The following is a 57,671-nucleotide window of genomic DNA, read 5'->3' as shown; positions in this document are numbered from 1 at the left end:
CGGACCGGCTCGCGGGGGACGGGCTGGCCTATCTCCGGAGCATCCTCGGCTGAGCTGCACCGCCCTACGCCCGGTCCACGGGGTGATCTCAGTCGATCCTTGCGCAGACATCATTCGTATGATGAACTGCCGTCCACATACCACCCACCACACCGCACCACCCGTCCAGGTAAGGAGACCCCCGTGTCCGTACCTCCACCCCCCGGCACACCCCGACGGGTGCTGGCCGCGGCCGCGACGGTGGCGCTGACCGCCGCGGCCACCGTGGCCGGCGTGACCACGTTCGCAGCCCCCGCGCTCGCCGCGACCACCACCCTCTACGCGTCCCCCTCCGGTGGCGGCAGCAGTTGCACCGCCGCGCAGCCGTGTTCGATGGCCGGTGCGCAGACCGCCGTCCGCTCGATGAACAGCTCAATGTCGGGCGACATCGTCGTGCAACTGGCTGACGGCGTCTATCGGCTCTCCGCACCGCTGCGGTTCACCGCCGCCGACTCCGGCACCAACGGCTACCGGGTGATCTGGCAGGCGGCACCGTCGGCCCGTCCCGTGATCAGCGGCGCGCGGGCGGTCACCGGCTGGACGCAGGTGGACGCCGGCCGCAACATCTGGCGGGCCAACGTCGGCGCCGGCACCGACACCCGCCAGCTGTACGTAAACGGTGCGCTCGCCACCCGGGCCCGTACCCAGGTCAACCGGGCGGACTTCACCGCGGACAGCACCGGCATGCGGTTCACCAGCGGCGCCCTGAGCTACCTCAACAACCTGAACAACCAGAGCCGCATCCAGATGGAGAGCGTCAACTCGTTCACCGACCGGTACGTGTCGGTGCAGAGCATCAGCGGCAACCTCATCCGGATGCAGCAGCCCGGCTGGAGCAACAACAACTTCGGGTACGACACGTTCACCAGCCCGCACCGGGCCGGACCGCTCTACCTGGCCAACGCCTACGAGTTCCTGGACTCGCCGGGGGAGTGGTACCTCGACCCGGGCACCGGCGCGCTGAACTACATCCCGCTCGCCGGCCAGAACATGAACAGCGTAAGCGTGGAACTGCCGACGCAGCAGTCCCTGGTCAACCTCGGCGGGACCTACGCCGCGCCGGCACACCACATCACGTTCACCGGTATCACCTTCACCGGAACGACCTGGCTGGGGGCCAGCAGCAACCAGGGCTACGTGGACCAGCAGACCGGCGCCTACATCTACGGCAACTGGAACTGGCCCAGCTTCTCCTCCTGCCACAACGGTTGCCCGCAGTTCGAGGCCACCCGACCGAACTGGCAGCAGATGCCGGCCGCCGTGCAGGTCTCGGCCGCCAACAACATCACCTTCAGCGACTCACAGTTCGTCAACCTCGGGCAGACGGCGATCGGGATCGGCAACGACGCCAACGCCCACGCCAGCGGGGTGGGCCTGGGCACCAGCAACATCACCGTCACCCGCTCCGAGATCGCCCGCAACGCGGCCGGTGGCATCGTCGTCGGTGGCGTACGCGCCGACGCCCACCACCCCAGTGACCAGCGCATGGTGAACCGGGACATCACCATCAGCAACAACCGCCTGCACGACCTGGGCATCGAGTACCGGGGCATCGTCTCGGTGCTCACCACCTACGTCACCAACTCCACGGTCTCGTACAACGAGGTCTACAACATGCCGTACACCGGCATGTCCATCGGGTACGGCTGGGGCTCCAACGACGCGGGTGGCAGCGAGCACTACGCCGGCCGTGGCCTGTACAACTACCAGCCGCGCTACACCACGGCCACCACCGCGTCGAACAACCGGCTCATCGGCAACTACGTGCACGACGTGATGCAGCAGATGAACGACGGCGGGTGCATCTACACCCTGTCGGCGAACCCGGGCGGGTTGATCAGCGACAACTACTGCCTGCGGACCAACGGCTACTTCGGCGTCTACTTCGACGAGGGATCCCGCTACTACACCGCCCGCAACAACGTGTTCTCGTCCACCGGCACCTGGGCCACCGCCAACTACTGGTACGCCGAGAACATGGGCAACTTCACCGTCACCAACAACTGGTCGACGAACGGCAGCACCAACGTGACAAACGGCGACCGGGGCAACGTCGTGTCCGGAAACGTGACGGTGACCAACGGCAACTGGCCCTCGGGCGCCCAGGCGGTGATGGCCGGGGCCGGTCCGCAGGGCGGCACCAGCAACCCGCAGGGCGTGCAGATCGTCGGTACCCAGTCCGGGCGGTGCGTGGACGTCGAAGGTGCGAGCACCACCAACGGCGCTCAGGCGAAGCTCTGGGACTGCCACGGCGGGACGAACCAGCGCTGGACCTACACCGCCAGCAAGCAACTCATGGTGTACGGCAACAAGTGCCTCGACGCGTCGGGGCAGGGCACCAGCAACGGCACCCTGGCGATCATCTGGGACTGCAACGGCCAGGTCAACCAGCAGTGGAACGTCAACGCCAACGGCACCATCACCGGCGCGCAGTCCGGGCTGTGCCTCGACGCCAGCGGCTACGGCACCACAAACGGCACGGTGGTCCACCTCTGGGCCTGCCACGGCGGCGCCAACCAGCAGTGGAATCTGCGTAACTGACGATCCGGGTGGGTGGGGCCGCGTGCCGACCCCACCCACCCGGGTTACTCGGTTCAGGACGCCTGACGTCGAAGGTGTTCGGCGAAGGCGGACTGGCTGCCCAGCATGACCATGATCGCGTTGCGGTAGGCGACCGATCCCCACAGGTGCAGTTCCTCGTCGTCGAGGCCGCCGAAAATGCCGGCGAGCGCCTTGCGCGCGCGGCGGTCGAGGACCTTGTGCGGTCGGGCGAGCAACTCGCCCTCGCGGCGCAGCGCGTCGAGGTACGCGGCGACGGCCGAGGTGTACGCGGGCCCGCCGAGTTCCTCCAACATGCCGAACTCGAAAAGGTGCAGCGCCGCCTCCGACTCCCAGTCCGGGGTGCGCTGGACGTGACGGATCAGCATCACGTGCCGCGCCTCGAACAACAGCAGGATTCCGCGGCCGAGCCGACTCAGCGGCCGGCGGCTCGACGGCAGCCGCAACGTGCGTACCGGTTCCCCGGCGGCCACGTCCACCGCACCGGCGAAGCTGGGCATCCGCTCGCCGCCCGGCACCGGGTCGGGTACCAGACAGACCCGGTTGGCGTAGACCAGGTCATCCCGGCCGGAGAGCGACCGCATCGCCGTCGCGGCGACCTCGGTGAAGGGACGGTCGTCGGTCGCCGCGTCCGGGTCGAGGGCGTAGACCATCCCCGGCCGGCTGGCCGTAGGGACGCCCAGGACCGCGGAACTCCGCAGGAAGCCCCAGGTCGTTGCGGCCCATCGGCTGCGCCGGGCAACCTCGGCTGCGGTGTCCCGCCAGTCGCGGGCGAGCCGCAGCCGTTCCCGGACGTCGGTGGCGTCGGTCATCTCAAGCAGCGCGCGGGGCAGCGGCGCGACGGGATCCACGTGGAGCAGGTCGGTGACGATGGACGGACCGATCGCCGCGTGTTCGGCGCAGTCCGCGTCGGTGTGCGGATCGCCGGTCGCGCCGTGGCAGTCTCCCAGCCAGGTGACCTCACGGCTCACCGACTGTCGGGCGAACGCTGGCGCCGGCAGCATGCCGGCGCGCAGGATCCGCTCGTACTGCACCCGAGCCCGGGCCGTCCGCAGCATGTCGAGCGGCAGGACCGGGGCCAGTGTCAGGACCGTCTCGATGATCGTGCAGTGCGGGCAGACGGGCCCGTCCGGGTCGACCACGCGGAACTCCCGCAGATGGTCGAGACCGGGCTGCTCCCACTGCACGCCGATGCCGCCGCCCTCGCGCAGCATCAGGTAGAGGTGGGTGGTGGCCTGCCGGTCCCGGGTGACGGCCACCATCTCGTCGAGGAACCGCCGGCGGCTGATCTGCTCCACCGCGTCACTGTATCGACCGACGTCGCGATCACGGCTCGGCGCGAAACGGCGAAATCCAGTGCCGGCGTACGGGATCGGCCGACTACCCTCCGCTTCGACATCCGTCGACGGACAGGAGTTGAGATGCGCCTCGACCTGGACACGGCCGCCGCTCCGGCGCGAGAGCTCCCCGTGCGCTGATCCGTGCGGTCCACCGCCGGTCCACCGACGGTGGCGGTGCTCCTCGCTGCGGAGCGGCCCCCTGACGGCCGTTCCCTTCCAGTTCGAGGAGCAATCTTGCGTGCCCTGGTATCCGCGCGTCTGGGCGCGGACTTCGCCAAACTCTGGACCGCCTCGGCGGTGTCCAACATCGGCGACGGCATCACCATGGCGGCCGGCCCACTGCTGGTCGCCTCCATCACCGAGAGCCCGGCGCTGATCGCCGGTGCGGTCTTCGTACAACAGCTGCCCTGGTTGTTGTTCGCCCTGCTCAGCGGTGCCTACGTGGACCGGATCGACAGGCGTCGCCTGGTGGTGGCGGTGAACCTGGTGCGGGCCGTCGCGCTCGCCACGCTGACGGTCACCATCGCCACCGACACCGTCACGGTGGTCATCTTCTACGCGGTGCTCTTTCTGCTCGGTACGGGGGAGACGCTGGCCGACACCGCCATGGGTGCGCTGTTGCCATCGGTGGTCGTCCTGGTCGTGTTCAGCGCGCACGGCATGGTCTGGGGAATCACCGTCGCGTCGCTGCGTCAACGGCTGGTGCCGTCCCGGCTGCTCGGCCGCGTCGGCAGCGCGTACGCGGTGCTCGATCTCGGCGGGGCGGCGGTCGGCTCCCTTCTCGGTGGCCTGATCGCCGGCAGCTGGGGCAGCACGGCCCCGTTCTGGATCGCCGGGGTGACGATGGCGGTTGTCGCTGTCGCCGCCTGGCGACCGCTGGCACAGAGTCCAAACCGGTCGGAGACTATCGAAGAGAGCTGATTACCGTACCATCGGGCTGTTCTTCCCCTGGGTGGGTGCGGAGGAGACCGCATGGACGATGTGACCCTCCGAGCCCTGCGGCTACTGGAGGAGGCGCAGGCCGGTGGCGCGGCCCAGGTGCTGGCGGAGGCGGTCGCGGCGCTACGGGAACCGACCGGGGAACTGCGCGACGGCCCGGCGGCGATGCACTTCGTGCGCGTCGTGGCGCTGACCCGGCTCGGCGACCTGCGCGCCGCGATCACCGCCGCCGATCTGATGCTCGTCGCCGCCGAGCGGGAGAACAGCGCCGGGTGGCGCTCCTGCGCGCTGTCACTGCGCGCCGACCGGCGGCTCCGCCTCGGCGACCAGGACATCGCCGAGTACGACATCGAAGCCGTCCTGCGGGACCTCGTCCGCGCGGAGACGGCCCTTCTGGCCGGCGAACCGGATCCGGTGATCGAGGGCAACGCCCGCACCGGGCTGGCGATCGGGTACGCGAAGCTGCGTCTCTACGAGCTGGCGGCGCCACAGTTCCAGGCGGCATACGAGACGACCTGCCGACCTGGGTACCCGGACAACGGCAACCGGGCGATGTGGCTGTGCAACCTCGCGGAGCTCAACCTCATGTGGGCCCTGGAGTTGTATCAGGTCGGCCAGGTCGCCGAGGCGGAGAAGCACACCACGGTGGCCGAGGAGCACGCGGCGCGGGCGATGACGGAAGCCTCCGGCCCCAAGGCGGAGGTGTGGCGGCTCTCGGCGTCGCTGTTCGCGGCGTGCGCCCGCGCCGACCGTCAGGACCCGGCCGGTGCGGCGGAGGACATTCCCCGGGTACTGGCGTCGTTGCAGGAGCACGGCGTCGAACAGCGACACCAGGAGCAACTGCTGTGCCGGCCGTTCCACGCCGTCGCGCTCAGCCGGTCCGGGCGGCCGGCTGAGGCGCTGCGGGTTATCGAGGAGGCGGTGACCGGCCTTTCTCCCGACAACGACTGGTTGATCACGGCGGCGCTGCACCGCACGCACGCGGTGCTGCTGGCGAAGACCGGGGCACGCGACGCGCTGCCGGGCCTCACCTACGGCGACGCGCTCGCGGAACTGCTGTGGCGTCAGCGACACCGCTGGCTGCACGCGGCGGTGACCATGCAGTCGTACGACGTGCTGCGGTGGCAGCACGAGCGGGCCGAACGGGCCGCGCGGATCGACCCGCTCACCGGGGTGGCCAACCGGCGGGGCCTGGACAGCTTCCTGGAGCGCCTGGCCACTCCCACGGCGGCCGGGACCGATCCGGTGGCGGTGCTGATCGTGGACGTGGACCGGTTCAAGGACGTCAACGACTCGTTGGGGCACGCCACCGGCGACGACGTGCTGCGGGCCGTTGCGCAGGTGGTCGCGGCAAGTGTCCGCCGGGACGACTTCGTCGCCCGGCTGGGCGGTGACGAATTCGTCGCGATCCTGCCGGGGGCGGACCTCGGCGCCGCTGAGCAGGTCGCCCAGCGGGCCGTCGACGCCGTGGCCGGGATGGCGGTGTGGCAGGTGACGGTAAGCGTCGGGGTGGCGGGCGGTTCCGCGTACACCCTCGGAGAGACCCTGGCGCACGCGGACGGTGCGATGTACGCGGCGAAGCGGGCCGGCGGAAACCGGATGGGCAGCCGTCACCCCGGTACCTGACCGCCGGGTGCCGCGGCGTCCGCTGATCCGGCAGGATCGGTACGTGGACATCGAGCCGGTCGACGTCGCGCCCATCCGGGGGTTCCGCCGCGCGATCCTTCGGCAACGCTGGGATGATCTGATCTTCCTGCACTGGCCGGTCGAGCCGGAGCGGGTCGCACCGCTGCTGCCGGCCGGCACCCGCCCCGACACGCTCGACGGGCTGACCTACGTCGGGCTGATCGGCTTCCGGATGGTCGGTCTGGGGCTGGGATTCGGACCCGGCGTGCCGTACTTCGGCAGCTTCTGGGAGACCAACGTCCGGTTGTACTCCGTGGACGGCTCCGGCCGACGGGCCGTGGTCTTCCGCTCGCTCGACGCCTCCCGGCTGGTGCCGGTGCTGGTCGCCCGGGCGACCCTGCGGCTGCCGTACCTGTGGTCGGCCATGAAGCTGGAGCGAGACGGCGACCGGCTCAGCTACCGGTGCCGGCGTCGCTGGCCGGGCCCGACCGGCACGACCAGCCGGATCGAGGTCCGGGTCGGCGGGCCGATCGCCGAGCCGACGCCGCTGGACCACTTCGTCACCGCCCGCTGGGGCCTGCACACCCGGGCGTACGGACGTACCCGGCACCTACCGAACTGGCACCCACGTTGGCCGCTGCACCACGCGGAACTGCTCGCCCTGGACGACGAACTGGTGACCGCCGCCGGGCTGCCGCCGCCGCAGGGGCCACCGACAAGCGTGCTCTACTCACCGGGGGTGCCGGTCGCCTTCGGCCCGCCGACCAGCGTGCATCAGCCCAGAGCCTGATCAGCAGGCGATCGCTGGCGACTCAGGCCGCTGCGTCGCGTGGCTCGAAACTGACGCTGAGGCTCACGTCCAAGGCCGCCGCCAACCGCTCCAACACGGGCAGGGTCGGGACGGTGCCGCCGGCCTCGAACCGTGCGACCGCCGACTGCGTCATCCCCGATTCCTTGGCAAGCTGTGCCTGACTCCAACCTCGGCGCTCACGAAGCTCTCGAATCGCACGACCAAGTTCGAACGCCAACTGCGTCGCGTCGTACGCCTCCGCCGCCCCCGGCTCGGCCATCCGCCGCTCCCGCAGCGAGGCCCAATCACTACGCTCGCCCATGATTAGCTCTCCTTCTCCACGACGCGGTGCGCCTCATCAATGCATCTGGCCAGTACCCGGCGTGCTCGGTCGACCTCTCGCTCGTCGCGCATACGCGTCTTGTGAAAGACGGTCAGCAAGATGATCCGCTTGTCCGACGCGATCCAGTAGGTGATCCTGACTGCTTGCCGCTCCAGGTAGAACCGCAACTCGCGTAGCTTCCCATCCAGCTGTTTCGTGTACGGCTCGCCCAGCAGTGGCCCTTGTTCGGCCAGTAGGTCGACGTAGAATGCCGCACGAGCAAACAGCGCGACCGGCAGGCCCTCCAACCACTTTTCGACTTCCGGCTCTAACTCAACGGTACCTCAAGTCATAGCATCGATGCTATATGAGCCAAGCATCGTCGCCGAAGAGGGTGGTATTCGTGTCGTTCGACTCTCGCCGTCAAGGCACTTCAGGCGGCTGCCGGTGCCACAGTCTTGACCACAGAGCCGAGGAAGGTCGGTGCGCTGCGCAACATGGCCGCTCCGTGGAAGCCGAGATCCGCGACGACCTCGCGGCGTCGATCGTCGAGGATACGCCGGCAAACGACCTGTTCACCGCACTCACTGATCGGTTCACCAGATCCGGTGGCCTCGAGCTGGATCTACCGGCCGTTTCCACGGCACCCCGTGCGGCGACGCTGCCCGAACGATGATCGCAAACGCGTCAAGGTCATGCTGGCCCTTGGCCGCACAGCGGCTCGCCGTTGACGATTGCCGGAGGAAGCGGCCACCGCGTTTGGACGGGTCGCGATGACGCTTGTCCGCACGCGATGGCCGCTCGGGTTGCGCGGCGGATCAGAGGTAGCTGAACAGCGGCGGGAAGAGCAGCACCACGACCCAGGCCCAACCGGCGTACACCGGTAGGTAGCCGGTCTGCCAGCGTTCCAGGGCCGCGAACGGGGTGCGCCGACGGATGAATCCCAGCATCAACCACGCCGACCAGGCGAGGTTGGCCAGCAGGATGACGTTCTCGCCGAGGGCCGCGGCCTTGTTCGGGGTGGTGCCGTACTCGGTGATCCGCTCGGTGATCGCCCACAGCACCAGCACGTCGATGATGAGCGCGCTGACCACGAGGGCGAGTTGCAGTCGGTCGAACAGGCCGGGCGGGGCCAGCGGGTCGCGGGCCGAGATCGAGTACAGCAGCAGCCCCAGCACCACGACCAGCAGCAGGTCGAACAGGATCAGTGCCTCCCGCTCGACGTTGATGCCGGCGGTGGTCCAGACGATGGCGACCAGGAAGGCCAGCAACGCGGCGGTGAACAGCGGCGTGAACAGGCGGGTGAGCACCGGGGCGATGTTCTCGACCACGCTCTGCTTGGCCTCGACGAGCCAGCCCGCCACGACCACCGCGGCCACCACGCCGCACGGCAGCAACCATTCCGAGACGAAGCCCTCGGGGTCGATCCCGATGGCCTGGAAAGTGCCGACCGTGAAGGCGGTCAGCACGCCGCCGCCGAGGGCGATGAGGACGAAGTAGACGAAGCATTCGCCGGTGAATCTGATGAAGTCCATGCGCCGTCGCGACGAGCGCAGATCGTCGGAGACATAGGCCAGGCCGACCACGAACCACAGGGCTATCGGCAGGTGGATGGTGGTCAGCACCAGCGACTGGGAGTCCTCCGCGAGGGAGTAGGCGTTGGCGGCCACCGCACCGAGCGCGAACAGGGCGACCATCACCCCGATCAGCGCCCTGCCGGCCCGGCGGCGCCAGGCCAGGTACGCGGCCAGCCAGGGCAGCGTGAACAGCGCGAAGTTGGGTGCGTAGAAGGCGCCGTCCTGTTGGAAGCCCAGGCCGAACAGCTCCGGCAGCTTGACCGACACGGCCGCGCCGACCGCGCAGACGATCATCGCGATCAGGTCGCGCCGGGACCGGTTGCCCGTCTCCGGGTCATCGGCGCCGCCGGTCAGCACCAGTTGCTTCCACAGCCGCTCCGAGTGTTCCCGGGCGAACTCGCGGGACAGTTCGTCCAGGCCGCCGAGCCGTTTGACCGCGACCAGGAACGCCTCGTCGGGGCGCAGGCCGGCGGCGATGAGCTCGTCGACCGAGCCGCGAAGGTGGTCCTCCAGTTCCTCGGCGTCGGCGCGCTGCAACTCCGGGCGGCGTCGTACGTAGTGACGCCACTGGGCGAACTGGTCCTCCAACGCGTCCGGGCCGGGGGATGGCGTGCCACCGTCGGGGCTGCCGGGCGCGGTCATGCCAGACCTCCGAGGGGAATCGTCGTCGAACGCCGTACGTCGCCGGGGTCGACCCAGATCGCCTTGAGGGCGCTCACCACGGTGTCCCACTGGCGACGTTGCTCGGCCAGCTCGGCGAGGCCGCTGTCGGTGATGCGGTAGTACTTGCGTCGCCGTTCTCCGGGGACCGACTGCCAGCTCGACTCCACGTGACCGAGCCGTTCGAGCCGGTGCAGCAGGGGATAGAGCAGCCCTTCGGTCCAGTCCAACTCGCCGTCGGACAGCTCGTTGATGCGTCTGAGGATCGCGTACCCGTAGCTCTCCCCGTCGGCCAGGATGCCGAGCACCATCGGCGTCGCCGAGGCGGCGACGAGATCCTTGGTGACCTTCATGAGATTCTCCCACCCCCAATACCTAGAACTATGAGGCATAGTAGTTCTAGGTATTGGGGAGGTGCAAGAAAGCCCGCCGGCGATGCCGGCGGGCTTTCGAAAGCGCTGATCAGGACTGTTGGCGGGTGGCTGCGTCGCTCAGCGACCGCCGCCACGCCCACCGGGCCGGGCCCGGGCGGAGAAGGCTGCCGCACCCGACCGGGCAGCGCCGGAGCGCGCCGAGTTGGCCGAGGCGGACCGCCCTGAACCGGCCGGGACGGGTCGCCCGGAGCTGGCTGAGGCGGACCGGGTCGAGCTGGCCTGGGTGGATTTACCGCCGCGCCGGTTGCGGCCGGCGGAGGCGGGTGACGCCTCCCGCCGGGCGGCCGTTGGCCGGGCGGCCGGCGCGGCCGGCGCGGCCGGCGCGGCCGGCGCGGCCGCAAGTGTCCGTTCCCCGGGCGCGAGTTCGCGCAGCAGCGCGTCCCCTGGGCGCAGTCGAGTGGTGGTCGCCGCGATGCCCGCCTTGCGGGTCAGCTCCCGTACCTCCGGGGCCTGCGTGTCGGTCATCAGGGTCACCACGGTCCCGGCCGCGCCGGCCCGGGCGGTACGCCCCGAGCGGTGCAGGTACGCCTTGTGCTCCACGGGTGGATCGGCGTGCACCACGAGGGCCACGTCGTCGACGTGGATGCCCCGGGCCGCGATGTCGGTGGCCACCAGCGTCCGCACCGTACCGTCGGAGAACGCCTGGAGATTCCTGGTACGGGCACCCTGAGCCAGATTGCCGTGCAGTTCCACCGCGGCCACCCCGGCCGCGACCAGCCGGCGGGTGAGGGTCTTGGCACCTCGCTTGGTGCGGGTGAACACCACCGTCCGTCCTGGCGCGGCGGTCAGGTCGACAAGCACGGCGAACCGGTCCTCGGCGTGCACGTGCAGCACGTGGTGCGTCATCGCGGCGACCGGCGACTTGGTCGAGTCGACGCTGTGCACCACCGGATCGGTGAGAAAACGCCGGACGAGCACATCGACGCCGGAGTCCAGGGTGGCGGAGAAGAGCAGCCGTTGCCCGCTGCGCGGGGTCAGCTCCAGCAGTCGGCGTACCGTCGGCAGGAAGCCCAGGTCGGCCATGTGGTCGGCCTCGTCGAGCACGCTGATCTCGACGGCGTCCAGGTGGGCGTGCCCGGCCTGTACGTGGTCGGCGAGCCGGCCCGGGCAGGCGACCAGGACGTCGACCCCGGCGCGCAACCCGGTGATCTGCGGCCGGGCGGCGACACCGCCGAAGACGGTCATCGTGCGCAGCGACAGCGCCTGGGCCAGCGGCGCCATCACGCTGTCGATCTGGGTGGCCAGCTCCCGGGTCGGCGCGAGGATCAGCGCCCGGGGGCGTCCGGGCCGGCGCGGCGCGGCGGTTGCGGCGAGCCGGGTGAGCACGGCCAGGACGAAGGCGTAGGTCTTGCCCGAACCGGTACGACCCCGACCGAGCACGTCGCGACCGGCGAGCGCGTCGGGCAGAGTTGCGGCCTGGATCGGGAACGGCCGCTCCACCCCGGTCGCGGCCAGCACGCGGGTAAGTGCGGCGGGCACGCCCAGCTCGGCGAAGGTCGGGACGGTGGGCGGGGTGGTCTGTTGCTGCGGGCGGCGTGCCGCCATGAAGGCTCCGAACGTAGAAGGGGACGTCCCACCCCGGCGCTGCGGTGCCGGCCGTGGCCTGGCGCGTCGAAGGCGCGGGGCCCGGGACATCGAATCGGACCCGCGGTCAGGCGGGTCGCACGATCATCCTACCCGACCGGCGGTGGGCAGGCTGCCGGTGAGGTTCAGGAGGGTGCCACGACCCGCCAGCGGCTCTGGCCGCCCATCCACGCCCCGGCCAGGATCTCCGCCGACTTGCGGCCGGGGCAGGGGTAGATCTTCGAGCGGCCGGCGCCGCCGCCGGCCCGGGCCTCGACCTCCCACGACTCGCCGTCGGTACGGATGTAGACGTCGCGACGTCCGCGCGGGGTGTGGTCGCCGTTCCACCAGTGACGCTCAACTCTCACCCGCTGACCGTATAGCACCAGGTCCGTGAGGGAAACGTTGATGATCTTGGGAGATGTCACCGCCACGCAGGGTGTTTGTCGCCTCGACTCGACGTGGTCGTCCGAGGCCCGTTCGGGGTGACCCGGGCCACCCGAATCCGGCGTCGGAGGGTGGCGTTGGTGGTTCTCCACAAAATCCGTTGTCCGGAGGTGGCAGTTCCCACGTCTTCCTTACCCGCCGGTAGCCACGAAGGTTGGTTCAACGGGACCCCCTGTCCGAGGGAGCGTCCCCTCCTGTCAGGGACGATCTTCCGGAGGCCTGCTCGGTGTTCAGCCGCATCGCCATCGTCAACCGGGGAGAAGCCGCCATGCGGCTGATCCACGCTGTTCGCGAGCTCAACGCCGAGACCGACGCCCCGCCGATCGAGACCGTCGCGCTCTACACCGAGGCGGAGCGCTCGGCCACCTTCGTACGCGAGGCCGACCACAGCTACTGCCTCGGACCCGCGTCGGCGCGACCCTACCTGGACCACCGGATCCTCGAACGGGCGCTGCACGACACCGGCGCCGACGCGGCCTGGGTGGGCTGGGGCTTCGTGGCCGAGGACCCGGCCTTCGCCGAGCTGTGCGAGAAGAACGGCGTCACCTTCATCGGCCCAAGCCCGGAGGCGATGCGCAAGCTCGGCGACAAGATCGGCGCGAAGCTGATCGCCGAGGAGGTCGGCGTCCCGGTGGCGCCGTGGAGTCGTGGCGCGGTGGAGAGCCTCGACGCGGCCCAGCGGGCTGCGGCCGAGATCGGCTACCCGCTGATGCTCAAGGCCACCGCGGGCGGGGGTGGCCGGGGCATCCGGGTGGTACGCAGCGACACCGAACTCGCCGAGGCGTACGAGCGCACGAGCCTGGAGGCCCAACGCGCCTTCGGCAGCGGTGTGGTCTTCCTGGAACGGCTGGTCACCGGTGCGCGGCACGTCGAGGTTCAGGTGATTGCCGACGGCCAGGGCACCGCGTGGGCGCTGGGCGTACGGGACTGCTCGGTGCAGCGGCGCAATCAGAAGGTGATCGAGGAGTCCGCCTCGCCGGTGCTCTCCGCCGAGCAGACTCGCGAGCTGAAGGAGGCGGCCGAGCGGCTCGCGCTGGCCGTGGACTACCGCGGTGCGGGCACTGTGGAGTTCCTCTACCACCCGGGTGACCGGATGTTCGCCTTCCTGGAGGTCAACACCCGGTTGCAGGTGGAGCACCCGATCACCGAGGCCACCACCGACTTCGACCTGGTCAAGGCGCAGATCCAGGTGGCCGCCGGTGGCCGGCTCGGCGACCGGATCCCGACCGAGGCGGGGCACGCCGTCGAAGCCCGACTCAACGCCGAGGACCCCGACCGGGACTTCGCGCCGTCGCCCGGCCGGATCGTGCGACTGGTGCTGCCCAGTGGGCCCGGCGTGCGGGTGGACACCGGGGTCAGCGAGGGTGACGTGATCCCCGCCGACTTCGACTCGATGATCGCGAAGATCATCGCGTACGGCCGCAACCGCGACGAGGCGCTGGGCCGGCTGCGTCGGGCGGTCGCCGAGACCACGGTGATCATCGAGGGCGGTGCGAGCAACAAGAGCTTCCTGCTCGACCTGCTGGACCAGCCCGAGGTGATCGACGCCAGCGCCGACACCGGCTGGATCGACCGGGTCCGGGCGCAGGGCCGCCTGGTCTCCACCCGGCACTCCGGCGTCGCGCTGGCCGCCGCCGCCATCGAGGCGTACGAGGACGAGGCGCACGTCGAGCGGCAGCGCCTGCTCTCCACCGCCCACGGTGGCCGCCCCCAGGTGCAGCACGCCAGCGGCCGGCCGATCGACCTGAAGCTGCGCGGCGCGACCTACCGGGTCTCCGTCGCGCAGACCGGCCCGCACCGGTTCCGGGTCGGCGTCGGCGACACGTCGACGGTGGACGTCGAGCTGGAGCGCTTCGACGAGCACAGTGGACGGATCCTGGTCAACGGCCGACGGTTCCGGTTGGTCACCGACACGCACGGACCCATCCACCTGGTCGAGGTGGACGGCATCACGCACCGGGTCAGCCGGGACGAGGGCGGCGTACTGCGCTCCCTGTCACCCGCGCTTGTCGTCGCGACCCCGCTCGCGGTGGGCGACGAGGTCGAGGCGGGCGCGCCGGTGCTGGTCCTGGAGAGCATGAAGATGGAGACCGTGCTGCGCGCCCCGTTCGCGGCGAAGGTGCGCGAGTGCCTGGTCTCCGTCGGCAGTCAGGTGGAGACCGGCGCACCGCTGCTGCGCCTGGAACCGCTCGGTGACGGTGCCGCGAGCGAGGCCACCGAGTCCACGGCCGTCGACCTGGAGCTGCCGCCCGAGCCGACCGGGCTGTCCGCCGGGGACCGCGTGGCACGCGGCATCGCCGAGCTGCGCAGCCTGCTGCTCGGCTACGACCTGGACCCGCGCGACGAACGCCGAGCCCTCGCCGCGTACCTGGCAGCCCGGGCCGAGCTGCCGCACCGGCCGCTGGAGGAGGAGGTCGAGCTGCTCCAGGTCTTCGCCGACCTGTCCGAGCTGAGCCGCAACCGTCCGGCCGGCGAGGAGACCCGGGCCGACACCCGGGTGCACAGCCCGCGCGAGTACTTCCACAGCTACCTCCAGTGCCTCGACGTCGAGCGGGCGGCCCTGCCGGAGACGTTCCGCCAGCGTCTCGCCCGGGTGCTCGCCCACTACGGCGTCGAGGACTTCGAACGCACGCCGGAGCTGGAGGAGGCCGTCTTCCGGATCTTCCTGGCCCAGCAGCGGGCGGCGGCCGACGTGAAGGTGATCGTCACCTTCCTGCAACGGTGGCTGACCGAGCCGCCGCCGGCCGAGAGCCTGCGCGAGCTGGTCGGTCAGGCGCTGGAACACCTGATCTTCGCCACCCAGCGCCGTTTCCCGGTGGTCGGCGACCTCGCCCGCAGCGTGGTCTTCCGTTGGGCGGCGCAGCCGATGCTGCGACGTAAGCGGGCCGAGGTGTACGCCGACGTTCGCGGCAACCTGCGTTATCTCGACCGCAACCCCGATGCGGCGGACCGGGCCGAGCGGATCGCGACGATGGTCGCCTCGCCCGAGCCACTGGTCCGGCTGCTCGCCCAGCGCATCGGCCGGCCGGGCGTCGACCACGGCCCGATGCTCGAAGTGCTCAGCCGCCGCTACTACGGCAGCCGTGGCGCGAGCAACGCCCGAGCCGTCGAGGTGACCGGGCAGTCCTTCTTCACCGCCGCGTACGACCGGGACGGCGAGCGCTTCCGCCTGGTTGCCGCGGCCACGGACTTCGCCGGCCTGTCGGCGACCCTGGCCAAGGTCGCCGCGCTTGTCGGAGCGGGTGGCGACGGTGCCGGCTCGGCGTCGCCGGTGCCCGGCCCGGATGCCGCGCCGTCGGTGGCCGACGTGTACCTGACCTGGGCCGAGCAGCCCGACGTGGAGGCGATGGCCACGACCCTGCGGGAGGTGCTCGACCAGGCCGGCCTGCTGAACGTGCTCCAGCGGGTGACGATCTCGGTGGCCGGGCGCAACGGCGCCGAGATGCACCACCACTTCACCTTCCGGCCCGATGTCGGTGAGGACCGGGTGATCCGGGGCCTGCACCCGCTGATCGCCCAGCGTCTGCAACTGCCCCGGCTACGCCACTTCGACCTCACCCGGCTGCCCTCGGCCGACGAGGAGGTGTACCTCTTCCACTGCGTCGCGCCGGACAATCCGGCCGACGAGCGGCTGGCCGCGATGGCCCAGGTACGCGACCTCACTCCGCTGCGCGACACCGACGGCCGGATCCTGGCGTTGCCCGCGGTCGAGGGCGCGCTCGACGCCTGCCTCGACGCGATCCGCAAGGTACAGGCGCAGCGCCCGGCGAAGAAGCGGTTCGACACCAACCGGATCACCCTCTTCGTCTGGCCGCCCAACGACCTGAGCATCGAGGAGCTGAACACCGTCGCCCAGCGGGTGCTGCCGATCACGGCGGACGCCGGGCTGGAGGAGGTGCTGTTCCTCGGCCGCCAGCGGGACGAGGACACCGGCGAGCTGACCGACATCGCGGTGCAGATCTCCTACGACGAGGGCATGCGGATCTCCGTCACCGAGCCGACGGCGGAGCTGATCCAGCCGCTCGACGACTACCGGCAGAAGGTGCTGTCGGCTCGGCGGCGCGGCACCACCTACCCGTACGAGCTGACCGAGATGCTGGCCGGCCGCAACGGCAGTTTCGTCGAGCACGACCTGACCGACTCCGGCGAACTGGTGCCGGTGCAGCGGCCGAAGGGGCACAACCGGGCAGGCATCGTCGTCGGGGTGGCGAGCACGCCCACCGAGCGCTATCCGGAGGGCGTCACCCGGGTGGTGCTGCTCGGCGACCCGACCAGGGCGCTGGGCGCGCTGGCCGAGCCGGAGTGTGCCCGGGTGATCGCCGCGCTCGACCTGGCCGAGCGGATGCGCGTACCTGTCGACTGGTTCGCGCTGTCGGCCGGCGCGCGGATCTCGATGAGTTCGGGCACCGAGAACATGGACTGGGTGGCCGCCGCGCTCAAGCGGATCGTCGAGTTCACCCAGGCCGGTGGTGAGATCAACATCGTCGTCGCGGGAATCACGGTGGGCGCCCAGCCGTACTGGAACGCCGAGGCGACGATGCTGATGCACACCCGGGGCATCCTGGTGATGACGCCGGATTCGGCGATGGTGCTGACCGGCAAGCAGTCGCTGGACTTCTCCGGTGGGGTGTCCGCCGAGGACAACTTCGGCATCGGCGGCTACGACCGGGTGATGGGCCCCAACGGCCAGGCCCAGTACTGGGCGCCGAACCTGCGCGGTGCCCACCAGGTCCTGATGGCGTACCACGACCACGCCTACGTGGCGCCGGGCGAGAGCCGGCCACGTCGGGCGGTCACCACCGACCCGGTCGACCGCGACATCTCCGACTACCCGCACAGCGTGCCGGACAGCGACTTCACCACCGTCGGGGAGATCTTCTCCCGGGAGCGCAACCCCGACCGCAAGAAGGCGTTCGACATCCGTACGCTGATGCGGGCTCTGGCCGACCAGGACCACGCGGTCCTGGAACGCTGGGCGGGCATGGCCGACGCCGAGACGGCAGTCGTGCAGGACGTGCATCTCGGCGGCATCCCGGTGTGCCTGCTCGGCATCGAATCCCGCTCGGTGCCCCGGCGCGGGTTCCCGCCCACCGACGGGCCGGACACCTACACCGCCGGCACGCTCTTCCCGCGCTCGTCGAAGAAGGCGGCCCGAGCGATAAACGCGGCAAGCGGAAACCGGCCGCTTGTGGTGCTGGCGAACCTCTCCGGCTTCGACGGCTCGCCGGAGTCGATGCGACAGTTGCAGCTGGAGTACGGCGCGGAGATCGGCCGGGCGATCGTCAACTTCGACGGGCCGATCGTCTTCTGCGTGATCTCGCGGTACCACGGTGGCGCGTTCGTGGTCTTCTCCAAGGCGCTCAACCCGAACATGACGGTCCTCGCCGTGGCGGGTTCGTTCGCCTCCGTCATCGGCGGCGCGCCGGCCGCGGCGGTGGTGTTCGCCGGTGACGTGAACGCGCGTACGGCGAAGGATCCGCGGGTGGCCGACCTGGAGGCACGCGTGGCGGCGGCGACCGGCGGGCAGCGGGCGGCACTGGTTACGCAGCTGATGGACGTGCGCGCGTCGGTGCGGGCGGAGAAGCTGGCCGAGGTGGCCGCCGAGTTCGACAGTGTGCACAGCATCCAGCGTGCGGTCGAGGTCGGCTCGGTGGACGCCATCATCCGGCCCGAGGAGTTGCGTCCGCAGCTCATCGCCGCCGTCGAGCGCGGCCTGGCGAAGGCGGCCCGGCCGTCCTGACCTGTCGGGCACGCCGGCGGCGGGACACGGTCGCGTCGCCGGCGTGCCACCATGGGGCGTGCCCGAGGACCGGAAGCCGCCGATCGCGTTCGAGACCACCAGCACCGTCGGGGCTCCGCCCGACGTGGTGTACGCGCACCTGGCCGATCCGCGTAGCTACATCGGACTGTCGCCGCTGATCGTGGCGGTCGACGACGTGCGGCACGGTCACGACGCCGAGGGCCGCGCCATAGCCGAGTACGTCGCCGTCGAGCGGTTCCGGCTGGTCGGTCCGTTGCGATGGGACAACCGCATCCGGGTACGCATGGTCTCGACGCCGCCGCACGGTCCGTTGGTCAGCGAGGTGCGCAGCCCGGGCTGGGTGTCCCTGCGCGCGGTGGTGGAGCTGACCCCGGTACCGGAGGGCACCCGGGTCGACGAGCGGGTCACCGCACACGCACCGACGCCGCTGCGGCGCTTCGTGGCCGGTCAGGCCCGTCAGGTGGCGGCGTACCGGGCGGCCGAACTGACCCGCCGGATGGCGACCAGATAGCCACACGGAGTGGGATTTTGCACTAGCAGTGCATCTTGTCTCGACGGCCCTGACTGCCTAGCGTCTGAGCATGGCTGCCTCCTGGACGTTCGCCGTGGCCCGTGCCGAGCTGAGCCGCACCACCCTGGTGGAGTGGGCCGTGCCGGAGCTGTCCGACGGCGAGACGCTGCTGCGCGTGGACCGCGTCGGACTGACCGCCAACAACGTCACCTACGCGGTGCTCGGCGAGTCGATGCGGTACTGGGAGTTCTTCCCGCCCGGCCGGCACGGGCTGGGCGGGCAGTGGGGGTTGCCGCCGTTGTGGGGCTTCGCCGAGGTGGTCGGCTCGACCGTCGCCGGGGTCGAGGTGGGGCAGCGGGTGTACGGCTACCTTCCACCGGCCGGGCACCTGGTGGTGCGGCCGTCGAGGGTGGACGCCTCCGGGTTCCGGGACGCCAGCGTGCACCGGGCCGAGCTGCCCTCGCCGTACAACGGGTACCGCTCGACCGTCGGTGACCCGGCGTACCGGGCCGACCAGGAGGATCTGCTGATCCTGTTCCGGCCGCTCTTCTTCACCTCGTTCATGCTGGCCGACCAGATCGTCGACAACGACTGCTACGGCGCGACGTCGCTGGTCTTCTCGTCGGCGTCCAGCAAGACGGCGTACGCCGCCGCCGTGGAGCTGCGTGGGCGCGGCGCGCGCCTGGTCGGGCTCACCTCGCCCGGCAACCTCGCGTTCACCCGGTCACTCGGCTGCTACGACGAGGTGCTGCCGTACGACGGGATCGCCGCCCTCGACCCGGTGCCGACCGCCTATCTCGACCTGTCCGGTGCGCCCGCGACCCGGGCCGCCCTGCGGCGGCACCTCGGTGACCGGCTGGTCCGCGACATCGCGGTCGGCCTGACCAACCAGATCCCGAACGCCGACGCCGCCGGGGAGGTCTTCTTCGCCCCGGTGCAGATGCGCAAACGCCGCCTCGACTGGGGTCGCGACGGGCTCGACCAGCGGTTCGCCGACGCCTGGCGGCGCTTCGCGGACGTGGCCGGCGAATGGGTCGACGTCCAGCTCGGCACCGGCCCGGGCGCGCTGGAGCGGGCCTGGCTCGACGTGCTCGCGGGCGTAACCCCGCCACGGGCGGGGCGCGTGGTCCAGTTCTGACGGCTACCCCGGCCACATGGAGGATTGCCAGTGCGTTACCCGGTGGTAACGATGTCGTGTCATGGACTCCGCCCTGACCTTGATCGGACTACCCGTCGCCCTCGGCATCATCATGCTCGGTCTGGGTCTCGGCCTGACCACCGGCGACTTCCGCCGGGTGGCCCGGCACCCGAAGGCCGCCGTCATCGCCCTGGTCTGTCAGGTGCTGCTGCTGCCGGCGCTCTGCTTCGGCCTGGTGCTCGCCTTCGACCTGCCGCCCGAACTGGGCGTCGGGATGATGCTGCTGGCGGCCTCGCCGGGCGGCACCACGGCGAACCTCTACAGCCACCTCTTCGGCGGGCACGTGGCCCTGAACATCACGCTGACCGCCATCAACTCGGTGCTGGCGGTCTTCACCCTGCCGATCGTGGTCAACCTGTCGGCGGCGTACCTCCTCGGCGACGCGCGGAGCATCGGGCTCCAGTTCGACAAGGTGCTCCAGGTGTTCGCGATCGTGCTGATCCCGGTCGCCCTCGGAATGCTGATCCGGGCACGGTCGGCCGCTGTCGCGCAGCGGTTGGACCGCCCGGTACGGGTGCTGTCCGTGGTGGTCCTGGTTGCGGTGATCGCCGGTGCCGTACTCGGTGAGCGGGACAACCTCGCCGACTACTTCGTCTCCGTCGGGCTGGCCGTACTGGCGTTCAACCTGCTCAGCCTCGGCATCGGGTACGGGGTGCCCCGGCTGGCCGGGGTCGAGCGCAGCGCCGCCAAGGCGGCCGGGTTCGAGATCGGCATCCACAACAGCACCCTGGCCATCACCATCGCGCTCAGTCCGGCGCTGCTCGACAACGCGCAGATGGCGATTCCCGGCGCCGTCTACGGCATCGTCATGTTCTTCACGGCCGCCGCCTTCGGTTACCTGGTCAACCGGGTTGGTGCCGGCCGGGAGCCGGCGCCGGACGGTGCCGTCCGGAGCTGAGCCGGCCGGAGACAGAGGTGGCCGGGGGGCCGGGACGAATCGTCGTTGGCGTTCCCTCCCTGTGCAACGATCGTTGGGCGTCATGCCGACCGCCCGGCTCCGTCGGTCTGCCCCAGCATCGGTCACTGGCAGGCAGGCGGAAAGGCGCCACACCTCGTACCCTTTGGAGAGCACGATGTCCCTCTCTCCGGCTCGGGTCCTCGCCGCGCTGAACGCGGTGCGACCGCCCGACCAGGCGTCCCCTGTCATGGGCAAGGCGGTGGTGATCGGCGGCAGCATCGCCGGCATGCTTGCCGCCCGGGTGCTCTCCGACTACGCCGAGAGCGTGGTGGTCATCGACCGCGACGACCTACAGGCGACCGGAGGACGACCGGGCGTACCACAGGGGACTCAACTGCACGCCCTGCTGCCCGGTGGCTTCCTCCAGTTGGAGCAGCTGTTCCCCGGGTTCCGGGAACAGGCCCTGGCACAGGGGGCGATCGAGGCTCCGCCGGCAGCCCGGCGGAACTACCTGGACGGCCGGCTGAAGGTCGTCGTACCGGACGACGCCGACAGCCTGGCCGGGAGCCGGCCGCTGCTGGAGTCGTTGATCCGGCAGCAGGTGCTGCGACTGCCCAACGTCAAGACGGTCACCGCCCGCGCCACCGGGCTGGTGTTCGACGGCCCGGTGGCCAGCGGCGTCCGGTGCGACGTCGGCGGTTCGCCGGGTGTCGAGCACGCCGATCTGGTGGTGGACGCCATGGGGCGGTCCAGCCGGCTCTCCGACTGGCTGGCAGAGGCCGGGTGGGAGCGGCCGGCGCTGCGGCGGATGACTGTGCACCTCAACTACGCGACCGCCCTGTTCCGACGCGACGAGGCGGACCCCGAGCACACGGTGGTGCTGGCGCTGCACAGCCCGACGACGTCTGTCGACGTCGCCGGTGCCGCGTTCTTCGCGATCGAGGACGGTCGGTGGATGGCGATGATGGCCGGCTACGGGGAGCACCGTCCCGGCCGTACCGCCGAGGATTTCGTCCGACGGCTGCGCGAGCAGTTCCCGCCGGAGTTCGCGACGGTCGCCGACAGCGAGATCCTCGGCGACGTGCAGACCTACCGGCACGCCGACAGCCGGCGTCGGGACTTCCACGCGGTGACCCGGCTGCCGGGCGGGCTGGTCAGCGTCGGTGACGCGGTCGCCTCGTTCAACCCGGTGTACGGGCAGGGCATCACCGCCGCCGCGCTGCACGCGGCCTGCCTGGCGCACTACCTGCGGCCCGGTCCGGACCTGGGTCTGCCGGCCCACCACTTCTTCGCCCTTCAGAAGATCGTGGTCGACGCCGCCTGGTCGATCTCGACCTCGGCCGACCTGGCCTTGCCGCACGTCGACGGCCCCTACCCACGCGGCTACCGGCTCTCCAGCTGGGTGAGCCGCCAGATCGTCGCGGCGACCGTCACCGACGTGACCACTGCCCGGCGGTTCAACGACGTCGTCTCGATGCGCAAGCACCCGAGTTCGCTCGTCACACCGAGGGTGATCCTCGGCGCCCTGCGGGCCAACCGACGCGCTCGCTGACTGACCGCACATCCCGGCTGAACCGCCGCTCCTCCTCCAGCCCGGCTCCCGCCCCGCGATCTTGCACTTCTTGCCTCCTCAGAAGTGGTGAAAAGGTGCATCTCGGCGACCGGAAGTGCAAGATCGCGGGGCGGGGTTGGCGGAGATAGTTGCGCCCATTGCGATATACGCATATGTTGGCGGCGGCGAGAGGGGGCGCGGGGTGGGTGCCGGGCACGATCACGGGCGGCAGGTTGCCCGGGCGGGGGAGAAGCACCGCGGGCGACTGTGGGCGGCCTTCGCCCTGTTGGCGACCTTCATGCTGGTGGAGGCGGTCGGCGCCTGGGTGACCGGCTCCCTGGCCCTGCTGTCGGACGCCGGGCACATGTTCACCGACGTGCTGGGCATCGGCATGGCGCTCGCGGCGATCACCGCCGCGAGCCGGGCCTCCCGGGACGGTCAGCGCACCTTCGGCCTGTACCGGATGGAGGTCCTGGCGGCGCTGGCCAACGCGGTGCTGCTCTCCGGGGTCGCCCTCTACGTGCTGGTGGAGGCGCTCCGGCGGTTCGACGACCCGCCGGAGGTGCTGGTCGGCCCGATGCTGGCGGTGGCCGTCGGCGGGCTGGTCGCCAACGTGGTCGCCTTCCTGCTGCTGCGCGCCGGGTCGACGGAGAGCCTCAACGTGCGCGGCGCCTACCTGGAGGTTCTCGGTGACCTGATCGCCTCGGTGGGCGTGCTGGTCGCGGCCGGGGTGATCGCGCTGACCGGCTGGTGGTACGCGGACCCGATCGTCGCCGTCGGGGTGGGCCTGTTCATCCTGCCCCGCACCTACCGCCTCGCCCGCGCCGCGCTGCGGGTGCTGGTGCAGGCCGCGCCGCCGCACGTGGACGTCGCCGAGGTACGCGACGGCCTGCGTGGGCTCGACGGTGTCGCCGACGTGCACGATCTGCACGTGTGGACCCTGACCTCGGGGATGGAGGTGGCTTCGGCGCACCTCACCCTGGACACCGGAGCGGACCTGGCCCCGGTGCTGGCCGCCGCCCGCCAGATGCTGCACGACCGCTTCCGCATTGAGCACGCCACCTTGCAGGTCGAGCCGCGGGACGCCGAAGGCGTCTGCGGCGGCGCCCACTGGTGAGTCGGTCAGCGCAGTTGGATCACGTTGCCGGTGACCAGCCGCCCGCTCTCCCCGGCGAGGAAGGCGATCACCTCGGCGACCTCCTCGGGCTCGGCCACCCGCAGCAGGTGCGGGTCGTCGGCGACGGCGGCGCGTACCTCCTCGCTGACCCAGCCGGTGTCGGTGACCGGTGGGTGCACGGCGTTGGCGGTGATGCCGAACGGCGCGAGTTCGTGTGCCGCGGCCATGGTGTAGTTGACCAGGGCCGCCTTGGCGGCACCGTAGGAGACCTCCTCGGGGAACCCGTCACTGCCGCCGGAAGTGAGGCTGATGATGCGCCCCCAGCCGCGACGCGCGGCGACGTTGCGGCGGGCGAACTCGGCGATCAGCAGGGCGCCCGCGCGGGCGTCCACAGCGAACTGTGCATCGAAGGATTCGGCGCTCACCGGCCGCAACGACCGGCCGTGCCGGTCGACGGCGGTCGGCTTGAACGTGTCGGCCAGCCAGCCGCTGGCATTGTTCACCAGGATGTCGACCGTGCCCAGCTCGCGCTCGGCGATGTCGAACAGCCGGGCCGGGACGGCCGGGTCCGCCAGGTCCGCCTCGACCGGCAGCACCCGGCCGCCGACGGCGCGGACGCGCTCGCTCACCTCGGTCGCGTCGCCGGCCCGCTTGCGTCGGTACGCGTCGGGGATGCCCGGGTCCGGCGGGTCGTCCAACCGTAGGTAGCTGACCAGCACCGCTGCGCCCAACCGGGCCAGCGTGACGGCGGTGGCCGCGCCGATGCCGTGGTTGGCCCCGGTGACGAGGGCCACCCGGCCGGTCAGGTCATTCGTCGGAAACACGCCTTCGGCTCTCATGGGGCGGGTACGACCTCCTGCCCCAACGGCCAGATCGCCGCCGGGACGAGCTTGAAGTTGGCCACGCCGAACGGGATCCCGATGATGGTGAGACAGAGGCCGACGCCGGCGACGATGTGCGAGAGCGCCAGCCACCAACCGGCCAGCAGTACCCAGATGATGTTGGCGAGACCCGAAGCCACCCCGACACCGGGCTTCGGTGCCAGGGTCCGGCCGAAGGGCCACAGCGAGTACGACGCCAACCGCAACGACGCCACGCCGAACGGGATGGTGACGACGAGCACGAAGCAGATCAGGGCGGCGATACCGTAGCCGATCGCCAGCACGAGGCCACCACCGAAGATGAGCCAGAGCACGTTCAGCAGGAATCGGATCATGAACCCATGATGACCGCCGCGCGCCACCGGCCACCCGGTGGGCGGCCGGTGGCGCGGCTGGTTCAGCCGGTGACGCCGGTGACGGTGCTGCCGGACCGGGTGACGCGGTAGGTCACCTGGGCACCGCTCCAGAAGTGGAAGGTGAGGGTGACCGCTGCGCCGTCGCGGACCTCGCCGAAGAAGGTGTCGGTCAACGTGATCCGGTTGCCCGGGTAGTCAGGGCTGAAGGCCACGTCGAACTCCTTGAACGACGTCCAGTCGTGCGGGCCGGCGTTGCTGCCGTCGGCGTACCTCGCCTCCATGGTGGCGAGCTGGTCGCCGCGGAACTGGGTCGGAATGGCGAAGGCGGCTGTCGTTCCGGTGGCGCTGGACAGGACGGGGGTGTCGTAGGTGATCACGTCTATCCGCCAGGGCACACCGGCCGAGAAGCGGGCCTGGAGGCTGGCGTTGACCCCGTACGCCCGGTTGCCTACCAACCGGGTCAGCGCGCTCGCGGTGATGGTGAGCTGGTTGCCGGAGACCGTGTAGTCGGTGCCCTGCGTCAGGTTCGTGCTGCCCTGGCGCAACCCGGAGAAGGTGGTGCCGTTCAGGTTGAGGGTCAGCGACTTCGCGGTGATCGAGCCGGTACGCGGCACGTACACCTGGTCGGACGACGCGGTGCCGGAACGGGTCGTCCAGCTCGACCTGATCTGGGCCCACAGCTCCGGGTCCTTCCACTGGAAGGCGACCCGGTCGAAGTGCTGACCGTTGTCCCAGAGCTGGGTGGTGAGCCGCTTGGATCGCGCGTAGTGCCCGAGGAACTCGAAGAACTTGAGCTTCTCGCCCTGCTGGATGGTGCCGGTGTGCCGGTCGAAGCCGAGCAGTCCGTACTCGCCGATGACGACCGGGATGTTGCGGGTCACGAAGGCGTTGTGCACCCGGTCGAACGAGTCGGTCAGATCCTGCTGCGTCGTGGCGTCGAAGCGGGTGCCACCGGCGACGTTGACGCTGAACGGCCAGTAGCCGTAGAAGTGCACGGTGGCGATCAGGTTGCGGTCGTCGAGCTGGTTGATCGTCGTGGTCAACTCGTTGATCCGAGCCTGTTCGGATGAGGTGTGCAGGGTCGGCAGGACCAGCATCCGGGTGGCGTTGGTGCCGCCCGAGGCGCGCACGATCCGGTGGAAGTTCACGTTCAGCTCGTGCAGCAGCTCCGCGTTCTGGGCGTCGCCGGAGCTGTTGGCGAACTGCGGCTCGTTGACGCTCTCGAAGTGCAGCCTCGGCGAGTGGTCCCGGAACGCGGCGGCGATCTGGGTCCACAGCGCGTTGTAGCGGTTGAGCACCGTGGTCCGGTTCGTCGGCATCTCGTGGATCCACTGCCACGAGTCGTGGTGCAGGTTGATCATCACGTAGAAGCCGTCGTCCAGGGCCCAGCCGACGACCTCCTTGATCCGGTTCAGCCAGGCCGCGTCGATGGTGTACGAGGGCGCGGGGCCGTGGTGGTTGCTCCAGGTCACCGGGATTCGGATGCTGTTGAAGCCCTGGGCCCGGATGGCGTCGAGCTGCGCCTCGGTGACGCGCGGGTTGCCCCACGCGGTCTCGTCGGCGCCGACCGCGTCGAAGGTGTTGCCGAGGTTCCAGCCGGGCTGCATCGCCGCCACGTAGGCCATCGGGTCGCCGGCCGGCGGCGGGCTGGTCGGCGGCGGGGTGCTCGGCGGTGGCGTGCTCGGCGGCGGGGTGGTGGTCGGTGGCGGGGTGGTGCCGACGCTACCGGTGCAGGTGACGCCGTTGAGGGCGAACGTGGTCGGTGCCGTGTTGCTGCCGGACCACGAGCCGTTGAAGCCGAACGACGCGGTCTGGTTGGTGCCCAGGGCGGCGTTGTAGCTGACGTTGCTGGCGGTGACATCGTTGCCGGACGAGGTGACCGTGGCGTTCCATGCCTGCGTGACCCGCTGCCCCGAGGGGAAGGTCCAGGTCAGCCGCCAGCCGTTGAGCGGGTCGCCGAGGTTCGTCACGGCGACGTTGGCGGTGAACCCGCCCGGCCACTGGCTGGGGGCGGAGTACGCCACCCGGCATCCGGCCGCCGCGTGCGCGGTGCCGGCGGTGATCAGGCCGGCCCCGGCCAGTAGTGCGGCGACGCCGCTGGCGACGAGGCCGAATCGCCAACGTGTCCTGCGTAGTGTGCCCTTCAGCCCAGCCATGACGCTCCTCGCGTGGTGATGGTGTCAACGGGGTGGCTGGCCGGGCGTCGCCGGGCCACCGGAAACATCCGGCCGGCTCGCACCATAAGTTGGGATCATCAACTTTGTCAATCGATGCAGCACGATATGAAGGCTCTCTGCCCAGGTGAGAAAGGTGAACCAGGGATGGCTTATTCCGGTCCGGCGTACCGAGACGGTGGGGATACCGCCTCGAACGGTTCGGCGGCTGCCAGCGGGAAGGAAGCGTCGCCAGGCGGTGAATGAGCGGGGCCCGGTGGGGTAGTCGGCGGCGTGGCGGCGGGGGAGGACGACAGCGGCTGGGCGCATCGTGCCGGCGGCCGGGTCCAGGCCGGGGTCGCCAGCACGGTCGGGAGCCTCAGCCAACGCATCGGCTGGCGGGAGCGACGCCGGAGCCTGGAGTTGTACGCGATCCTCGCCGTTCAGGCGGGCGTGGCCGCCGCGATCGCCTGGACGCTGGCGCACGAGCTGCTGAACCACCCGTCGCCGGTGTTCGCCCCCAGTGCCGCCGTCGGCACCATCGCCGCCGCGATCGGCCGACGGACCCGTCGTACCGTCGAGCTACTGGTCGGCGTGCTGGCCGGCCTGCTGGTGGGTGACGCCCTGATCATGGTGATCGGCACCGGCCCCTGGCAGATCGGCACCGTGGTCACCCTAGCCATCCTGCTCGCGCTGACCATGAGCCGGGGTGGCGCGGTCGTCACCCAGGCCGGCGGTACGGCGGTGCTGATCGCCACCCTCTCGCCGATCCAGCGGGGACTGGAGGTGCCGCGGGTCATCGACGCGGTCATCGGCGCGATCTCGGCCGTGGTGGTGGTGGCCGTGCTGCCGGTCAACCCGGTGCGCATCATCCAACGGGCCGCCCGCCCCCTCTTCTCCACCCTGATCGAACACCTGCACAACGCCGCGGACGGGATGTCCCAGGGCGACGCCGCGGTGGTGGCCGCCGCCCGGGACGGCTTGTACGGCCTGAGCCCCCAACTGACCCTGCTCAACGACGCTGTTTCCGGCGCACGGGAGGCGGTGGCGGTGTCGCCGGCCCGCTGGCACCGACGGGGCGAGTTCGAGCACTACGAACGTGGTACGCGCTACCTCGACCTGGCCGTCGGGGGTGGTCAGGAGATGCTGCGCCGGGCGGCCACCGCGGTCCGGGACGAGGAACCGATCCCGGCCGGGCTGGCGGCCGCTGTGCACTACTTCGGCGACGCCCTGGCGCTGTTGCAGGTCGAGGCGGAGAGCGGGCACCACACGAACCGGTCCGAGCAGTTGATCCTCAAGGCGGTCGACCGGGCCGCCGAGGCGTACGACGAGGGGGTCGGCTTCTCCGGCAGTGTGGTGGTGGCCCAGATCCGTACCGTCGCCACCGACCTGTTGCGCAGCCTCGGCTGCCACGAGGAGGAGGCGGTCGCCGTGATCCGGCGGCGTTTCGAAGCGCAGCGTCGGGCGAGCGAGAAGTCGCCCGCCGAGCGGAAGGCGGCGTGACCGGACCGTGGCTCAGAGCCGCCCGGCGACCGTCCGGGCCAACTCGGTAAGCGGCTTGTGGTACTTGGCCGGGTCGTCCAGCCGGACCAGTCGGATGGCCACCCACACCCCGGCGGCGTGCACGAAGACCGCGCCGTCCTCCAGGTAAGCCTCGTCCCCGATCCCGGACAGCGTCTCGAACTCGTGGTCCAGATCGCGGTCGACGTCGAGGATCTTCTTGGCTCCGTCGCCCACGTAGACCTCCACCTGCGCCAGCGGACCCGAGACCGGCCCGCTGTACGTGCAGGTCTCACGGACCGGCACCGGATCCTCCAGGCGGGTGCCCGCCAGTTTCTCGGCGTCCTCCTTGGGTACCAGGGCGCAGGCGTCGACAGGCGGCGCCTCGGCCGTCGGCTCCGTTGCCTCGGTCGCGTCGGTGGGCGGGGCCGGCTCCGCCGCCTCGGTCGGTGGCGGTGGCGCGGCGGCGGGTTCGGCGTTGCCGCCGCAGGCGGTGAGTGCGGCGACGGCGACGGCCGTCGCGGCGAGCTTGAGGTACCTCACGGTCGTCTCCTCGGGGGGCGTGGTGTCACCGGGGGAGGGCGTCGAGCAGCCGGCGCAGTGCCTGCTCGTAGCCGTCGGGCTGCGCGCCGAGGCGCTCGAAGCTGCTCAACGTCACGGTGAAGCTGCCAGCGCCGCCGACGAGCACCGCCTCGGCGCCGATGTCCTTGACCGCCAGGTAGCCCTTGCCGTCCCCGTCAAGATCCGTCACCGTCTGGTAGGTCTGCTCGGCCTGCTGGCGCTGATAGTCGTAGGTCGTCTCGCCGGCCAACTGGGAGGCGGTCGTCACGGACAACGCCGCCACCCCCTTGCCGTCGCCGAAGCTGCAGTTGCCGTCGTCGACCATGGACTGGCCGATCAATTCTGAGATCTGGGCTGCGGTGAACGGGCAGGGCGGGGCCTCGGTGCCCGCGCCGTCGGCGGACACGTCCAGGTCGGTCTCCACATCCGCACCGGGGCCAGCCGCTGGCGGCGCAGGTTCGGCGCTGTCGCAGCCGGTCAGCGCGAGCGCGGCCGCGAGCACTGCGGGCAGGATCAGTCGACGCACAGGTTCGGCTCCCTTCTGACGCCCGGCCGCCACCGGGCCGGGCTGTTCGACCACACCCAGAACGGACGACCGCCGCTCGCACGGCACGGCTGGACCGGTGCCGGCAGCCGGCACCGGTCCACCCGAAGCCGGTCCGCCGGTAGTGACGTCTCGACGCTACGACCACACGGCCGGCGAGGAATCCGGCGTTTCCCTAGCCTTTGGCCGTGCCGGTCGGCGCGCCGACGGTCGCCGCCGGCCGGTGTAGCCGTTCGTCGGGTCCACCTGCCCGCGCCAGCGCGGCACCCAGTTCCGCCCGGCGGGAGATGCCCAGCTTGCGGTAGACCCGCGACAGGTTCGTCTCGACGGTCTTCGGGCTGACGAACAGCTCGTCGGCGATTGCCCGGCTGGTCCGTCCCTGCGCGGCGAGCCGGGCGACCCGCTCCTCCGTGGCGGTGAGGTCCGACGGAGCGGGCGGGCGCCCACCGAGCCGGGCGGCCTCGGCCCGGGCTCGCTCGGCGAACACCGTCGCGCCCAGGGCGTCGAACTCGACCGCCGCGGCGGCCAGTGCCTCCCGGGCCGGCCGCTTGCGGCGGGACCGGCGGTGCACCATACCCTCGACCAGCAGACACCTGGCCCGATCCAGCGGCAGGACCTCCGGCGGCACGGCGGCACGCGCGGCGGCGAGGTCGTCCAGGGCAGCCGAGGGGTCGACGCCACTGGCGCTGTCCAGCAGGGCGCGGCTGCGCGCCAGCCCCAGCAGCGTCCAGGGGCGGGGCAACCGCCGGTGACGTTCCGCCAGCCGGGCCAGGGCGTCGCGCGCCGTGACCAGGTCGCCGGCACCCACGCAGGCCTCGATCCAGTCGGTCTCGAAGCGCTGTGCGAGCGGCTCGGCCAGACCCATCCGGTCGACCGTCGCGGCGAGTCGGCCGTACCCGGCTGCGGCGTCGGCCGTCCGGCCGGCGCAGAGCGCCACGAACGCTGCCAGTTGCAGGTGGATCCGCCGGCACCAGTCGTCGTCGAGCTGCTCGGCCAGTCGGAGCCCCGCCTCGGCCACCCGTTGCGCCACGTCGAGTCGGCCACGGAGGGCGTCGAGCAGCCCGGCCAGCCAGATTTCCGCGGTCGCCTCGGTGCCCAGCAGCTCACCGAGCTCGCGGGCCGCCGCGATGTGCCGTTCGGCAGTCGACCACCGCCCCGCGAGCAGCTCGGTCTCGCCGAGGTGTTTGAGCAGGTCGTACTGCGAGGGCTCATCTCCCCGAGCGGCCGCCAGATCCAGCAGGCTGCCCAGCCGTCGTCGGGCCTGGGCCGGATCGTCGATCGACTTCCACCAGATCGCCGGGATCGTGCCGGCGAGCCACGACGGCTCCGGTCCCTCCATCTCCAGCGCCCGGTCGAGCAGTTCGATGCGCGGTGGTTCGCCGGCCCGTACCTCGTTGAAGAACAGGTGCAGCAGCGCCGCGGCGAGCAGCGTGCGGTCTCCGCCGGGACCGGTGAGCAGGGCGATGGCTGCCTCGGCATGGGCCCGCGCCGGATCCGGCAGGTCGACGAAGAGCGCCAGGTGGGCGTGGATCCGGCCGGCCAGCGGGGAATCCGGACGGGTTGCCGCCAGTGCCCGGCCGGCTGCCTCGACCGCCGTGCCGCCGGACTCGTCGGCGCTCCAGGCGACCACCGCGCGCAGCAGCAGCGCTTCCGCGCGGACGTCGCCGCCGAACTCGGCGGCCACCGCCTCGGCGGCGACGCGTGCGCCGGGGTGGTCGCCGCACCCGAAGCGGCAACGGGCCGCCGCCAGCAGCCGCTGGCCTCGGCTGGCCACATCGTCGGCGGGCGTGAGCCGCGCCGCCGACTCGTACAGATTCGCGGCGGCCTCCGGCGCGCCCCGCGCATGTTGCCGGGCGGCAGCCGCGGCGAGGGCGTCGGCGACCACCGGGTCCGCCGTGGTGGTGCACAGGGCCAGGTGTCGGACGCGTTCGTCCGGGTCGGTCACCACCTCGGCGAGCCGGCGGTGCAGGCCGCGCCGGACGCCGGGTGGGATGCCGGCGCGGACCGCGGCCGCGTAGACCGGATGGGCGAACTCCACCCGCACCGCCCCGACCACCAGCAGACCGGCCTCCTCCGCGGCGTCGAACGCGGCGGGGGAGATCCCCGTCGCGGCCAGGTCCCGAAGCAGCGGTACGCCGAGCAGGGCGGCCAGCCGTACGGCGTCCCGGCAGCGGGCCGGGAGCCGGGCGAGCACCTCTCCGAGGAGTTGATGCATGGACGAGGCCACCGGTAGATCCTGTGCCGGCTCCGGTGGCTGCGGCAGGCGCTGCACCGCGCGGGTCACCTCGATGGCGACAAGTGGGTTGCCGGCAGCCTCCCGGGCGATCCGGGCGAGCAACGAACGACTCAGGGTGGCACCGACCCGCTCGCGCAGGAGGTGGTGCAGGGCCCCCACGCCCAGCGGAGCCAGTGGCAGCCGGGTCAGCCGGCCGGGACCGGAGTCGAGCCCGAGCGGCGCGATCCGCATCGTCGGCGTGTTGTCGGTGCGGCAACTGACCAGGGTGGACAGCCCGGGAGCGACCCGGCGCAGCGCGAACCGCAGCGCTCGTTCGCTCGGCCTGTCCAGCCATGGCGAGTCGTCCACGGCGACCAGCACCGGCCGGCCGGCGGCAAGCACGGCCTCCAGCAGCGAGCGGGTGGCGGCACCGACCACCCGCTCGTCGACGGTCTCGTCGCTGTCCCGGGTGAGCAGCACCATCTCGGCCGCGACGCGCTGTGGGCGCGGCAACTCCACCACCAGGTCCGCCAGCGGACGGAGCAGGTCGGCGAGGGCGGCGAAGGGCAGCTCGGTCTCGCATTCGGTCGGCGCACAGGTCAGCACCGACCAGCCGGCCCGCGTCGCCTCGGTGACCAGTTCCCGGAGCAACGTGGTCTTGCCGATGCCGGCCGGGCCCTCCAACAGCACCGACCCCGGCTCGCGTAGTGCGCGCCAGGCCTGGTCGAACACCCCGTCGCGGCCGACGAGCGTACCCCGCATGGTGCGATTCTGGCACCGATGAGGTGGAGTGGCCATCGTGCGGACGGTGGCCCACCGCGGGCGGTCGGCCAGGGTGGGCGTCAGGCGTGCAGGGTGCGGCTGGGCGGAAATCCGTAGGTGGCGTGGTAACGCGCGGTGAACCGGCTGTGGCTGAGGAACCCCCACCGGGAGGCGATCGCGGAGACGGTCTCCTGGCGGGGGTCGGCCTGCACGAGGTCACGGTGGGCGCGGTCGAGCCGGACCCGGCGCAGGTGCGCCATCGGGGTGGTGTCGAGGTGCCGGCGGAACGCCAGTTGCAGGGTCCGCAGCGAGACCTGGGCGGCGGCGGCGATGTCGGCTGCGCCGATGTCGCGGTCGGCGTACTCCTCGATGAAGGCCGTGGCGCGGCGCAGCGTGGCGGTGGTTGCGGCCCGCCGGTCGATGGCCTGTGGCCAGCGTGTGGTGGAGTTGGGGAAGACCGCCAGGGCCGAGGCGGCCAGCATCCGGGCCGCGTTGGCGATGACCAGCGGTTCGCGGTACGCGTACGGGTTGCCCAGGACGACGTGGTTGAGGTAGCTCGTGGTGTGCCGCCACAGTCCGGCCAGGGCCGGGGAGGCGGGGGACAGACCGCCGAACTGGACCGCCCTCACCCGCCCGGCGGACGCGGTGCCGGTCACCCGGTCCAGCACGGCGAGGTCGAGCAGGCATACGCTGACCCGGCCCGGCAGCCAGCGCAGCGAGCAGGGAAGGTCGGGGAGGGTGGCCAGGAAGACGTCGCCCGGGCTGTACCGGCCGTACGCACCGGCGCTTGAGCGGTCGACGCGTCCGTTGAGGACCTCACAGATCACCAGCGCGGCGGGCGGTTCGACATCGATATCGAGCTGGGTGGACTGTTCCAACGACTCCAACCAGAACGAGCCCGCGTCGACCCGGTGGTGGCGGAACCGGTAGCGGACGCCGGGGGCCGCGCGGAGGGCGACCTTGGAGCGGTAGGCGTACGCCAGGAAGTCGCGGATCGTCTCCGGGTCGCGGCTGTCGAACCGGTGGGCAATCGGAACCTTCGTCTTCAATACGTCTCCATCGACCTGGACGGAGGGCGCTTCGGCACGCCGGGACGATGCCCCGGCGAGACGTGGTGGATCCGGAGAGCGATAGGACATGCAGAGCCAGGATTCCCATCGATGGTATCCACAAAGGAAGGACTCCCATGAAGTTTTCGTGGCGCATCCGTCGCGCCCGGTAGATCTCGCTCGTTGTCGATGTCAGGGGAGTTTTCGTTTTTGGGCTAATCGGTACGGCCCGGCGTGCGCGCACCGGGCTAGCCGACAACCCTCCGTGGCCATGATCATGCGAAGGGTGTCGAACGAGGGGTAGCTGATCGACCAACGGGTGAAGGGGTGGGGTGTTGGAGACCAAGGATCCGACTGACATCGTCCGACTGGCGACGGCTGAGGCACGCCGGCGGATCGCCGGCGAGACAGACCTGACCGGCATCGTGGGATCCCGCACGACCGACCTGGGTGGTGCCCTGCGGGACGTGTTGCGCTGCGCCCTGGTGGCGCAGCGGGTGGTGGCACCGACGCGGCTGATCGCGCTCTGCCGCGACCTCGCCCTCGGGCCGGACGCCTTCGACCTGCTGGGTCACCACCTGCTGGGCGCCCTGGTCGGCTACCGTCCGGGGCCGGACGCGTTGGTCCGGGTGGGCGGGGCGCTCGGACTGGCGCGACGGGAACTGTTCACCCATCGACATTCCGTGCCTGGTGATCCACCCCGGCCCGCCAGCCGGGTCGGCCGAGGAAACAGCGCCTCCGTCCGCTACCGCTCGGCCAAGCCGCCGGAGCATCTGCCCTCGCCGCCGAGCTGGACCTGCACCGGTTGCGGGCAGGAGTGGCCGTGCGCGGTCAAGCAGAGCCAACTGCTCGCGGAGTTCGGCGGTGCCCGCGCCGCGCTCGCTGTCTACCTGGGCTCCTGTCTGCTGGCTGCCGCCCGGGATCTACCCGGGCTACCGCTGGCCCGGGCGCGTAACCGCTTCCTCGGCTGGCTGCCCCGCCGGCCGTGATGAGGAACCGTCCGCCGGTCGTCGACCGGCGGACGGGCTCAGGTCGCCTCCGGCAGGCTTGTGCGGACAGGCCGGTCGGCACGCGGCACCGCTCGGGGCGGCCCGATCAGTTCGCCGCCGGCTCGGGCGCCCGATCGGTGTCGTTCGCGGCGGGTGGGGCCGGCTCGGCCTGGTCGGACTGCTGGTTCGCCGGCTGGCCGGCGAACCAGTCGATGCCGCCCGGCCCGCCTGCCGCCACCGCCGCCGCCGCGCGAGCCACCGGATCCACCAGCGGGCGGGCGCCGTGCTCAGGTCCGCCACCGGCTTTGCCCGAGCCTGGCTGCGGGTTGCCCGGCCGGCCGGTCGCGGCTCCGTTGCGCTCCTGGCCTGCCGGGGCGGCGGGGTCGGCCGCCGTCCGCTCCGAGCCCAACCCGGCCTGCTCGGCGTCCTCCTCGGCAGCGGCGGTCGCCCCCTCGGCCGGACCATCGGCCGCCGGGGTCACCTCGCCACCGCCCGCCGTGGCCGCGTCGCCACCGGTCCGGGAAACCCCCAGTCGGGCGGCCACCATCGGGTACTCGGCGGTCTCGCCGCCACCGGCCGCAGCCGCCATCACCGCCGCGGCCGCCAGATCGGCGACCCGCTTGGCCTCCCGCTGCACCCGGGCCCGGGTCTCCTTGGCGTGCCGCTCGGCGGCCTCGGCCGCCCGGCGCACCTCGTCCAGTCGCTGACGCTCCGCCACGAGCTCGTGGCTGGTCTCCTCCAGCAGCTGCCGCAGCCGGTTCAGCTCGGCCTCGGTGGCGTCCTTGGCGCGGCGAGCCTCGTCGAGCTGCTGCTCGGCGTCGTCCAGCTGCTCGTGCAGCTGGTCCAGTGCCTGACGCTGCTCCCCGACCTCAAGCTGGACCGCGTGCAACTGTTCCTCGGCCGCCGCGGCCTGCTCGTCGCTGAGCTTGCGCACCTCGGCCGCCTGCTCGTCGGCGCGCTTGCGGATCTCCGCCGAGTACTGCTGGGCGTCGGCGATCATCGAGCTGACCCGCTGCTCGGCGGCGGTGCGTTGCGCGGCCAGCTCACGCTCGACAGCGGCCCGCTGCTCGGTCAGGTCCTCCTCGGCCGTGGCCCGTCGCTCGGCCAGCTCCTCCTCGACCGAGGCCCGCCACTGCGCCAGCTCCTGCTGGCTCTTCGACCGGGCCGCCTGGATCTCCTGGTGGATCTGGGTACGCGCCGAGGTGGTCAGCGCCTCCGCCGCCGAGCGGGCCTGCTCGACCTGCTGTCGGCACTGCTCGCCGATCCGCTGCGCCTCCTGCTGGGCACGCTCGTGTGCGGCCTCCCCGTCGGCGCGCAGCTTGTCGGCCCGCTCGCGGGTCTCGGCCAGTTCCGCGTCGGCCGTCGCCCGCAACTCCTCGTACGTCTTCTCGTGCTCGGCCCGCCGGGCCGCCAGTTCCTCTTCCAGGTCGGCCAGCGCCTTGACGGTGCGTTCCCGCGCGTTGGCGAGCGTCTTCTCCGCCTCCGCCTGGAGTTTGGTGGCCCGCTGGGTGTGCGTGTCGATGATCGCCGCGGCCTGCTTCTCGGCCAGGTCCAGGATCTGGCCGACCATCGGGCCCACGTCCTGGAAGGTGGCCTTGTCCACTTGCGCCGGTCGCTGCCGCAGCTCGGCCATCTCGCTCTGCACCGCCTGGAGCTTTCCGCTCAGCTCCCGTACGTGTGCGGTGGCCCGGTCCCGTTCCGCCGAGATGGCGGCGAGCCGGCCGTCCATCTGCTCGACGTAGCGCTCAACCTGCCGTTTGTCGAACCCGCGCAGGGCGACCTCGAAATTCGGCCGCGAGGCCAGGTCGTCGCGGACTGCGAACGGCTCCTCGCCGATGGACATGCCCCATCCTCCAGAGGATCGAAGAGCGCCACGCCGGCGGGCCGGCGGCGGATGACGCGCAACGTTACCGCTGCTCCGGCTGCTCTGTCCTCCCACCCCGGTACGGATTTCGCGTTGCCTGACGGGTGGTCCGGCATCGGCGTCCCGCCGATCGCACGTGGCTGCTTGTCCCGGTTGCACGCCAGGGGACCGGCCGGCGACGCGGCGTGACGTATCGACCCTGCTCACCGGCGTCGAGAGGGGCTGGTGGGGCGATGAAAGTGAGACAGACCCGCGTCTTGACACGTACTTAGGTTAGGTTAGCCTAACCGCATGTCGAGCGGACTGATGACGAACGACGCCGAGCAGAGCCTACGCGGTGTCGACCTGCGCCTGGGCTACCACGGCACCACGGTGGTGCACGGTGCTGCGATCACCCTGCGTCCTGGCACGGTGACCGCGCTCGTCGGCCCCAACGGCAGCGGCAAGTCCACCCTGCTGCGGGCATTGGCCCGGCTGCATCCGCTCGACAGCGGCACGGTGCTCTTCGCCGACGGCATCGCCGCCGCGGGTCTGCCCGCCAAGGAGTACGCCCGCCGGGTCACCCTGCTCGCCCAGAGCCGGCCGGTCCCCAACGGCGTCACCGTCCGCGACGTCGTCGGCTACGGCCGCCACCCCTACCGGGGCCGGTGGCGCGCGGACGACCCGGACGGCCCGGCCGCCATCGCCCGCGCGATGGAGGTCACCGGCGTCAACGCCATGGCCGGCCGGCCCGTGGACGAACTCTCCGGCGGCGAACTCCAGCGGGTCTGGCTGGCCACCTGCCTGGCCCAGGACACCCCGGTGCTGCTGCTCGACGAGCCCACCACCTTCCTCGATCTGCGCTACCAGGTCGGGATTCTCGATCTGATGCGTGACCTCGCCGACGATCACGGCGTCGCGGTCGGCGTCGTGCTGCACGACCTCAACCAGGCCGCCGCGGTGGCCGACGAGGTGGTCCTGCTGCACGGTGGCCGGGTCCGCGCCACCGGTACCCCGGCCGAGGTCTTCACCGAACACGACCTGACCGAGACCTACGGCATCCGGATCGAGGTCAGCACCGACCCGCTCAGCGGGCTGGTGACGACCCGTCCCGTGGGCCGACACCTGGCCCGAATCCCGGTCTGAGCACAGACCGTTCACGACACCCACCCGAGAAAGAACATCATGTCCCGTACCCGTGTAACCGCCCTGGTGGCCGCCGCCACCGCAGTGCTGCTGGCCGCCTGCGGCACCACCGAGAACACCACCGAGCCCGCCGCCACCACTCCCGCCGCCAGCGGCCCGGTCACCGTCACCGACAGCCGGGGCAAGGAGGTCAAGCTCGACGCCCCCGCGACCAAGGTGGTCGGTCTCGAATGGGGCGAGGTCGAGATGCTCGTCAGCCTCGGCGTCATGCCGGTCGGCGTCGCCGACCCCAAGGGGTACGCGACCTGGGTCAGCGCCGCCAAGCTCGACGCGGGCGTCAAGGATGTGGGCACGCGCGGTGAGCCGAGCATCGACTCCATCGTGGCGCTGCAACCAGACCTCGTGGTCATGGAGGACGACCGCGGCGCCAACGTGATCACGCAGCTGGAGAAGTATGTTCCGGTCATCGTGACCAAGGGCAGCGACGCCTCGGACAACCTCGGCCGGATGCGGGCCGACCTGAACATGATCGCCACCGCGGTCGGCAAGACCGCCGAGGCGGAGAAGCTGCTCGCCGACTTCGACGCCGCCATCGCCGACGGCAAGAAGAAGATCGCCGACGCCGGTGCGGCCGGCAAGCCGTTCGCCATCGCCGACGGCTGGAAGGAAGGCAGCACGGTCAGCATCCGGATGTTCGGCGAGGGCGCCCTGGTCTCCCAGATCGGCATTCAGCTCGGCCTGACGAACGCCTGGACCGGCGAGACCGACCCGGCCTGGGGCCTGGGCCAGACCGACGTCGAGGGCCTGACCGTGCTCAAGAGCCCGGACCTGCACTTCTTCTACAACGCCTCGGACGGCGTCGACGTCTTCGCCGACGGGCTGAACAGCAACGCCATCTGGAAGTCGCTGCCCTTCGTCGAGCAGGGCAACCTGCACCGGATGCCCGACGGCATCTGGACCTTCGGCGGGCCGCTCTCCGGCAAGCAGTACATCGACCAGCTCGTCAGCACCTACGCGGTGTGACCACGCTGTCCGCGCCCCCGCGTCCGGAGCCGGCTGTCCAGCCGGCTCCGGCCGAGCGTCCCTCCACTCCCCGCGTCGTCGGGATCTTCGTCGCCGCCACCGCGCTGCTGCTGGCGGTCGTGGCGGTGCACCTGACCCAGGGCACCTCCGCCGTGGGTGCGCTCGACCTGCTCCGCCTGCTGACCGGCGGGGACGACGAGACCGCCCGGGTGCTCGTCGCGTCCCGGGTGCCCCGGCTGCTCGCCGGGCTGACCATCGGCGTCGCCCTCGGCTTCGCCGGTGCGGCGCTCCAGTCGATCGCCCGTAATCCCCTCGCGTCCCCGGACACCCTCGCCGTCAACGCCGGGGCACACCTGGCCATCGTCTCGGTCGCCGCGTTCGGCATCGCACTGCCCGCGCTGCCCGCCGGTGGCCTGGCCTTCTGCGGTGGCCTCGCCGCCGCCGGCCTGGTGATGGCGATGTCGTCCGGCGGTCAGGCCGGCACCACCCGGCTGATCCTCGCCGGCTCGGCCACCGCGCTGGCGCTCAGCTCGGTGACCATGCTGCTGCTCCTGCTGTTCGAGCAGGCCACCATCGGCCTGTTCGCCTGGGGCAACGGCTCCCTGGTGCAGAGCGACCTGGACACCCTCACCCAACTCGCTCCCGTGATCGTGGCCGCCGTGGCGGCGTTGATGCTGTTCGGCCAGCGCCTCGACATCCTCGCCCTCGGCGACGACACCGCCACCGTGCTCGGCATCGACGTACGCCGGACCCGGCTGATCGTCACCGTGCTGGCCGTGCTGCTGTCCGCCGCAGCGGTCACCCTCACCGGCCCGGTCGGTTTCGTCGGCCTCTGCGCACCGGTGATCGTCCGGCTGCTCGGCCCGCTGGTGCCCGGCGTCCACCGGCACCGGATCCTGCTGCCGCTGTCCGGTATGGCCGGCGTCATCATCGTCCTCGGCTCCGACGTGCTGCTGCGGGCCCTGATGGGTGGTCAGGCCGGCGTTGACATTCCCACCGGCGTGGTGACCACCCTGTTCGGCGCGGGAATCCTGATCTGGCTGGCCCGCCGGCACCGCGACGCCGGCCCCACCCGCCGTCCAGCCGGCGGTCACGCCGCCGTACGCTCCGCGACCTTCCACCGCACCGTGGTGGCGGTCGCCGCCACCGTCACCGCCGGGGCGGTGCTGCTCGGCATGCTCGCCGGGGACACCTGGCTGCTGCTCGGCGACATCGTCAACTGGGTCAACGGCAGCACCGGACCGGCGTACACCTTCGTGCTGGACCAGCGGTGGCCGCGCGTCACCGCCGCGATGCTGGCCGGCGCGGCCCTGGCGGTCGCCGGCACCACCGTGCAGGCGGTCTGCCGCAACCCGCTGGCCGAGCCCGGCATCCTCGGCATCACCGCCGGTGCCGGACTGGGCGCGGTCTCGCTGCTCACCTTCGTGCCGCTGGCCGGCGTCTGGGCCGTCTCCGGGGTCGCCGGGCTCGGCGCCATGCTGGCCTTCGCCCTGGTGTACGGCGCGGCCTGGCGGGGCGGCCTCAGCTCCGACCGGCTGGTCCTGATCGGCTTCGGTGCCTGGCAGGGCGGCATGGCCATGATCACCTTCATGATCGTGGCGTTCGACCCGTGGAACACCGGCAAGGCCCTCACCTGGCTCTCCGGCTCCACCTACGGCCGCACCGCGACCCAGGTGCTGCCGGTGGCGATAGCCCTGCTGGTGCTCACCCCGGCCGTGGTGGCCGCCCGCCGCGAGCTGGACCTGATGACGCTCGACGACGACACCCCACGGGTGCTCGGCGTCCGGCTGGAACGCACCCGACTGGTCGCGCTCGGTGCGGCGGCCCTGCTCACCTCGACGGCGGTCTCCGCCGTCGGCGTGATCGGCTTCGTCGGCCTGGTCGCACCGCACGCGGCCCGGGCTCTCGTCGGCGGCCGGCACACCCGGGTACTCCCGGTCGCCGCCCTCCTCGGCGCGGCCCTGGTCAGCCTCGCCGACACCCTCGGCCGCACCGTGATCGCTCCGGCCCAGATTCCCGCCGGGCTGGTCACCGCCATGATCGGCACCCCCTACTTCGTCTGGCTGCTGTGGCGTTCCCGCGCCGCCGCCCCACCCCGGTAAGCGCACCGACCCGACCCGGAGAGGCACCATGACCCACACTCTGCCCATCGCGCCCTGGCGGCTGTTCGCCGTCGAGGTCCGCGCGGTACGTCGGCTCAGCCCGTCCTTCGTCCGGGTCACCTTCACCGGTCCCGACCTGGACCGCTTCGCCGACAACGGGTACGACCAGCGGATCAAGCTGGCGTTGCCGCTGCCCGGCCAGGCCGGCGTCCACCTTCCACAGGGGCCGGACTGGTACGCGCGGTGGCGGGCCCTGCCGGATCACGAGCGCAACCCGATCCGGACGTACACGGTGCGCGCGGTCCGGCCGTACCTGAGCGAGGTCGACGTCGACCTGGTGCTGCACGGCGACGGTGGACCGGCCACCCGGTGGGCCCGCCGGGTCCGCCCCGGCGACTCGATCGCGATCGTGGGCCCCGACTCGGCGTACGGCGGCGACCACGGCGGGGTCGAGTTCCGGCCCCCGTCGACCGGGCGCCTGCTGCTGGCCGGGGACGAGACGGCGGTGCCGGCGATCAGCGGCATCTGTGAACGGCTACCGCTGGACGCGCGCGGCCGGGTGCTGCTGGAGGTCCCCGAAGCCGGTGACGCACTGCCGCTGATCACGCCGCCCGGTGTCGAGGTGACCTGGCTGCCCCGGGGTTCCGGTGGATACGGCAGCCGCCTCGTCGCCGCCGTCGCCGCGGTCGCCGGAGACCTGCTCGCCGGCGCCGCGCCCGATGAGCGCGGGCCGCAGCTGGTCGACGAGGTGAACGTGGACCACGAGATCCTCTGGGAGGTGCCCGAGGCGCCCCCGACGGCCCCGCTCTACGCCTGGCTGGCCGGAGAGGCCGGCGTCATCCGTACCCTCCGCCGACACCTGGTCTCCGAGCGCGGCCTGGACCGCCGCGCGGTGGCCTTCATGGGCTACTGGCGCCTCGGCCGCCCCGACCCCTCCTGACAGCTTTACCCTGCTGATCATGGGTTAGCGGCGGCTTCGAGATCGACTCTGCCGCCAACCTCATGATCAACGATGCGGGGGCAGGGTCGGGTGGTCAGGGGAGGGGGTGGGAGATGTTGCGGGCGTGGTCGGTGAGGGCGGCGGCGACGACGGTGGCCTCCAGGGGGAGCATTTCGAGGCAGCGGCGTACGGCGGTGGCCATCAGCGCGTTCGGCACCCGCATGGACAGCGTGCAGTGCGGCACCCACCGGCCCGGCCGGTAGTGCTCCACAAGCGTCACCCCGCCCGCGACGAGCAGGTCGTGCACCCGCCGGTGGTGCGCCAGCAGCTCCGAGGTGGGTACCGGACCCAACCACAGCACCCGGCCGACGAACTGACCGGCGTGCTGGAACGACAACCGCAGTGGTGCCGCCACCGTGGTGCCGGCCAGCGCTGCGGTGACCTGCTCCGGATCGAAGCGCGGCGCGACCGCGAGCGAGACGTGGGGCCGGTGCCGCTGCTCCAGCAGGGAGCGCATGCTCTGCACCCCCTCGGCCTCCAGGGCGTCCCACAGCACCCGGATCCGCCGGGTGGCGACGGTGTCCAGGTACAGCTCCAACGCGGCGACCACATGATCACTCTAGGGTGGAGTCCGAGGAACGCGCCGTCCGGGCGGCTCACGGCACGATGACGGCTCGACCTTCAAGCGTGCCGTCCTGCATCATCCGGTACGCGCTCATCGCCTCGTCCAGGCTGAACGTGGTGGTCTTCGGTCGTACCAGCCCGCGCGCACCCAGATCGAGCACCTCCAGCAGCTCGGGGCGGCTGCCCCAGTAGGTGGTCTGGATACTGACCTCGTACGGCACGGAGAAGAAGCCGACCGACAGCGAGCCGCCGCCGAGCCCCACGATGCTCAGGTCACCCACGGTCCGAGCGGCGGCGACGCCCAGCTTCAGCGTGGCATCGGCGCCGACGAAGTCGAGCACCACGTCGGCACCCCGACCGCCGGTGACCCTGCGGATCTCCTCGGCGGTGCCTTCGGCCGATTGCATCGTCACGTCGGCACCGCACTCCTCGGCGAGCCGCAGCGCCTCCTCCCGGGTGTCCACCGCGACGACCCGGGCGGCGGTGGTCGCCTTGAGGACCTGTACGCCGACGTGCCCCAGCCCACCGACGCCGATCACCAGCGCGGTGCTGCCCGGAGGCAGCTTCGGCCAGGACCGGCGAATCGCGTGGTACGGGGTGAGTCCCGCGTCGGTCAGGGGTGCGGCGTCGACCGGATCGAGCCCCTCGGGCAGCGGCAGCACGTGCCGGGCATCCGGCACCAACTCGTACTCGGCCATGCCGCCGTCCAGACCGAGGCCACCACCTCCGCCCGGCACCGGCGCGGCGGCCGGGTTCTCGCAGTAGTTGTCGACACCGACCCGGCATCGGGCGCAGCGACCGCAACCCCACGGCCCGTAGACCGCGACCGGCTGGCCCACCTCCAGCCCGGTCACCCCGGAGCCGAGCCGGTGCACCCAGCCCGCGTTCTCGTGGCCGAGCGTGAACGGCGGATTCCAGGGCAGGCCGCCGGCCTCGAAGTCGTGCATCAGGTGCAGGTCGGAGTGGCAGGCGCCGGCGGCCCCGATCCGCACCACCACCTGGCCCGGGCCGGGTGTCGGTTCGTCGACCTCGACCAGTTCCGGCTCCGTCTTCCAGGCGGGCAGCCGAAGAGCACGCATCCCTGTCTCCCATCGTCGTGACGCCCGAACCGGGGCTCCCCGACGGACGTCGACTCAAACCACCTCGGCGACCGCGCGCCCTCTCCTCCGGCAGTCACCGCCCAGCGGTTGCCGATCGGCCCGTCCGGCGGTCCACTGAACTACATGGGTGTCATCAAGGTGGGCACGTCCTCGTGGGCGGACCGGACGCTTGTGCGTTCCGGCTGGTACCCGCGCCAGGCGAACACCCCGGCCGGTCGGCTGGGCCACTACGCCGAGCGGTTCGGGCTGGTCGAGGTGGACACGTCGTACTACGCGGTGCCCGCGCCGGAGACCGCGCAGGGCTGGGTCGACGCCACACCCGAGGGGTTCACCTTCAACGTCAAGGCGTTCAGCCTCTTCACCGGTCACCCGACCCCGATCGCCACCCTGCCCGCCGATCTGCGACCGACCGGCGGGCCGACCCGGATCCGCCGGCGCGACCTGCCGACGGCCGCGTACGACGAGTTGTGGAGCCGGTTCCGGGCGGCGCTGACGCCGATCGCGGCGGCCGGCCGGCTCGGCGCGGTGCTGTTGCAGTTTCCGCCGTGGCTGGCCCGTGGCGAGGCGGCCCGGCGACGGATCACGGAGCTGGCGTCACGCTGCCGGCCGTGGCGGGTGGCCGTCGAGTTGCGGCACGCCTCCTGGTTCGACGGGACGGCGGCGCTGGAGACGCTGGCCTTCCTACGTGACCAGGAGCTGACCTTCTGCTGCGTGGACATGCCGCAGGGGCATCCGGACTCCGTGCCGCCGATCCCGGTCGCCACCGCCGACCTGGCGATGATCCGGTTCCACGGCCACAGCAGCGCCTGGACCAGCGGCGACAAGGAGGACCGGTTCCGGTACGCCTACGGCGACGAGGAGCTGCGCCGCTGGTCCGAGCTGTTGGTCGACCTCGCCGGGCAGGCCGACGAACTGCACGTGCTGTTCAACAACTGCTGCGCCGGTCAGGCCCAGCGCGACGCGGAACGGCTCGCCGGCCTGCTCGACGGGGCCGACCGGTGGGCCGTACGGTCCTGACCGGACAGTGCGGCGGCACTCACCCGCGCCAGGTCCCCTCCGGGTGCATCCCGGTCGCCTCCTCCAGCGCGTTGTCCGGCAGGTCCCCGTCGACGGCGTCGTCCGGGAAGCTGCGCCGCGACGGCGCGGGGTCCGGCGGTGCCCCGGGCCCGGCCACCGGCGTACGGGTCGGCTCCACCGAGCCGAACCCGTGCCGCCCGGCGGGCCGATCCGTCGTATCACCGGTGAGGGGGCCGGCCGCGCGTCGTTCACCGCGTCGTCCCTCGGGCACGGCGGTCTCCTCGCTGCCCTCGTCCATCGGGGAGTCCGCACCGGCACCCCACGGCGGATCCGCGTCGAAGCCGTCGGTGGTCCCCCAGGGTGCGACACCCTCGGGTGCCCGGTCGTGCCTGTCCCTGTCCGTCATCGCCACCTCGCTGGTCGGTGCCCGGTCGCCGGGTCTACGTGACACCGGCACCCGGCACATGGGTGCGCTGGTGTTCGTGTGGTTCAGCCGTCAGCGGCCGGACATCGTCATCTGTCGGATCGCCTTGGCTGCCGCCATCCCGCCGGCGCCCTTGCCCATCATCTTCGACGCGTGCCCCATGCCACCCACGCGGCCGAGCATGCCGCGTAGGACCTGGCCCGGCTTCTGCTGCTCACCCATGTAGGCGGTGACGACGATCAGGGCGCCGGTCAGTGCCGGAATCGCCCATTGCAGCATCTTCAACTGGCGCTGGCAGGACGCCACGTTCGCCGGGGTCTGCTGGTTCGGCTCGGTGACCCCCTCGACCGACGGCTGCCCGGCCTTGGCCAGCCGCATGCCGAGCAGTCGGCTGTACCCGGTCACCGCCAGGGCGCTCACGGTCAGCGCGGTCTTCACGGTGCTGGCCCGGCCGACACCGGCCTGGGCGGCCATGCGTGGGCTCTCGGTCACCAGCTCGCCGACCGCCCCGGCGAGGTGGGCGCCGATGGCCGCCGCGTTGACCGGCGTCCACCGGTTCCAACCGGTCGACGCCACCGAGAGTCGTTGGGTCGAGTCGCCCATCCGGGCCGCGGCACCGTTGACGCCGAAGGCACCCATCAGGGAGCCGCCGAACCAGGCCGCCAGGCCCAGGTCGTGCATCGAACGCAGTGCGGTGTGGCTGTCAGACATCTGGTCCCCTTCCGCCGTATCGGGCGCAGCGGCTTACCCGCCTTCGGTGGGGCTAATCGCTGCGACCTCGGGCGACGTGCCTGCGACGGTCGGCGTTCAGCGTCGGGCGAGTCGGGTCTCGGCTGCGACCCGGGTCAGCTTCTCCGGGTTGCGCACGTAGTACAGGCCGGCGATGCCCGTCTTCCCGACCCGGACCGCCATCACGCCGTCGAGCTCACCGTCCAGCTGCACGACAAGGGCGGCGCTGCCGTTGAGCGACGTGGCGGCTGCGGTCAGCCGGCCCGGCACCTTGCGGAGACCACCGACGATCATGCGGGCTACCTTGTCCGCGCCGACGATCGGGTTCGGCACGGCCTGCCGCACGCCGCCGCCGTCGGCGACCAGGACGACCTCGGGGGCGAGCACGTCGAGCAGCGCCTGGAGATCGCCGGTCTCGACCGCGCGCTGGAACGACTCCAACGCCGCCCGGGTCTCGCCGGGGGAGACCACGTCGCGGGGACGACGGGCGTTGACGTGCTGGCGGGCCCGGTGCGCGATCTGCCGCACCGCGGCGGGGCTGCGGCCGACCGCGGCGGCGATCTCGTCGTAGCTGACGTCGAACGCGTCGCGCAGTACGAACACGGCCCGTTCAGTCGGCGACAGCGTCTCAAGGACGAGCATCAGCGCCATCGAGACGCTCTCGGCGAGTTCGACGTCGTCAGCCACGTCCGGCGCGGTGAGCAGCGGCTCGGGCAGCCACGACCCCACATACGCCTCCTTGCGGCGGCGCATCGTGCGCAGCCGGTTGAGGGCCTGCCGGGTGGTGATCCGGACCAGGTAGGCACGCTGGTCGCGGACCCGTCCCAGGTCGACGTCGACCCACCGCAGCCAGGTCTCCTGGAGAACGTCCTCGGCGTCGGCGGCCGACCCGAGCAGCTCGTACGCGACGGTGAACAGCAGGTTGCGGTGGGCGACAAAGGTCGCGGTCGCCGGGTCGGTGGCGCGATCACTCACTGTCTCGACCTTTCCTCCGTGCGGGTTCCGGTACCTCCTCGGCAGGTCACGGGGTCTCCTTCGCAGGGTCCGCTCTCAGGACACCGCAGCCCTGGCCGCTGTGCCGTCGAGTGACGCAGGTCATATCGTGCCGGCTGGGTCGTCGGCGCGGCGGTCGCCTCGCGGATCCGCCCCAACAGATCGCATTGACCGGTCCGATTAGGCTCGCCGCATGGCAACTCCGGCACCCGAAGCGGGCTCGGAACACCAACTCGTGTGGGCCCCCGGCGAGGTGATGACCCGCATCGAGCAGGAGGTACGCCCGCAGCCGAGCCTGCCCCGCCGGATCGCGCTGGCGGCGTCGGGCGCGTTCGTTCTCAGCTGGCCACCGACCTTCGTCGTGTTCGCGCTGGCCACCTTCGTCGCGCCGTCGGTGACCGACGAGGCCGGTGTCGGCCGGGTCGCCCTCTGGGCCTTGCAGTTCGCCGGCCTGACCGCGGTCGCGGCGGTGGTCGGCGCGGTGCTGCGACGATCCGCCGAGCCCGAGCTGGACCCGTCGCCCGGACGGATCGCGCTACGGATCGCAGGCCACGCGCTGGTCACCGTGGCCTGCGCCGGGCTGGTGCTGGCCCTGGCCGGGCTCTCCGTGGGTCAGTACGCGACGCTGACGGCCACGCTGGTGGTGGTGCTGCACCTGCTGCCGATGGCCGTGGCCCGGCTGCTGTTCCGGCTTCGCCGACGCGGTTCGGCCAGCCCGTCGGCTTGACCGGCTGTCCGGCGTCCCGGCCCGCCGCTGGGCGGGTCAGCGGGCGGGCAGGGTGGTGACGAAGTCGGCCACCCGTGCGGCCAGCGGCCCGGCGGCACGTACCCAGGTGAAGTGGTCCAGGTCGGTACCGGGCGCGCCGTAGCGCTCACGCTCGACGGGAGCTGCGGTGAGCTTGGCGCAGAGCCGGTCCAGCGTGGGATGCGGGGTGTACTGGTCGCCGTCGACGCTGATCGCCAGCACCGGGGTGCGGATCCGGCGTACCGCCGCCTCCGTGTCCACCCCCTCCAGCTCGGGAAAACGTCCGGTGCGGGCCGTGTGCGCCCAGTCGCGGATCACCCCGCGTGCCTGCCGGCCACCGAAACCCCATCCGGGCCAGACGCCGAGCAACCTGGCGGTGGCCGCGACGCCCTGGGTGTACGGCAGTATCCCGTACCGTCGGGGGCCGGTGAAGTCACGCCAGTAGGGGATGCCGACCGCGATCAGGGCCAGCCCGTCCACCTCGTGCTCGCCGTGCAGGGCCAGGTGCAGCACGGCGGCCTGACCGCCGAGGGAGTGCCCCAGCAGCAGGGTCCGCCGGCCGTCCAGCCGGGGCTTGAGCGCCGCCCGTACCGCTCCGATGTCGGCGGCCAGTTCGGTGTAGCCGTACCGGCAGGTGCGGCTCGGCCGCGGCGTGCTCTCGCCGGTGCCGCGCAGGTCCGCCACGACCACGGCGAGCCCGGCGGCGCGCAGCGCGGCGGCGAACGGTCGGTAGTACCGGGCCCGGACTCCCATCGCCGGCGCGATCAGCACCACCGGAGCGTCGGCCACGCCGACGGGCTCCGGGTAGACCTGGATGCCGAGCCGGGCACCGTCGACCTGGACGAACTCCTGCTGGTACTCCACCACGTTCACGACCACAGGTTACCGGCGGGTAGGTGGCGGCTGGGGGTCGCCCCCGGCGGGACTGCGCCCGCGCCGGGAGGCGACCGGCGGCGTCACCGTGGCTCGCCGCGCAGCATGCCCGGGCCGAAGACCTCGTAGGCGATCCGCTCCACCGGTACGCCGCGACGCAGCAGACCGCTCCGGACCAGGTTCATGAACGGCAGCGGGCCGCACAGGTGCACGTGGGCGTCGGGCGTGAGCGGGATCAGCTCCGGATCGACCCGGCCACCGCTCACCGTGGCGGTGAGATCGCGCGGCGTCGCGTCGCTGGTGTCCTCGTACCACAGCGTGGTGTGCAGGTTGGGCAGCGCGGCATGCAGGCGCGGCAGGTCACCGCGTAGGGCGTGCGTCGCGCCGGCTCGATCGGCGTGCACCAGCACCACCGGTCGTCGTGGTGCGGTGACCGCCAGATGCTCCAGCGCGGCCATTGCCGGGGTCAGCCCGATACCGGCGCTCACCAGCAGCAGCGGCCCGTCTCCGGCCACCGCGCTGACCTCGCCGAAGGGCGGGCTGAGTCGCAGCGTGTCACCGACGCCCACGTGCTCGTGCAGAAAGGTCGAGACCAGGCCGTCGGGTGCGCCGTCGAGCCCGCGTAGCCGCTTGACGGCGATCCGCCAGTCGGCGGCCCCTGGGCGGCCGGTGAGGCTGTACTGCCGGATCTGCTGACCACGACCGCCGTCGAGGTCGACCGCGACCGAGGTGTACTGGCCGGGGATGAACGTGGGCGCGGCCCTGCCGTCCGCGGGTGCCAGGGTGAACGACACCACGTCGCCGGTCTCCTGCCGGCGGGCGGTCACGCGCCACGCCCGCCACACCGACTCGCCCTCGGCCAGCCCGGCGGCCGCGTAGAGCCGGGCCTCCCGGGCGACCAGCTCGCAGGCCAACAGCCAGTAGACCTCGTCCCAGGCGGTGGCGACCGGCGGCGTGACCGCATCGCCGAGCACCTCACCGACGGCAGCGAGCAGGTTGCGACCCACCAGGGTGTACTGGGAGGGGGTGATGCCCAGCGACGCGTGCTTGTGGGCGATCCGGTCCAGAATCGGTCCCCAGGGCACGGCGCTCGCACCGGTCAGGTGCTCGGCGTAGGCGACCACCGCGGCGGCCAGGGCGGCCTGCTGCGCCCCGCTTGCCTGATTGCCCCGGTTGAACAGGTCGAGCAACTCCGGATGAGCCTCGAACATCCGCTGGTAGAACCGACGCGTGATGGCCTCGCCGTGCGCGCGTACCGCGGGCAGGGTCGCCGACACCACCGCTGCTGAGGACTGCGTGAGCACGATGTTCTCCTTCTGGTCCGACCGTTTCGGGCCCCCACACAAAACAGGATTTTCAGATACCTGTTTTAGGGTCGAAGGTCCCGGATCGACGGTCGTGCAGGTCACACCGGGGACTCAGCCGACCGTGGCATCGAGCCGCCACAGCCTAGGGTCGGTACGTGAAGCTCAACAGATCCACCGACATGGCACTACGGATCGCCATGCACGCTGCGGCTACCGGCCGCCGGACGACGGTGGACGAGTTGGCCGAGCGGCTGGCGCTGCCCCGCAACCACGTGGCCAAGGTGGTGCAGCGACTGCAGCGCCTCGGCGTGCTGGTGACCATCCGGGGTCGCTTCGGCGGGGTGGCCTTCGCCGCCGAAGGTGCGGCCTACACCGTCGGGCAGGTGGTCCGGGCGTTCGAGGGCGACGGCGAGGTGGTCGACTGCGAGGCACCGGCCTGTCCACTGCGGTCGGCCTGCCGGCTGCGGGCCGAACTGCGTCGGGCGCAGGAGGCGTTCCTCACCGTTCTCGACGGGGTCAGCCTCGGCGATCTGGTCGACGGGCCGACCGGGCCGGTGCTGCTCGCCCTCGGCCCGACACCCCCGGCATCGTGAGCAACGGGTACCGCCCGTACCTCGCGGGTCCGGGCGGTACCGAGCCGGTCAGGAAACGCTAATCGTGCCGTTCGAGCCGCGTACGCAGGCGACCGAGCGGGCGGCGGTGGTGGCCGCGCCGGAGAGGCACTGGCCCAGTACCTGGTGCCCGGCGGCGTTCGGGTGCCACGACTCCTGACAGGTCTGGAAGTAGCTCACACAGGTGTTGGCGATCCGCTGGATGGCGATCTTGTCCTTGCCGGAGAGGCTGGTCACGAAGGTGCCGTTGGGCGGGCTGTCCATCAGCCGGATCGGGGTGGCCAGGGTGCCGGCCGGGCTGTTCGTGTTCTCGCAGAGCCGGGCGCCGTCGAAGGCCCGCTGCACGTTGAGGTAGACCAGGTCGGCGCTGGCGAACTCGGCGGCCAGGGTGTCCCGGGCGGAGCGCACGATGGTGCCGAGACCCTGTGAGAACCGGTGGCCGGGAGCGAGGCTGGCCCGGTGGATCGGGCAACCGGCCGCGTACCGCTCGGCGCCCAGCGCGCGGAACTTGTCCCGGGTGTCGTCCCGGTTGTCCTCGGAGTGGTACGTGGGGGCCAGGTCCAGCGGCAACGGGTTGGTGTAGTCCTGCAACACCACCCGGTGCTGGCCGTCGGCGTCCACCTCGCGCAGGGTGGTCAGGATCTGGCGTACGGCCGCGGTGGTCTCCGCCGTCGCGGCGGTGATCTGGGCGGCGGTGGCCAGGTCGGCGTCCGTGCACGGCTTCTGCTCCACCGGCCCGTTCAGGTACGCCCAGAACTCCCACCAGCCGGTCCAGGCGTCGGCGATGAACCGGTTGGCGCACTTCTCGGCGACCCCGCCGAAGGTGAACGAGCTGTTGTTCGAGCCGAGCCCGATCAGGACCAGGTCGATGTCGTGGGTCTGGGCGACCGCGCGGAGCTGGTCGAGTTGGGCGGCGACCTGGCGGCCGTTCGTCCGGGCCGACGAGGCGGCGGCGATGTCGTGCGGCTGGCCGCCGGAGCAGGCGAGATTGAACCGGCTCTGGATGCCGGGCAGCGTCGCCTTGTGCAGTGAGGCGTTGGCCGACCGGTGACAGAAGAAGGCGTCGCTGTTGGGTGCTGTCCACCCGGGGAAACTCCGCGCCACGCCGGTCGCGTCGACCACCGGCTGGTAGGAGCCGGCGCCCTCGCCGCTGATGAAGCTGTCGCCGAGAGCCACCGCCGCGGTGGGTGGTGCGGCCGAGGCGGCGGGGGCCGCGACGGCGGTGGAGAGGGTCGCCGCGGTGACGGCCAGGGCCATCGCGGCGGCGGTACGACGCAACGCGGACATCGGCATCCCCATCCGTTCATAGAAATATGAAAGATCCTCTGGTGCGGTGATGAGATCACGCAGGTGTGACGAACGTCAACAGCGGGAAACATCTGTGACGAGCGGGTCCAGCGGGTCAGGGAGGCTCCCGTGGCTGCGTCGAGCACCGCCGCCGGGCATAAGGCCGGCAGCCGGGACGTTGACCGCAGCAGGTCCGCCAGCAGCGGCCCTCGGCGTGCCGGGCGGGTGTCCGCACAGGTTGTCGGGGCGTACGGCTACGCTCGCTGCGGCGTGCCCGCGCCGGGCCGACCGCCGACGGCGCGGGGGAACACATCGCCGAGACCGGGGAGTACGACCAGTTGACCGCAGAGCCTGACACCCTGTATGGGGCCGACGACCTCACACACCTTGAGGGGCTGGACGCCGTCCGCAAGCGGCCCGGCATGTACATCGGCTCCACCGACAGCCGTGGCGTGGGTCACCTCGTCAACGAGATCCTCGACAACTCGACCGACGAGGGCGTCGCCGGCCACGCCACCACCGTCGAGGTCGTCCTGCACGCCGACGGCTCGGTCCAGGTCGACGACAACGGCCGAGGCATCCCCACCGACGTGCACGCCCGCTCCGGCATCTCCGGTGTCGAGCTGGTGCTCACCCGCCTGCACGCCGGCGGCAAGTTCGGCGGCTCCGGCTACAAGACCTCCGGCGGCCTGCACGGCGTGGGCGCCTCGGCGGTCAACGCCCTGTCCCGCCGCTTCGACGTCACCGTCCGCCGGGGCGGCAAGGTGCACACCATGTCGTTCCGGCACGGCGTGCCCGGCATCTTCGACGGCGACGGCCCCGACGCGCCGTTCACCCCCGGCCCCGGGCTCCAGGTCGTCGGCGCCGTCAAGCGTGGCCAGCGCACCGGCACCTCGATCCGTTACTGGCACGACCCCCGCTACTTCGAGACCGGTGCCACGCTCGACCACGACGCGGTGCGGGCCAAACTGCGGCACACCGCCTTCCTGGTCCCCGGCGTCGGCTACACGCTGCGCGACCGCACCACGGAGGAGCCCACCGAGGAGCGCTTCCACTACCCCAACGGCCTCACCGACATGGTGGAGTTCCTGGCACCGGCCGGCGACCGGCCGGTCTCCGGCACCCTGCTGGTCACCGGCGAGGGGACGTACCGGGAGAACGCCGCCGACGCCAACGGCGTCATGCAGTCCAACGTGCAGCGCCGGGCCGAGGTCGAGATCGCCTTCCGCTGGGGCACCGGCTACGAACGCACTGTCGAGTGCTTCACCAACACCATTCGCAACGCCCACGGCGGCACCCACCGCAAGGGCTTCGAGCGGGCGCTGGCGCGTACGCTCGCCGACGCCGTGCGCAACACCCGGGGCCTGCTCAAGGCCAAGGAGGACGCGCCCACGCTGGACGACGTCCTGGAGGGCATGACGGCTGTGGTGCACGTCCGGGTGCCCGAGCCGCAGTTCACCTCGCAGACCAAGGACGAGCTCTCCACCGCCGGCATCACCAAGGTCGTGCAGGGCCTGGTGGAGCAGCACGTCAAGTCCTGGCTGGACGACCGCAAGACGCGCACCGAGGCGCGTACGGTCCTTCAGAAGATCGTCGACGCGTCCCGGGTACGCCTCACCCAGAAGCAGCAGAAGGACGCGGCCCGCCGCAAGACCGCCCTCGAAGGCGCGGCCATGCCCGCCAAGCTCGTCGACTGCCGCGCCTCCGGCATCGACAGGAGTGAGCTGTTCATCGTGGAGGGCGACAGCGCCCTCGGCACCGGTCGACTTGCCCGCTCCGCGGAGTATCAGGCACTTCTGCCGATCCGGGGCAAGATCCTGAACGTGCAGAAGGCCAACCTTCAGCAGGTGCTCGACAACGCCGAGTGCGCGGCGATCGTGCAGGTGCTCGGTGCCGGCTCCGGGCGCACCTTCGACCTGTCCGCGCTGCGTTACGGCCGGGTCCTCATCATGGCCGACGCCGACGTCGACGGCGCACACATCCGGACGCTGCTGATCACCCTCTTCGCCCGGTACATGCGACCGCTGATCGAGGCGGGCCGGCTCTACGCCGCCATGCCGCCGCTACACAAGATCACGACCAAGGGGCGCAACCCGGAGACCGTCTACACCTACACCCAGGCGGAGATGGAGTCGACGGTGCGCCGGTTCGAGAGGGCCGGCAAGCAGATCGTCACCCCGGTGCCCCGGTTCAAAGGCCTCGGCGAGATGGACGCCGACGAGTTGTGGGAGACCACGATGAACCCGGCCACCCGCGCGGTGCGCCGGATCACCCTGGACGATGTCGAGGCCGCCGAGCGGATCCTCGAACTGCTGATGGGGGAGAAGGTCGAGCCGCGCCGCAACTGGCTGATCGACTCCGCCGACCGGGTCGACCGTGACGCCATCGACGCCTGACCACCGCGTCTCTCGGAAGGAAAGCTGAGCCATGGCACGCCGCAAGGAGACGAAGGTCGACCATTCCGCGTTCGACCAGGCCGGCGCGCGGATCATCGACAACCCGCTGACCACGGAGGTGTCCGACTCCTACCTGGAGTACGCCTTCTCGGTCATCCACTCCCGGGCCCTGCCCGACGCGCGCGACGGCCTCAAGCCGGTGCACCGGCGCATCCTCTGGTCGATGTACGAGCAGGGCCACCGCCCGGACCGGGCGCACGTCAAGTCCGCCCGGATCGTCGGCGACTGTTTCGTCGCGGGAACGCTGGTCTCCACACCCGAAGGTCTCAGGGCTATCGAGGACATTGAGATTGGTGACCTCGTGTTGGACGGGGATGGCGCCGCTACTCCGGTCACCCAGGTTTACCGAAATCCCGTGTCGGAACTGGTCCGAGTAACCTGGAGTAATGGTCACACCATGGTCGTCACTCCCGGTCAACGGTTTCGTGTCGTAAATGATGATCTGACCGTTGGCTGGACCGAAGCCCGGGACCTGAAGAATAACCTGACACTGGCTTACGGCGGACGTCGCTGGCAGGACACCATCCCGGGTGGAGACATCTACGACTACGTCCGCGGGCTCGTTGTAGCCGAGGGCTTCCCCGTCGATCGTGCACGAGCCGCAGATGGTCGTGTCCGACTACACATGTGCGACGGAGAGCCGCTCGATGCCGCGCACGGTTGGGCTATAGCCAATGGGTTGAATGCCACTCGCGGCAAGCGCGAGGCAGCCAAGCCGGGCCATCGCGACCAGCACATCATCACGTTCGCCCGGCATCGGGGTCTGCTTGACGCTGCGACGCCGCTCAGCCGTGCCAAGCGGATCCCGGACGACATCATCGAAAACCGCTCCGCCTGGGCACCGTTCCTCGCCGGCTTCTTCGACGGCGACGGCTATGTGCGGAAACGTTTTCGAGAGATCGTCTTTGTGAGCACCAGCGAGACGTTGGTGCGTCAGGTATACGCCATGCTTGCCGATTTGGGAGTGCACGGCCACCACTGGACCAGCAACCGAGCCGGCGACCACCCGCTCTGCGGTCTTGCCGTTACTGGGCGGGACGCCGCTGCCATTGCCGAGTTGCTTCTGCCCTGGGTGCGAATTCCATACAAGAACGACGGGCTTCGGCGGGTAATGGAGATTGGGTACCCATACGGCGGTAAACAGGGTAACGACCGCCTTCCTTGTGGCCCAGTGATGCAGGAGTTTGCCAAGGCGCATCGAGGTGGCGGGTGGTTCCACGAGGTGGGCGGCAAAGCTTTTCGGGCGTCACTGTCGGGTGCTGGAAGCAAGGTGCGTTACGGTAAAGACCGGAATGGTGTGCACCTTTCGGACCGGTCGTTCCCGCTGTGGCGCGCGGAACGCGACGGGTGGGTGCGCAAACTTCGGCGAATCGGCTCACCGCTTGCGAACCGGCTTGAGGCGTTGTCCGGCCGCTCTTTCCTTCGCGTTGCCGCAGTTGAGGCCGTAGCCCCTGCCGCCACCTACGACATCCAGGTTGGAGCCGACGACCACGCGTTCGTCGCCGAGGGCTACATAGTCCACAACTGCATGGGCAAGTACCATCCGCACGGCGACACCGCGATCTACGACGCGATGGTCCGGCTGGCGCAGGACTTCTCGCTCAACGCGCCACTCATCGACGGACATGGAAATTTCGGCAGCCCGGACGATGGACCGGCGGCGGCGAGATACACCGAGGCTCGGATGTCGCGGGAGGCGATGCTGCTCGTCGGTGAGCTGGGCGAGGACACCGTCGACGTCGAGCCCAACTACGACGGCTCACTGACTCAGCCCACCGTGTTGCCGGCCGCCTTTCCGAACCTGCTGGTCAACGGCGCTGCCGGGATCGCGGTCGGGATGGCGACAAACATGATCCCGCACAATCTGGGCGAGGTCGTCGCGGCGGCCCGCTGGCTGATCCGGCACCCGAACGCCACCCTCGACAAGCTGATGGAGTTCGTTCCCGGTCCCGACCTGCCCACCGGCGGCATGCTGCTCGGCCTGGACGAGGTGCGCCGGGCGTACGAGACCGGCCGTGGCGTGGTGCGGATGCGCGGCAAGGTGGAGGTCGGGCCGCTGGAGGGCAGCCGGGGGCGGCAGGCCATCACCGTGGTCGAGTTGCCGTACGGCGTCGGCGCGGAGAAGGTCATCGCCGCCATCACCAACGAGGTGACCAAGACCAAGCGGCTGACCGGGATCGCCGACGTCAAGGACCTCACCGACCGCGAGAGCGGCACCCGGTTGGTCATCGAGTGCAAGGTCGGCGTGAACCCGCAGGCGCTGCTCGCCGACCTCTACCGGTTGACCCCGCTGGAGCAGTCCTTCGGCGTCAACAACCTGGTGCTTGTCGACGGGCAGCCGCGCACCCTGGGGCTCAAGGAGCTGCTTGAGGTGTTCCTGGCCCACCGCTACGAGGTGGTGACCCGGCGCAGCGCGTACCGCAAGCGTAGGCGGGAGGAGCGGCTGCATCTGGTCGACGGCCTGCTGATCGCGCTGCTCGACATCGACAAGGTGGTGAAGCTGATCCGGGGCAGCGAGGATGCCCAGGCGGCCCGGAGCGGCCTGATGCGCCAGTTCAAGCTCTCGGAGATCCAGGCCAACTACATCCTGGACACTCCGCTGCGCCGGTTGACGAAGTACGACCGGCTGGAGCTGGAGGCCGAGCAGCAGAAGCTGCGGGCCGAGATCGCCGAGCTGTCCACCATCCTCGACGACGAGAACGTGCTGAAGAAGGTCGTCTCCGACGAGTTGGCCGCCGTGGTCAAGCAGTTCGCCGCGTCCCGGCGCACGACGCTCGTCGACGGTGACCTCAAGGAGGTGCTGGCCGCGTCCGCGCCGGCCGGGCCGTTGGAGGTGGCCGACGACCCGTGCCAGGTGATCCTGTCGGCGACCGGGTTGGTGGCCCGCACCGCGGCCGAGTCGGAGGAGGCCGCCGAGGGGCGTCGCCGGCACGGTCGGGTCAAGCACGACGCGGTACGCGCCGTGGTGCACTCGACTGCCCGGGGGCGGGTGTTGCTGGTGACCAGTGCCGGCCGGGCGTTCAAGGTGGACGTGCTACCGCTGCCGGTGTTGCCGGAGCAGGCCGGCACGGTGTCGCTGCGGGGCGGGATGTCGGCCGCCGAGCTGGTGCCGCTGGAGCCGGGGGAGACAGTGGTCGGCCTGGCGCCGCTCGGCGCTGCCGCGGAGGGGTCGCCGGGCCTGGCACTCGGTACCCGGCAGGGTGTGGTGAAGGTTTGTGCCCCGGACTGGCCGGTGCGATCCGACGAGTTCGAGGTGATCGGGCTGCGGGACGGCGACGAGGTGGTCGGGGCGACCTGGCTGGTCGACGGCGCCGAGACGCTCGCCTTCCTGACCAGTGCGGCCTCGCTGCTGCGGTTCCCCGCCGGGACCATCCGCCCGCAGGGGCTCAAGGGCGGCGGGATGGCCGGGATCGCCCTGTCGTCCGGGGCGCGGGTGGTGTTCTTCGGCGCGGTCCGCACCGACGATCCGGAGCACGGTGAGCCGATGGTGGTCACCTCGACCGGTGCGACGGTCAAGGTGACGCCGCTGTCGGCGTACCCGGCGAAGGGGCGGGCGACCGCCGGGGTGCGTGCCCATCGGTTCCTCAAGGGTGAGACCGACGTGGTGGTCGGTTGGGTCGGTCCCCGACCGGTGGGCTCGACGGCCAACGGTGAGGCGGTGGAGCTGCCGGCGGCCGACCCGCGCCGCGACGGTTCCGGCTTCGCCGTCATGCTCGGTCCAGCCGTGGTGGGTCACCAGATCGACCGCGAGTAGCTGCCTGCTCCTGGATGCGCGCGTGCCGGAGACCACCGTTCGGCACGCGCGCTTCCATCGACGCCCGTCATTGACGTATGACGTATTACGACGCTACGTTGGGCTTGCTCGCTGGCGGCCCGACGTGTCGACACCACCATCCACAACGTCGGTGCCTGCGACAACGCGCGTCCCTTCCCGACTGCGCGTGGTCCTAGTCGAAGGAGTGGATCAATGATTGGTGAGGTTCGTCCCGCCTCTCCTCCCAGGCGTCGACGACGGTCGGTCGTGGCGGCGGTCGGTGCGGCGGTCCTGGTGGCCGGCGGCCTCGTCGCGGTGAACGCGGCGCCCGCGGCGGCGGCGACCGTCGACCCG

Annotated in this window: 45 protein-coding genes and 3 pseudogenes (1 of these 48 running past the window's edge); 25 read left to right on the top strand and 23 right to left on the bottom strand. The window is 71.3% G+C overall.

Going from position 1 to position 57,671, the window contains the following annotated elements; translation table 11 throughout:
* On the top strand, nucleotides 1-53 hold the final stretch of the coding sequence (locus tag Vse01_RS23540) for a sugar phosphate isomerase/epimerase family protein (RefSeq protein WP_093403044.1). It extends 799 nt beyond the left edge of the window; the window shows 53 of its 852 coding nt (coding positions 800-852); its start codon lies beyond the left edge, outside the window; its stop codon occupies nucleotides 51-53.
* A 130-nt stretch (nucleotides 54-183) separates the two neighbouring features.
* Entirely contained in the window at nucleotides 184-2,580 is a 2,397-nt protein-coding gene (locus Vse01_RS23535; RefSeq protein WP_093403045.1) for an RICIN domain-containing protein, read from the top strand.
* A gap of 53 nt (nucleotides 2,581-2,633) precedes the next feature.
* Here Vse01_RS23535 and Vse01_RS23530 read toward each other — a convergent pair whose 3' ends face one another.
* Nucleotides 2,634-3,896, bottom strand: a complete 1,263-nt coding sequence (locus Vse01_RS23530) for a hypothetical protein (RefSeq protein ID WP_093403047.1) — start codon at nucleotides 3,894-3,896, stop codon at nucleotides 2,634-2,636.
* Between the two features lie 276 nt (nucleotides 3,897-4,172).
* Here Vse01_RS23530 and Vse01_RS23525 point away from each other — a divergent pair, with 276 nt between their 5' ends.
* The 3 genes from Vse01_RS23525 to Vse01_RS23515 are packed head-to-tail and all read left to right on the top strand — an operon-like array spanning nucleotide 4,173 to nucleotide 7,293.
* Nucleotides 4,173-4,859 (top strand): MFS transporter, encoded by a 687-nt coding sequence (locus Vse01_RS23525; protein ID WP_093403048.1) that lies wholly within the window; start codon nucleotides 4,173-4,175, stop codon nucleotides 4,857-4,859.
* 51 nt (nucleotides 4,860-4,910) lie between these two features.
* Nucleotides 4,911-6,503, top strand: a complete 1,593-nt coding sequence (locus Vse01_RS23520) for a GGDEF domain-containing protein (RefSeq protein WP_093403050.1) — start codon at nucleotides 4,911-4,913, stop codon at nucleotides 6,501-6,503.
* Between the two features lie 43 nt (nucleotides 6,504-6,546).
* Complete coding sequence (locus Vse01_RS23515) at nucleotides 6,547-7,293, top strand: YqjF family protein (protein WP_093403225.1); 747 nt, start codon at nucleotides 6,547-6,549, stop codon at nucleotides 7,291-7,293.
* A gap of 22 nt (nucleotides 7,294-7,315) precedes the next feature.
* Here the strand turns inward: Vse01_RS23515 and Vse01_RS23510 are convergent, their stop codons facing one another.
* Nucleotides 7,316-7,615, bottom strand: coding sequence for a helix-turn-helix domain-containing protein (locus tag Vse01_RS23510; RefSeq protein ID WP_093403051.1), 300 nt, complete (start codon nucleotides 7,613-7,615; stop codon nucleotides 7,316-7,318).
* 2 nt (nucleotides 7,616-7,617) lie between these two features.
* Nucleotides 7,618-7,923, bottom strand: a complete 306-nt coding sequence (locus tag Vse01_RS23505) for a type II toxin-antitoxin system RelE/ParE family toxin (RefSeq protein WP_198413158.1) — start codon at nucleotides 7,921-7,923, stop codon at nucleotides 7,618-7,620.
* Nucleotides 7,924-8,123: 200 nt separating this feature from the next.
* On the opposite strand from Vse01_RS23505, the gene Vse01_RS23500 reads away from it, so the two are divergent.
* A complete protein-coding gene (locus tag Vse01_RS23500) occupies nucleotides 8,124-8,291 on the top strand; it encodes a hypothetical protein (RefSeq protein ID WP_232511165.1) in 168 nt (55 codons plus the stop codon).
* 142 nt (nucleotides 8,292-8,433) lie between these two features.
* Here Vse01_RS23500 and Vse01_RS23495 read toward each other — a convergent pair whose 3' ends face one another.
* From Vse01_RS23495 to Vse01_RS23480, 4 genes are all read right to left on the bottom strand, one after another.
* A complete protein-coding gene (locus tag Vse01_RS23495; protein WP_093403053.1) occupies nucleotides 8,434-9,834 on the bottom strand; it encodes a permease prefix domain 1-containing protein in 1,401 nt (466 codons plus the stop codon).
* Nucleotides 9,831-10,205 (bottom strand): PadR family transcriptional regulator, encoded by a 375-nt coding sequence (locus tag Vse01_RS23490; protein WP_093403054.1) that lies wholly within the window; start codon nucleotides 10,203-10,205, stop codon nucleotides 9,831-9,833. The genes Vse01_RS23495 and Vse01_RS23490 overlap by 4 nt, the downstream gene beginning before the upstream one ends.
* A 138-nt stretch (nucleotides 10,206-10,343) precedes the next feature.
* A complete protein-coding gene (locus Vse01_RS23485; protein ID WP_093403056.1) occupies nucleotides 10,344-11,831 on the bottom strand; it encodes a DEAD/DEAH box helicase in 1,488 nt (495 codons plus the stop codon).
* 164 nt (nucleotides 11,832-11,995) lie between these two features.
* Nucleotides 11,996-12,217 carry a hypothetical protein gene (locus Vse01_RS23480; protein ID WP_093403226.1) on the bottom strand — a complete coding sequence of 74 codons (222 nt, stop codon included), beginning with the start codon at nucleotides 12,215-12,217 and terminating at the stop codon, nucleotides 11,996-11,998.
* 347 nt (nucleotides 12,218-12,564) lie between these two features.
* Between Vse01_RS23480 and Vse01_RS23475 the strand changes: the two genes are divergently transcribed.
* From Vse01_RS23475 to Vse01_RS23450, 6 genes are all read left to right on the top strand, one after another.
* Nucleotides 12,565-18,036, top strand: coding sequence for an ATP-binding protein (locus tag Vse01_RS23475; RefSeq protein WP_232511166.1), 5,472 nt, complete (start codon nucleotides 12,565-12,567; stop codon nucleotides 18,034-18,036).
* A 43-nt stretch (nucleotides 18,037-18,079) separates the two neighbouring features.
* The gene (locus Vse01_RS23470) at nucleotides 18,080-18,568 is read left to right on the top strand and encodes an SRPBCC family protein (protein WP_093403059.1); all 489 of its coding nucleotides are present in this window, start codon (nucleotides 18,080-18,082) and stop codon (nucleotides 18,566-18,568) included.
* Nucleotides 18,569-18,638: 70 nt separating this feature from the next.
* Complete coding sequence (locus Vse01_RS23465; RefSeq protein ID WP_093403060.1) at nucleotides 18,639-19,706, top strand: DUF2855 family protein; 1,068 nt, start codon at nucleotides 18,639-18,641, stop codon at nucleotides 19,704-19,706.
* A 61-nt stretch (nucleotides 19,707-19,767) separates the two neighbouring features.
* Nucleotides 19,768-20,664 carry a bile acid:sodium symporter family protein gene (locus Vse01_RS23460; RefSeq protein WP_093403062.1) on the top strand — a complete coding sequence of 299 codons (897 nt, stop codon included), beginning with the start codon at nucleotides 19,768-19,770 and terminating at the stop codon, nucleotides 20,662-20,664.
* 175 nt (nucleotides 20,665-20,839) lie between these two features.
* Entirely contained in the window at nucleotides 20,840-22,216 is a 1,377-nt protein-coding gene (locus tag Vse01_RS23455; RefSeq protein WP_093403063.1) for an FAD-dependent oxidoreductase, read from the top strand.
* Nucleotides 22,217-22,418: 202 nt separating this feature from the next.
* Entirely contained in the window at nucleotides 22,419-23,333 is a 915-nt protein-coding gene (locus tag Vse01_RS23450) for a cation diffusion facilitator family transporter (RefSeq protein WP_093403065.1), read from the top strand.
* A gap of 5 nt (nucleotides 23,334-23,338) precedes the next feature.
* Here the strand turns inward: Vse01_RS23450 and Vse01_RS23445 are convergent, their stop codons facing one another.
* The 3 genes from Vse01_RS23445 to Vse01_RS23435 form a co-directional block, all read right to left on the bottom strand.
* A complete protein-coding gene (locus Vse01_RS23445; RefSeq protein ID WP_093403066.1) occupies nucleotides 23,339-24,172 on the bottom strand; it encodes an SDR family NAD(P)-dependent oxidoreductase in 834 nt (277 codons plus the stop codon).
* Entirely contained in the window at nucleotides 24,169-24,549 is a 381-nt protein-coding gene (locus Vse01_RS23440; RefSeq protein WP_093403068.1) for a YccF domain-containing protein, read from the bottom strand. The genes Vse01_RS23445 and Vse01_RS23440 overlap by 4 nt, the downstream gene beginning before the upstream one ends.
* Before the next feature lie 62 nt (nucleotides 24,550-24,611).
* Nucleotides 24,612-26,726: a cellulase family glycosylhydrolase gene (locus Vse01_RS23435; protein WP_093403070.1), complete on the bottom strand. Its 2,115-nt coding sequence runs from the start codon at nucleotides 26,724-26,726 to the stop codon at nucleotides 24,612-24,614.
* A gap of 291 nt (nucleotides 26,727-27,017) precedes the next feature.
* Between Vse01_RS23435 and Vse01_RS23430 the strand changes: the two genes are divergently transcribed.
* Nucleotides 27,018-28,226, top strand: coding sequence for an FUSC family protein (locus Vse01_RS23430; protein ID WP_093403072.1), 1,209 nt, complete (start codon nucleotides 27,018-27,020; stop codon nucleotides 28,224-28,226).
* A gap of 12 nt (nucleotides 28,227-28,238) precedes the next feature.
* On the opposite strand, the gene Vse01_RS23425 is transcribed toward Vse01_RS23430, so the two are convergent.
* The 4 genes from Vse01_RS23425 to Vse01_RS23410 all read right to left on the bottom strand — a co-directional run bounded on the left by Vse01_RS23425 (nucleotide 28,239) and on the right by Vse01_RS23410 (nucleotide 33,354).
* Nucleotides 28,239-28,766, bottom strand: a complete 528-nt coding sequence (locus Vse01_RS23425; protein ID WP_093403073.1) for a DUF3558 domain-containing protein — start codon at nucleotides 28,764-28,766, stop codon at nucleotides 28,239-28,241.
* Between the two features lie 25 nt (nucleotides 28,767-28,791).
* Complete coding sequence (locus Vse01_RS23420; RefSeq protein WP_232511168.1) at nucleotides 28,792-29,310, bottom strand: hypothetical protein; 519 nt, start codon at nucleotides 29,308-29,310, stop codon at nucleotides 28,792-28,794.
* A gap of 193 nt (nucleotides 29,311-29,503) precedes the next feature.
* Nucleotides 29,504-32,305 carry an AAA family ATPase gene (locus Vse01_RS23415; protein ID WP_093403075.1) on the bottom strand — a complete coding sequence of 934 codons (2,802 nt, stop codon included), beginning with the start codon at nucleotides 32,303-32,305 and terminating at the stop codon, nucleotides 29,504-29,506.
* Nucleotides 32,306-32,385: 80 nt separating this feature from the next.
* Nucleotides 32,386-33,354, bottom strand: a complete 969-nt coding sequence (locus Vse01_RS23410; protein WP_170863382.1) for an AraC family transcriptional regulator — start codon at nucleotides 33,352-33,354, stop codon at nucleotides 32,386-32,388.
* Nucleotides 33,355-33,686: 332 nt separating this feature from the next.
* Between Vse01_RS23410 and Vse01_RS29495 the strand changes: the two genes are divergently transcribed.
* On the top strand, nucleotides 33,687-34,343 hold the full coding sequence (locus tag Vse01_RS29495) for a hypothetical protein (protein ID WP_232511169.1): 657 nt from the start codon (nucleotides 33,687-33,689) through the stop codon (nucleotides 34,341-34,343).
* Between the two features lie 106 nt (nucleotides 34,344-34,449).
* Here the strand turns inward: Vse01_RS29495 and Vse01_RS23400 are convergent, their stop codons facing one another.
* Complete coding sequence (locus Vse01_RS23400; protein WP_093403078.1) at nucleotides 34,450-36,186, bottom strand: coiled-coil domain-containing protein; 1,737 nt, start codon at nucleotides 36,184-36,186, stop codon at nucleotides 34,450-34,452.
* 312 nt (nucleotides 36,187-36,498) lie between these two features.
* On the opposite strand from Vse01_RS23400, the gene Vse01_RS23395 reads away from it, so the two are divergent.
* From Vse01_RS23395 to Vse01_RS23380, 4 genes are read left to right on the top strand one after another with little or no spacing between them, the layout of a single operon-like run.
* Nucleotides 36,499-37,332 (top strand): ABC transporter ATP-binding protein, encoded by an 834-nt coding sequence (locus tag Vse01_RS23395; RefSeq protein WP_093403079.1) that lies wholly within the window; start codon nucleotides 36,499-36,501, stop codon nucleotides 37,330-37,332.
* Nucleotides 37,333-37,371: 39 nt separating this feature from the next.
* The gene (locus Vse01_RS23390) at nucleotides 37,372-38,355 is read left to right on the top strand and encodes an ABC transporter substrate-binding protein (RefSeq protein WP_093403081.1); all 984 of its coding nucleotides are present in this window, start codon (nucleotides 37,372-37,374) and stop codon (nucleotides 38,353-38,355) included.
* On the top strand, nucleotides 38,352-40,457 hold the full coding sequence (locus Vse01_RS23385) for an iron ABC transporter permease (protein WP_232511170.1): 2,106 nt from the start codon (nucleotides 38,352-38,354) through the stop codon (nucleotides 40,455-40,457). Before Vse01_RS23390 ends, Vse01_RS23385 begins: the two co-directional genes overlap by 4 nt.
* A gap of 28 nt (nucleotides 40,458-40,485) precedes the next feature.
* Nucleotides 40,486-41,397 carry a siderophore-interacting protein gene (locus Vse01_RS23380; protein ID WP_093403082.1) on the top strand — a complete coding sequence of 304 codons (912 nt, stop codon included), beginning with the start codon at nucleotides 40,486-40,488 and terminating at the stop codon, nucleotides 41,395-41,397.
* 94 nt (nucleotides 41,398-41,491) lie between these two features.
* On the opposite strand, the gene Vse01_RS23375 is transcribed toward Vse01_RS23380, so the two are convergent.
* Nucleotides 41,492-42,007 carry a 2'-5' RNA ligase family protein gene (locus Vse01_RS23375; protein WP_093403084.1) on the bottom strand — a complete coding sequence of 172 codons (516 nt, stop codon included), beginning with the start codon at nucleotides 42,005-42,007 and terminating at the stop codon, nucleotides 41,492-41,494.
* A gap of 46 nt (nucleotides 42,008-42,053) precedes the next feature.
* Nucleotides 42,054-43,100, bottom strand: coding sequence for an NAD(P)-dependent alcohol dehydrogenase (locus tag Vse01_RS23370; RefSeq protein ID WP_093403085.1), 1,047 nt, complete (start codon nucleotides 43,098-43,100; stop codon nucleotides 42,054-42,056).
* Nucleotides 43,101-43,244: 144 nt separating this feature from the next.
* Between Vse01_RS23370 and Vse01_RS23365 the strand changes: the two genes are divergently transcribed.
* Complete coding sequence (locus tag Vse01_RS23365) at nucleotides 43,245-44,138, top strand: DUF72 domain-containing protein (protein ID WP_093403233.1); 894 nt, start codon at nucleotides 43,245-43,247, stop codon at nucleotides 44,136-44,138.
* A 19-nt stretch (nucleotides 44,139-44,157) separates the two neighbouring features.
* On the opposite strand, the gene Vse01_RS23360 is transcribed toward Vse01_RS23365, so the two are convergent.
* The 3 genes from Vse01_RS23360 to Vse01_RS23350 all read right to left on the bottom strand — a co-directional run bounded on the left by Vse01_RS23360 (nucleotide 44,158) and on the right by Vse01_RS23350 (nucleotide 46,266).
* Nucleotides 44,158-44,544 (bottom strand): hypothetical protein, encoded by a 387-nt coding sequence (locus tag Vse01_RS23360; RefSeq protein ID WP_093403235.1) that lies wholly within the window; start codon nucleotides 44,542-44,544, stop codon nucleotides 44,158-44,160.
* Between the two features lie 90 nt (nucleotides 44,545-44,634).
* Nucleotides 44,635-45,273 carry a hypothetical protein gene (locus Vse01_RS23355; protein ID WP_093403087.1) on the bottom strand — a complete coding sequence of 213 codons (639 nt, stop codon included), beginning with the start codon at nucleotides 45,271-45,273 and terminating at the stop codon, nucleotides 44,635-44,637.
* A 96-nt stretch (nucleotides 45,274-45,369) separates the two neighbouring features.
* Nucleotides 45,370-46,266, bottom strand: coding sequence for an RNA polymerase sigma-70 factor (locus Vse01_RS23350; RefSeq protein WP_093403088.1), 897 nt, complete (start codon nucleotides 46,264-46,266; stop codon nucleotides 45,370-45,372).
* A 211-nt stretch (nucleotides 46,267-46,477) separates the two neighbouring features.
* On the opposite strand from Vse01_RS23350, the gene Vse01_RS23345 reads away from it, so the two are divergent.
* Nucleotides 46,478-47,011 carry a hypothetical protein gene (locus Vse01_RS23345; RefSeq protein WP_139233122.1) on the top strand — a complete coding sequence of 178 codons (534 nt, stop codon included), beginning with the start codon at nucleotides 46,478-46,480 and terminating at the stop codon, nucleotides 47,009-47,011.
* Between the two features lie 36 nt (nucleotides 47,012-47,047).
* Here Vse01_RS23345 and Vse01_RS23340 read toward each other — a convergent pair whose 3' ends face one another.
* Together Vse01_RS23340 and Vse01_RS23335 are read right to left on the bottom strand one after the other, a co-directional pair.
* Complete coding sequence (locus Vse01_RS23340) at nucleotides 47,048-47,893, bottom strand: alpha/beta hydrolase family protein (RefSeq protein WP_373870710.1); 846 nt, start codon at nucleotides 47,891-47,893, stop codon at nucleotides 47,048-47,050.
* A 92-nt stretch (nucleotides 47,894-47,985) separates the two neighbouring features.
* Nucleotides 47,986-49,248, bottom strand: a complete 1,263-nt coding sequence (locus Vse01_RS23335) for a globin domain-containing protein (protein ID WP_275415528.1) — start codon at nucleotides 49,246-49,248, stop codon at nucleotides 47,986-47,988.
* Between the two features lie 116 nt (nucleotides 49,249-49,364).
* Between Vse01_RS23335 and Vse01_RS23330 the strand changes: the two genes are divergently transcribed.
* Nucleotides 49,365-49,802, top strand: coding sequence for an RrF2 family transcriptional regulator (locus Vse01_RS23330; RefSeq protein WP_093403093.1), 438 nt, complete (start codon nucleotides 49,365-49,367; stop codon nucleotides 49,800-49,802).
* 48 nt (nucleotides 49,803-49,850) lie between these two features.
* On the opposite strand, the gene Vse01_RS23325 is transcribed toward Vse01_RS23330, so the two are convergent.
* Nucleotides 49,851-51,107, bottom strand: coding sequence for an SGNH/GDSL hydrolase family protein (locus Vse01_RS23325; protein ID WP_093403239.1), 1,257 nt, complete (start codon nucleotides 51,105-51,107; stop codon nucleotides 49,851-49,853).
* A gap of 338 nt (nucleotides 51,108-51,445) precedes the next feature.
* Between Vse01_RS23325 and Vse01_RS23320 the strand changes: the two genes are divergently transcribed.
* From Vse01_RS23320 to Vse01_RS29735, 4 genes and pseudogenes are all read left to right on the top strand, one after another.
* Nucleotides 51,446-53,503, top strand: coding sequence for a DNA gyrase/topoisomerase IV subunit B (locus tag Vse01_RS23320; protein ID WP_093403094.1), 2,058 nt, complete (start codon nucleotides 51,446-51,448; stop codon nucleotides 53,501-53,503).
* 31 nt (nucleotides 53,504-53,534) lie between these two features.
* Nucleotides 53,535-53,792 (top strand): annotated as a pseudogene (locus Vse01_RS29860) (DNA gyrase subunit A); the annotation flags it as partial.
* Nucleotides 53,778-54,542: pseudogene (locus Vse01_RS29740) on the top strand (LAGLIDADG family homing endonuclease); the annotation flags it as partial. The pseudogenes Vse01_RS29860 and Vse01_RS29740, both read left to right, overlap by 15 nt.
* Nucleotides 54,543-55,085: 543 nt before the next feature.
* A pseudogene (locus Vse01_RS29735) lies at nucleotides 55,086-57,317 on the top strand (DNA gyrase/topoisomerase IV subunit A); the annotation flags it as partial.
* Between the last annotated feature and the right edge of the window lie 354 nt (nucleotides 57,318-57,671).

Source organism: Micromonospora sediminimaris, assembly GCF_016863575.1.
GTDB classification, from domain to species: domain Bacteria; phylum Actinomycetota; class Actinomycetes; order Mycobacteriales; family Micromonosporaceae; genus Micromonospora; species Micromonospora sediminimaris.
This window is presented reverse-complemented; position numbering and strand designations above follow the sequence as displayed.

Bases quoted from the DNA above. Each gene is read 5' to 3' on its own strand.
- Vse01_RS23520 (WP_093403050.1), top strand. From the start codon at position 4,911: ATGGACGATGTGACCCTCCGAGCCCTGCGGCTACTGGAGGAGGCGCAG.
- Vse01_RS23510 (WP_093403051.1), bottom strand. From the start codon at position 7,615: ATGGGCGAGCGTAGTGATTGGGCCTCGCTGCGGGAGCGGCGGATGGCC.
- Vse01_RS23495 (WP_093403053.1), bottom strand. From the start codon at position 9,834: ATGACCGCGCCCGGCAGCCCCGACGGTGGCACGCCATCCCCCGGCCCG.
- Vse01_RS23490 (WP_093403054.1), bottom strand. From the start codon at position 10,205: ATGAAGGTCACCAAGGATCTCGTCGCCGCCTCGGCGACGCCGATGGTG.
- Vse01_RS23485 (WP_093403056.1), bottom strand. From the start codon at position 11,831: ATGGCGGCACGCCGCCCGCAGCAACAGACCACCCCGCCCACCGTCCCG.
- Vse01_RS23475 (WP_232511166.1), top strand. From the start codon at position 12,565: ATGCGGCTGATCCACGCTGTTCGCGAGCTCAACGCCGAGACCGACGCC.
- Vse01_RS23465 (WP_093403060.1), top strand. From the start codon at position 18,639: ATGGCTGCCTCCTGGACGTTCGCCGTGGCCCGTGCCGAGCTGAGCCGC.
- Vse01_RS23460 (WP_093403062.1), top strand. From the start codon at position 19,768: ATGGACTCCGCCCTGACCTTGATCGGACTACCCGTCGCCCTCGGCATC.
- Vse01_RS23455 (WP_093403063.1), top strand. From the start codon at position 20,840: ATGTCCCTCTCTCCGGCTCGGGTCCTCGCCGCGCTGAACGCGGTGCGA.
- Vse01_RS23445 (WP_093403066.1), bottom strand. From the start codon at position 24,172: ATGAGAGCCGAAGGCGTGTTTCCGACGAATGACCTGACCGGCCGGGTG.
- Vse01_RS23440 (WP_093403068.1), bottom strand. From the start codon at position 24,549: ATGATCCGATTCCTGCTGAACGTGCTCTGGCTCATCTTCGGTGGTGGC.
- Vse01_RS23435 (WP_093403070.1), bottom strand. From the start codon at position 26,726: ATGGCTGGGCTGAAGGGCACACTACGCAGGACACGTTGGCGATTCGGC.
- Vse01_RS23415 (WP_093403075.1), bottom strand. From the start codon at position 32,305: ATGCGGGGTACGCTCGTCGGCCGCGACGGGGTGTTCGACCAGGCCTGG.
- Vse01_RS23400 (WP_093403078.1), bottom strand. From the start codon at position 36,186: ATGTCCATCGGCGAGGAGCCGTTCGCAGTCCGCGACGACCTGGCCTCG.
- Vse01_RS23395 (WP_093403079.1), top strand. From the start codon at position 36,499: ATGTCGAGCGGACTGATGACGAACGACGCCGAGCAGAGCCTACGCGGT.
- Vse01_RS23390 (WP_093403081.1), top strand. From the start codon at position 37,372: ATGTCCCGTACCCGTGTAACCGCCCTGGTGGCCGCCGCCACCGCAGTG.
- Vse01_RS23380 (WP_093403082.1), top strand. From the start codon at position 40,486: ATGACCCACACTCTGCCCATCGCGCCCTGGCGGCTGTTCGCCGTCGAG.
- Vse01_RS23370 (WP_093403085.1), bottom strand. From the start codon at position 43,100: ATGCGTGCTCTTCGGCTGCCCGCCTGGAAGACGGAGCCGGAACTGGTC.
- Vse01_RS23365 (WP_093403233.1), top strand. From the start codon at position 43,245: ATGGGTGTCATCAAGGTGGGCACGTCCTCGTGGGCGGACCGGACGCTT.
- Vse01_RS23360 (WP_093403235.1), bottom strand. From the start codon at position 44,544: ATGACGGACAGGGACAGGCACGACCGGGCACCCGAGGGTGTCGCACCC.
- Vse01_RS23355 (WP_093403087.1), bottom strand. From the start codon at position 45,273: ATGTCTGACAGCCACACCGCACTGCGTTCGATGCACGACCTGGGCCTG.
- Vse01_RS23345 (WP_139233122.1), top strand. From the start codon at position 46,478: ATGGCAACTCCGGCACCCGAAGCGGGCTCGGAACACCAACTCGTGTGG.
- Vse01_RS23325 (WP_093403239.1), bottom strand. From the start codon at position 51,107: ATGTCCGCGTTGCGTCGTACCGCCGCCGCGATGGCCCTGGCCGTCACC.